Source organism: Pigmentiphaga sp. YJ18 (assembly GCF_038066655.1).
GTDB lineage: Bacteria > Pseudomonadota > Gammaproteobacteria > Burkholderiales > Burkholderiaceae_B > Pigmentiphaga.
Map to the genome: position 1 here is coordinate 56,048 of NZ_JBBUKU010000001.1, position 54,151 is coordinate 110,198.

The following is a 54,151-nucleotide window of genomic DNA, read 5'->3' on the forward strand; positions in this document are numbered from 1 at the left end:
CGTCTTCGGACACCGCGCCCTTGCCCTGCAAGGTGGTCACGGCCACGAAGCCCAGGTCCAGCAGACGGGTGATCTCGGCGCGCGCGTGGCGGGCGCCGCCGCCTATCCACAGGACCGGCCGCCGTGCATCCGCCAGCATGTCGGCCATCCGGTCCACGGCCGCCTCGTCGGGCTCGACCGGCGCCGGCACAGGCGGCGCCGGCGGCGGCTGCACGTCCACCAGGGCACCCTGCAGGTCGATGGGAATCTCCACGCTGACCGGTCCCATGGGCACGGTCAGCGCCAGCCGCACCGCCTCCTGGATCGTGGCCAGGGCGGTCTCGGCCGACCATACCCGCAGCGCCGCCTTGGAGACGGCTTGCAGCATGCCAAGCTGGTCCTTGGCCTCGTGAACGTAGGAACGGCCCCGGTCCAGGTAGGGCAACGCGACCTGCCCGGTGATGTGCAGCAGCGGCGTGCCCGCGGTCCAGGCCTCGACCAGCGCGCCGGCCGCATTGCCGGCGCCCGTGCCCGTGCTGGTGAAGGCCACGCCCAGCGCGCCCGTGGCGCGGGCGCAGGCATCGGCCATACCGACGGCGCCGGCTTCGCCGCGCGCGCCTATGTAGCGGATGCGCCCGTCGCGCCCCAGCGCATCGAGCAGCGGCATGTTGTGGATGGACAGGACCCCGTAGGCCTGCCGCACGCCCAGTTCGTGCAGGTACTGGACCAGGGCATCGCCCACGGTGTGCCGGTTGGAAATCGATGCGCTCATGAATGCAGGCCTTCGGTGGCGGATTGAGGAACAGGCGTGGCGCCGCGATGCCCGGTGCCGAGCGCGGCTTCGCGGCCGCCGGCCCGGCGGACCAGTTCGTCCTGGTCGCGCTTGGCGAGCCGGTCGATCTCTTCGGGATAGAGCCGCGCGCACAGCGCGGTGCGCATGGCATGCACGGTGGCGGCCATTTCGGGACGGGCGGCGAGATCCGTGCGTTCGTGCGGATCGGCCACGATGTCGAACAGCTCGGGGCCATAGTCCACGTAGTGGTGGTATTTGTAGCGGCCGCGCACGAGGTAGTAGGCGGCGCTGGGCGATCCGACGCCGTGGTATTCGCCCAGGACGACGCGATCGGATTCGTCCGCGCCCGCGGCGAGGTCCCGCAGCGAACGGCCCGGCAGCGCGGCCGCGGCCGGCGGCAGGCCCATCGCCTGGAGCACGGTGGGATACACGTCCACCAGGCTGGCATCGGTGCGGCACCGGTGCGCGGCCGGCACGCCGGGACCGGCCAGCACGAGGGGAATGCCCGAGGCCTCGCGATACAGCGTGCCCTTGTTCCACAGGCCGCGGGCGCCCAGGTTGTCGCCATGGTCGGATGTGTAGATCACCGTGGTCCGCGCCGACAGTCCGGTGTCGTCCAGCGTGTCGAGCACCGCGCCCATCTGCTCGTCCATGAACTCGACCAGCGCGAAGTAGGCCGCCACCGCCAGCCGGGCGCGCTCGGGCCCTTCCAGCGCCGCCGCGTGGTCGATGTAGGCCAGCGACCGCCTGACCCAGGGGTGGCGCGCGGCGGCCGGCTCCGGCAGGCAGCCGTCGAACAGCGGATCCTCCAGCACCCGGCGCAGGTAGCGTTCCGGCACGACCAGCGGAAAATGCGGCGCGACCATGCCCACGAACAAGGCCCACGGCGCGGGGTCGGCCGCATGCGTGCGCAACCACTCGCAGGCCGTGGCGCCCACCGTGCGATCGTATTCGTTGTAGGTGGACTCGCCCGCGCCCAGGGACTTGAACATGCCCGACGGCATGGAGCTTGCCGGCAGCGGGTTGCGCACCGATCCCCAGACCTGGCCGATGCCGCCGGGAATGTGCATGGGCAGCCACTGGCGCTGGAAACCGGTGGGATCCTCGGCGCGGCGAAAATGCAGCTTGCCGATGGACTCGGCCAGCAGGCCGGCCTCGGACACCTCCTGCATCCAGGAGCGCGCGCGGCCGTCATAGGCGATGGCGTTGTCCCAATAGCGGTGATCGTGCACGTATCTTCCCGTCGCCAGGCTGGCCCGCGCGGGTACGCACAGCGGGCTGGGCGTCCATGCGCGCTCGAACACCGTCCCGCGGCGCGCCAGCCGGTCCAGGTTGGGGGTGCGCACGCAGGGATGGCCGGCGAAGCCCGCTATCCAGGGGTTGTGCTCGTCGGACAGCAGCACCAGGACGTTGGTGGGTTCGGCCATGGCGTCATTTCTCCAGCGAGAAGCCGGTGCGCTTGACCACCGCCGCCCACTTGGCGTCCATCGCGCGCATGGAGGCATCGAGCTCCTGGCTGGACAAGGACAGCGGATCGAGCGACATGCGCTCGAGCCCTTCCCGGTAGGCCGGCGCCTGGCAAGCCTTGACGAGGGCCTGGGCCAGGGCCTGCCGGACCGGGGCCGGCACCCCGGCCTGCGTGTACGCGCCGTAGAACAGGTCGCTGGCCAGGTCGGGGAATCCGGATTCCGCCACCGTGGGGACGTCCGGCATGAAGGCGCTGCGCCGCGTGCCGGTCATCATCAGCACCCGGGCCTTGCCCGACTTGTAGGGCGTGACCAGGTTGGGCAACGCGGAGATCACGGCCGGCAGGTGGCCGCCGGAGATGTCGTTCAAGGCCTGTGCCCCGCCGCGGTAGGGCACGTGGATCAGCGGCACACCCGACAGGCGTTCGATCTCGGTGCCGATGAAATGCGGTTCGGTGCCCGCGCCGGGCGTGCCGTAGGACGCCTCGCCCGGGTGGGCCTTGGCCCAGGCCAGGAAATCGGCCATGGTGCGCGCCGGCGCGGTGGCGCCGACCGCGAAGCCGAACTGGTAGCCGCACAGCGTGGTCAGGCCGGCGACGTCGCTCATCCTGTAGCCCAGGCCCGCGTTGACGTGCGGCGCGATCGTGAACACGCCGGGCGGAGTGATCAGCACGGCGCCGCCGTCGGCGGGCGATCGCAGCAGGGCCTCGACGCCGATCTGTCCGGCGGCGCCGGCGTGGTTCTCGACGATGGCCAGATAGCCGGCGCCGCGCAACTGTTCGCCGGCCATGCGCGCGGCCACGTCGACCGCGCCGCCGGCAGGTCCCGCCACCAGCAGCCTGAGCCGCGTGGCCGGTTGACTGCGTGCCGCGCGGCAAGTCATCATGGATGCCGCTGCAGCACTGAGGAAGTGGCGCCGGGTGAGCATCGTCGTCTCCAAAGCGGGATGGAGCACTCATTCTAGGGACCCCTCCGCCGCCCGGATAATGAAAAGCGCAGTGCCGCCCATAACCCGCGGTTTATGCCCATGAGCGACCTCATCCGCCGACTCACCCTGCGTCACCTGCGCCTGCTCGTCATGCTGGGCGAACTCGGCAGCGTCACCCGCACGGCCCAACTGCTGCACATCACCCAGCCCGCCGTCTCCAAGGCCATCCGCGACCTGCGCGACATCCTGCAGGATGCGCTGTTCGAGCCCACGCCCGACGGACTGGCCTGGACGCCGGCCGGCAAGGCCGCCCTGCAACGGGCGCGCGCGATCCTGCGCAACGTCGAAGACCTGGAGCGCGACACCGCCCGGCGCGGCCGCGCCGGCGACGCGCCGCTGGGCCTGGGCCTGACCCGGATCGCCGAAGCGGTAGTGGCCACGGCCCTGCCCTATGCCCTGGCCGAACGCGGCGTGTGCGTCAGCCTGCGCCACGGCACGCGCGAACAGATGCACAGCGAACTGGCGGCCAAGTCCATCCACGTGGCGTTCGGGCGCTGCGACGCGGGATTCCGCCTGCCCGACTTCGAATACCACCCGCTGTACACCGAGAGCTATGCGGTCGTGTGCGGCCGCCATCATCCCCTGGCGGGCAAGGCGGCCAGCCTGGAAGAACTGTCGGGCCAGGCCTGGGTGCTGCCGCCGCCAGGCACCTTCGCCCACCATCTGGTGGAACAGGCTTTCCTGGCCGAGAACCTGACCCCGCCCGCGCCCGGCATCGTCTCGACGCTGGGGCCGGGCGATGTCCGGCTGGTGGAAACCCAGCCGGTGCTGGCGCTGGCGCCGCGCAGCGAGGCGCGGCGGCTGGTGGAGGCGGGCACGGTGTCCTGCGTGGAAGGACTGGCGCTGCCGCCGCAACAAATAGGCGCCATCCTGCTGCGCGCGGGCGAGCGGCACCCGGCCTGCGAACTCGCCATCCAGATGCTGCGCGCCGGCCGCGAGGGAGCCTAGACCTGGGTGATGAACTTGGTCACCAGGTAGCCGTCGAAAGTCTCGGTGCCGCCCTCGGTTCCCACCCCGCTGTCCTTGATCCCGCCGAAGGGGATTTCCGCCGGCCCCATGCCGAAATGGTTGATGTTCACCATGCCGGCCTCCAGCCCGTCGGCCACGCGCGTAGCCGTCTTCAGCGACTCGGTGAAGACGTACGAGGCGAGGCCGAACGGCAGCGCGTTGGCGCGCCGCAGGACCTCGTCCTCGGTGTCGAAGGGCACCACCGGCGCCACGGGGCCGAAGGGCTCTTCCTGCATGATGCGCGCATCGTCGGCCAGGTCCGCCAGCACCGTCGGGGCGAAGAAGAACCCCTGGCCGTCGCGCCGGCCGCCGCCCGTCACGATGCGGCCGCCCCGGCCCACCGCATCCTCGACCAGCCCCGCCATGGCGGCCACGCGGCGGGGGTTGGCCAGCGGCCCCATCTGCGTGCCCTCATCCAGGCCGTCGCCCAGCCGCGTCTCGGCCATGACCTGCGCGAAGGCGTCCAGAAAGCGCGGATAGGCGGCCCGCTGGACGTAGAAGCGGGTCGGCGACACGCACACCTGGCCGGCATTGCGCAGCTTGAAGCGCGCCAGCATCGCGGCCGCCCGGTCGATGTCGGCATCGGCGAACACCAGGACCGGGGAATGGCCGCCCAGCTCCATCGTCATCCGCTTCATGTGCGCGCCCGCCAGCGCGGCCAGCTGCTTGCCCACCGGCACCGACCCGGTGAAGGAAATCTTGCGCACGGCCGGCGCGGTGATCAGATGGCGGGAAATCGCCGCCGGATCGCCCCAGACGATGTTGAGCACGCCCGGTGGGAAGCCGGCATCGTGGAACAACTCGGCGATCGCGACCACCGCGCTGGGCGATTCCTCGGGTCCCTTCAGTATCAGCGTGCAGCCGGCCGCCAATGCGGCGGCCACCTTGCGGATGGCCTGCGCGAACGGGAAATTCCACGGCGAGAAAGCCGCGCACACGCCTATCGGCTCGCGCACCACGAACTGCCGCACGTCGGGCTGGCGCGGCGGGATCACGCGGCCGTAGATGCGCCGGCATTCCTCGGCGTGCCACTCCACGTGCTCGGCGCAGGACTCTACCTCGACCAGGGCCTCGGCCAGCGGCTTGCCTTCGTCCATCGTGATGTCGCGCGCGATCCGCGCGGCGCGCGCGCGGACCAGGGCCGCCACCTGCCGCAGCAGGTCGGACCGCGCCAGGGGCGAGGTGCGGCGCCAGCCTGGAAACGCGCGCTCGGCGGCGGCGATGGCACGGTCCAGCTCGGCGGCGCCCACGTGCGGCAGGCGGCCGATGACCTGGCCGGAGGCCGGGTTGACGACCTCGCCGCCGGGACCGCCGGTGTCCTCGAAGAATTCGCCGTCGATGTAGAAAGCCAGCTTGCGGTACATGTCCGTGCTCCCGGTCCGAAGTTCCATCATTGCGCCGTCACGCCCAGTTTCTTGATCAGCGGTCCGTACACGGCGGCATCCCGCTCCATCTCGGCGCGGGTCTGCTCGGGGGCCGGTATGCGGATCTCCACGCCGCGCTTGCCGTAGTTGCCGCGCAGCGCCGCATCGTCCATCGCCATACGGATTTCCTTGTTGATGTGCGCGGCCAGGGCATCGGACATCGTGCCCGGCGCGAACACCGAGAACACCGTCGACGGAATGGATCCGGGCTTGCCGCCGGCCTCGGCCAGCGTCGGTACCTCGGGCATGAAGCCGCTGCGCTTGTCCGCCCCGCTCACCAGCACCTTGATCTTGCCGCTCTGTACCTGCTGGCTCATCACCAGGCCGCCGGCCATCAAGGCGTCGACCTCGCCGCCCAGCAGTGCCGTCAGCGCGGGCGCCACGCCCTTGAAGGGCACGTAGGTGAAGTCCACGCCCTCGGAGGCGGCCAGCATGGCCATGCCCAGGTGGGTCACGTGGCCGTTGCCGCCGGTGCCGACGTTGATGCCGCCGCGCCCGGCGCGCGCCTTCTCCATGAAGCCCTTGTAGTCGTTCACGCCCAGGCTGCTGCGCACGGCCACGTACAGGTCGATGTGGCCGACGTCCGCCACGGGCTTGAGCTCCTTGCGCCAGTCGTAGGGCAGGTTGGCGTACAGGAAGGGGTTGGCGACCAGTGCCAGCCGGTCGACCATCAGGAGCGCCGAGCCGTCGCCCGCCGACTTCGCCACGTTGCCCGCGCCGATGATGGCGTTGGCGCCGGGCTTGTTCTCCACCACGAAAACCTTGCCGGTGCGCTTGGCCAGCTGGTTGCCCAGGTCGCGGGCCAGCACGTCGGGTTCGGTGCCGGGGGGATAGGGAACGACGATGCGGACCTGCTCGGGCCCCCAGGGTGTTTCGGCCCGGACCGGCAGGCACAGCGTGCAGGCCAGCGCAAGAAAGACGCAAAGGGACTTCAGACTTGCCATGATGCTCTCCGATGACGACGGGGCCGGGACTCCCCGGCCTCACGAGGAAGCGGGCCTACCAGCGCCCGATGACGATGTTCATCATGCGTTCGTGCGCATGCGTGCGGGCGGCGACCTGCTCGAAGGTCTCGGTGCAGCGGCGCTGGCGGCGCCAGTTCCAGTCGCACAGCGCATCGCCCATGCGGCGCAGGACCGGCGCGGCCCAGGCCTCTTCGGCCAGGTCGCGCAATTCGCCGGGGTCCTCCCGCAGGTCGAACAGTTGCGGGCGCAAGCCCTGCCAGTACAGGAACTTGTAGCGGCCGTCCGCCAGCATCATCCCGTTGCACTCGGTCACGCCGCGATCCAGGAACAGCCGCGCCTCGCGATAGGCGTAATCCAGGAAGCCGACGGCAAACTCGCGCACAGGCTCGTCCGACTGGCCGCGCACCCAGGGCAGCAGCGACCGTCCCTCGACGCGGTGCGCGGGCACGTCCAGGCCCAGCGCATCCAGGATGGTCGGGACCACGTCCACGCACTCGGCCGTCTCGGCCACGGCGCGGCCGCGCCTCGCATCCGCGGCGGACGAGGGGTCGTAGACGATCAGCGGCACTCGCACCGCCCCTTCGAAGAAGTACTCCTTCTCTCCCAGCCAGTGGTCGCCTTGCAGGTCGCCATGGTCGGAACAGAAGACGATCAGCGTGTCGCGCAGGCGGCCCGCGCGCTCCAGGTGATCGAGCAGGCGGCCGACGTGGTCGTCGATCTGCTTGACCAGCCCCATGTAGACCGGCCGCACGGCGCGCCAGACCTCGTCCTGCGCGAACGACAGGGATTCCTCGTGGCGCTGGTAGGCGCCGTGCACCGGATGGGGCCGTTCGCGCTCGGCCTGGCCGCGCATCGGGGCGGCCGCGTCCTGCGCCGAGTACATGTCGTGGTAGGGCGCGGGCGCCTTGTAGGGCCAGTGCGGCTTGATGTAGGACAGGTGCAGCACCCACGGCTGCTCGCCCTGCCCGGCGATGAAATCGATCGCCCGGTCGGTCAGATACGCGGTCTCGGAGTCGCGCTCGGCCACCCGCGCCGGCAGGCCCGCGTTGCGCAGCAGCCAGCCCGTGGCGAAGCCGCCGTCCGGGCCCGTACTGCCGATCACGTCGCGCTCCCAGGGCCGGTCGCGGTCGTAGCCATGTTCGATCAGGTAGCGGCGATAGCCGCTGCCCGCATCCATCTCGAAGTGGCCGTCATAGCGTTCCAGCACCTTGAAGCCGCCTTCCATCAGACGCTCGCCGGCCGCGCCCGCCGCGGACAGGCCGCGCGCGGCCAGCCCCCGCCGGTCGGGCACGAAATGGGTCTTGCCCAGCAGCCAGCAGTCGCGGCCCGCCTCGGCCAGGTAGTCGCCCAGGCTCCACTCGTCCGCCGGCATGGGCACCCGGTTCCAGGTCACGCGGTGCGAGCCGGGATAGCGGCCGGTGTAGTACGACGTGCGCGACGGCCCGCACACCGCCGAGCTGACGTAGGCGCGTTCGAAGCGCGTGCCCATCGCCGCCAGCCGATCGATGTTGGGCGTGCGCAGCGCGCCGCCTCCGCCGTAGCAGGACAAGGCATCCGCCCGCAGCTGGTCGCACATGATGAACAGCACGTTGCGCGCCGCGGGGGTCGGGGTGTCGTTCAGCGCGCTCATGCGGCGGCCTCCAGGACGGGCGTGGCGGCTGCCGTCGCGGCCGGGGCCGGCACGAACCGGGCAACGAAACGCTCCAGCGCGCCATGCATGTCGGCGTGCCTGCCGGCCGCCGCCACGTAGCGGTCGGGACGCAGCAGCACCCAATCGGCGCCCGCCGCCGCGAACCAGCGGTGCAGCGCGTTCTCGGTATCCTCGAGCAGGCTCATGCCGGCTGGCGACGGCGGACGCGCACCCGGCGCGGGACCGCTGCGGGGCAGCGCGACGGCGGCCAGCCGGCAGTCCATGCGCCGCAGCCCCTGGTCCAGCCCCGCCGGCAGCGGCGCTGCCGGCGCGCGCACCAGCAGCGCGAAGCCCGGGCCGAGCGCATCGTCCAGTTTCTGGAAACCGCCGCCGTCCTTCTCCACCAGCGGCTGGATGAACATGCGGCCGACGCGCTCGTCGCGCGCCGCCTGGCCGCTATCCTGCACGACCCCGGCGCGATACCGGGGCATGGGCTTGAACTTCATCTGCAGGACGTAGTCGCGCACCGCCGGTATGCCGCGGATGGCGCCGAAGAATGCGTCGCGCAGCGCGGCCAGCCAGCGGTTGCGCAGCGACAGCACCGCGCCGAACCGGTCGGCCAGGTCCGTCATCGCCTTGGCGTGCGCGTGCCGCTCGTCATGGTAGGACTGCAAGGCCTCCGGACGCAGGCGGCCGCCGACGATCCAGGCGACCTTCCAGGCAAGATTGCAGGCATCGCGCAGGCCGGCGTTGAGCCCCTGCCCGATCCAGGGCGGCGTGAGGTGCGCCGCGTCGCCCGCCAGACAGACGCGTCCGGCCACGAAGGATCCGGCAATGCGCGAGTGATGGGTATAGACGCGCGCGCGGATCACGTTCAACGCGTCCGGATCCGGCACGTGCGGCGCCAGCAGTTCGCGTACCTTGGCCGGATCGAGGATCTGGCTTTCGTCCTCGCCGTCGAACAGCATGAACTCCCAGCGGCGCAGGCCATACGGAAGCTTCAGGCAGACATAGGGGCGCGCGGGCTCGCAATGCAGCGCGGTATAGGGCGCGTCCAGGGGATCCCGGTCGCATTCGATCACCACCCATTTGTGGGCATGGGTCTGGCCGCCGAAGGGCAGCTTGAGCAGCCCTTCGCGCACGGTGCTGCGGCCGCCGTCGGCGGCCAGCAGGTAAGCGGCGCGTACCTGGCGTTCGGTGCCGTCCGCACGGCGCAGCGTCGCGGTGACGCCGCCGTCGTCCTGCTCCAGCGCCACCAGTTCGACCCCCAGCTCCAGCGCGACGTGCGGGAAACGCGACAGGCCGTCGCGCAGGGTCTGCTCGCCCAGCGGCTGCGAGAACAGGTTGCGGCGGTACCAGCCGAACTCGCGGGTGGCGGGCAGGATCTCGGCGAAGCATTGCTTGCGCGCGCCATACATGCGCATGGGCACGTTCTGGATCATGTCGCGCAGCATCGCCTCGGCCAGGCCGGCGGCCTGGAAGGTGCGCATGGCCTCGTCGTCCAGGCCCACCGCGCGCGGATACTCCAGGATCGCCGGGCTGCGGTCGACCAGCAGCGTGCCGACTCCGTAGGTCCCCAGGAGATTGGCCAGCGTCGCGCCCACCGGCCCGGCGCCGACGACCAGCACGGGCACGTCGCAAGACTTGTTCATCGCTGTTCTCCGATGCGCCTCAGGCCTGCGCGAGGATGCGGCTTTCCTGCCGCACCAGCAGGTGCCGGACCGATTTGCGAAAGGCGGCGAACTCGGCGTCCGCGGCCAATACCGCGCGGCGGCTGGCACGTTCGTCCAGCGATTCGTAGGCCCACAGGAAGACGAGCTGGTTGAGTTCGCCGGTCTCGGACTGGAAGAGGCCGGCCAGGTTGCCGAGGATGCGCGTCTGCAGCGCCCGGGCGGACGGGTTGTAGAGGCGCAGGTATTCCGCGCCGCCGCCCGGCACCAGCGTATAGGTCCGCATTTCCACCATCATGATGTGCATCTCCTCAGGGCGTGGGCGCCGTACCCAGGAATTCCGTGACGGCCCGCGCGACCCGCTCGGGCTGGTCATCGTGGACGTAGTGGCCCGCGTCGAGAATCTCCCGCCAGGCGATCGCCGGATTGCGCGCCGCCATGGCCTGGGCGGTCGCCACGCTCAGGTAGTCCGACCGGCCGCCGCGCAGGACCAGCGTGGGACAGCGCAGCGCCTGGACCGGCGGCCACAGGTCGACCACCCGTGCCGGGTCCGGATCCAGACGGGCGGCTTTGATGCCCGCATGGTCGTAGCGCCAGCGCAGGCGGCCGCCGTCCGGCTCCAGCATGTGGCGCAGCCGGGCCGCGATGGCATCGGGGGTCACGGTCGGCCGGATCTCGCGCATGAAGGCCTCGGCCGCGCTCCAATCGGCGAAGGATTCGGGCGTGCGGGACAGTTCGGCGCGTATGCGCCGCGCGCCGTCGCTGTCGTCGAAGGCGCCGGGTCCGGCGTCCTCGACCACCAGCCTGCGCACCCGGTCCGGGTGGGCGGCGGCATAGACGATGGCGTTGATGCCGCCCATGGAGTGCCCGAGCAGGTCGAATCGGGACAACCCCAGTTGCTCGGCCACCGCCCGCACGTCCTGGACATAGGCATCGGTGTAGTAGTTGCGCCCCGGGTCCCAGTCGCTCTGCCCGCGGCCGCGATGGTCCAGCGCCAGCACCCGGTAGCCCGGCTGCAACGCGCCGGCCAGTCCCTCGAAGGTGTCGGCGAAGCTGCGTATGCCGTGCAGCATCAGCACCGGCCAGCCACCTGCATCACCCCAGTCCGCGACGTGCAGTTTGAGGTCCCCGCAGCGGACGGTATGGTCGCGGCGGTCCATGTCAGTTCAGCCCGTCGCCGATGATTTCCGAGGCCTTCAGTCCGCCCAGGCGGGCATGCAGCCGGCCGCGCGTGGCGAAGGCAAAGGCGATCAGTACTTCGTCGCGGTTGGGCGCGTCGTTGAACAGGGCCGACACCGTGTCGTAGTGCGAGCGCACGTACAGCGCGTCCTTGTGCGCCAGCGGAATGTCGATGACCGTGCCGGGGCCGCCGCGCTTGCCGGTGGACGGCACCCACGACTGGCCGCCGCCCAGCGCGTCGCGCACGGGATTGGCGAACACCGTGGTCAGGAGCGCGTTGCCGTGTTCATATTCGCCGTCTGCGCCCACCAGGCAGGCCTTGCCGTAGCTCTCGATGGGCGTGCCGGCGGCGGCCTCCTGGATGCGGCGGCCGAACTCCGCGCCCAGCAGGTTCGAGGGCTCGATGTAGGCGCCCAGGTTGTCCTCGTGGCGGCCGGCGTAGGGGTTGTGCAGCACCGCGCCCACGACGATCTTGCGCAGCGGGGCGCCGTCGGCGGGCATGCCCGATTCGGTGGCCAGCGTGTCCTCGATCTGGAGGTACCACTTGCGGATATGGTAGGGGCCGAAGTTGGGGGATTTCATGATGGATTCCGTGATTCGATGATGGTTCAGAGCGGCTGCAGGTCGATGGGATCGCTGGGCGCGTGATACTGGTGCAGGATGCGCTTGCCCTCTTCGTCGTCGTGCACCGTGTGGCAGAAGAACTCCAGGCGGTGGCCGTCGGGATCTTGAAAATAGACGCCGTAGCCGACCTTGTGGTCGGTGGTCTTGACCACCTCGACGCCCTTGCGCAGCAGCATCCCGTACAGGCGGCGCAGCTCGTCGACGTCGCCGTCTATCTCCAGGCCGTAGTGCTGCATGTTGATCTGGCCGCGCGACAGCGGCGTGCCGTCCGCGGACTCGGCGCGTATCAGCGCGATGTCGTGGTGCTTGACGCCGAACGAGAGAAACACCCATTTCTCGCCGCGCGCGGTCTCGGTCATGCCCAGCACGTCCTCGTACCAGGGGCCCGACTTGAACGGGTCGGCCACGAACAGGGAAAGATGCGTGCGCGTGATCCGGGGCTTGATGTCCTGTGCGGTGTGCGACATGGCGGGTCTCCTCAGGCGATGGATTGCGGATGCGCGTGCACCGGCGCCACGTGGGGCGTCCACGCGACCGAGGTGATCTCGCTGAAATCGCGCCAGTCCTTGAACCAGCTGCGCCCGCCGTCCATGGAGCGGAACAGGTGGCCGTACTTGGTGCCGGCCAGCACGAAGCCCGGATCGGCCGCGTGCGTGCCGAAGGCCCAGAAGGTCGAGTTGGGCGCGGCGTGCAGCTGTGCCCGTTCCCAGGTCATGCCCCGGTCGGCCGAGCGGTAGATGTGGCTGCGCGTGCCCGGCGTGCCGTCGCCGATGGCCAGCAGCAATGCGCTGCCGTCGGCCAAAGGCTGGGCGGTGCGGGTGTAGTACATGCCGTCGAAGCGCAGGCGCGAGGGTTCGCCCGCCCAGGTCTGCCCTTCGTCGGTGCTGGCATAGACCGTATTGACCGACAGCACCAGCGTCTTCTTGGGCTGTCCGCCGGCGGACGCAAGAATGGTGACGCCGTGGATGTCGGGATTGGCGATCGCGCCCTCGCGCGCGCCTTCCTGGTCAACGCGCGTCCAGCTGTCGCCCCGGTCGCCGCTGCGCCAGGCGCCGCCCTCTTCCACCCCGAACCAGACCTCGCCCGCCGCGTCCGGATCCACGCAGATGGCCAGGATGCGGGGCCGGTTCACGCCCCGGCAGAACTCCGGTATCTCCGGCGGCAGCCGGGTCCAGTTCGCGCCGCCGTCCAGCGACCGGAACATGGCCGCGCGCGAAGGCGCGCCGGTGCCGGCGTACATCACGGCGGGATCGCGCGGATCGATGGCGAAGGCCCAGACCGTCATGCCGTCCGCGGGCGAATCGATGCGCGAGAAATGCGCGCCGCCGTCGGTGCTCAGGCAGATGCCGCAATCGGCGCCGGCGAACACGCGGCTCGGATCGGCCGGATCCACCGCCAGGCAGCGGACCACGCCGTCGAACTCGATGGCTTCCTTCAGACCCAGCCGGTGCCAGCTCGCGCCGTCGTCGACGCTGCGCAATATGCCTTGTCCGGCCGTTCCCACCAGTAGCGTGCCTTGCATGGTGTTTCTCCCGCTCAAAGGAAAATGCCGCGCGTGATGCCGCCGTCCACGCCTATCGACTCGCCGGTGATGGCGGCCGCCCGGGGGGAAGCCAGGAACAGGATGGTGTCGGCGATCTCGGCCGGCGTCAGCGTGCGCCGGATGGGCGTGGCGCGGATGTAGTTGGCCTCGACCTCGTCCACGCTCAGCCCCTGCTTGGCGGCTTCCTTCTCGTACAGTTCGCGGATGTGGGGCGTGTCGACCACGCCGGGATGGATCACGTTGACCGTGATGCCATGGGGCCCGAGCTGGTCCGACAGGGTCTTGGTCATGTGGCAGACCGCCACGTTGCGCATGCCCGAGAGCTGCTTGCTGCCGCGCCCGGTCAGGCCGCCGATGTTGACGATGCGGCCATAGCCGCCGGCCTTCATGTGCCGTGCCGCTTCCTTGGCGCAGCGCATGTAGCCCACGACCTTGATGTTGATGTCCTGCAGCAGCCCCTCGGGATCGGCCAGTTCGATCTCGCTGCGCACCAGCCCGCCCGGATGGGCCGCGCCGTTGACCAGGATGTCCAGGCGGCCGAAGTGCGCGGCCACGCGGTCCATCATCGCCGCCACCTGCGCGGTGTCGGACACGTCGGCCGCCACCGGCAGCACGTCCACGCCGTGCGCGGCGCGGATCTCGCGCGCGGCCGCATCGAGCTGGGCCTGGTTGCGCGAGACGATCGCCACGTTCACGCCTTCGGCCGCCAGGGCCTCGGCGGTCGCCCGTCCTATGCCCAGGCTGCCGCCCGTCACGACCGCCGCGCGGCCTTTCAGTTCTAGGTCCATCATTTCTCCAATGAATCGTTGTCGGCGCGGCCCCCAGGGCCGGCGGCACTACAGCTGCATTTCGATCAGGGTCGGCCCCGGGCGCGCGCAGGCGACGGCGAAGGTCTCGGCCAGTTCCTCGGCCGTCTCGACCCGGCTGGACGGCACGCCGTAGCCGTCGGCCAGCCGCGTCCAGTCGATGCGCGGCCGGTCCAGGCTGGTCAGCGCCTCGGCCTGCGGGCCGGGCTGCTCGCCGCGCGCCAGCTCCTTGCGCAAGATTCCGTACTGGTGATTGGCGGCGATCAGCACCACCACCGGCAGGTTCTCGTGCGCCAGCGACCAGAGCGTCTGCACCGTGTACTGCGTGCTGCCGTCCGACAACAGCGCCACCACCCGGCGTCCGGGGCTGGCGATGGCCGCGCCCAGCGCCACCGGCAGCCCCTGCCCGATCGCGCCGCCGGTGTTGGTCAGCGCAGTGTGGCGGGCCGAGGCCGCCGAGGCGGCATAGAACGGATAGCCGCAAGTGCCGCCCTCGACCGAGACGATGGCGTCCTCGGGCAGCAGGCGCGCGACCGTGGCCGAGATCGCGGCGGGGGTCAGCCGGCCCTGCTGCGGCAACAGGAGCGCCGGCGCGGCGGCTTCCCAGGCGGGGGCATCCAGCATCCCGGCCAGCGCCTCCAGATAGTCGGCCACCGGCGCGCCCGGCTCTCCCAGCGGCAGCAGCCGGCCGGGCTCCACCATCTGGCTGGGATGGCCCTCGTAGCCGAAGTAGGTCACGGGCGGCAGCGCGCCGGCCAGTACCACCACTTCCGCTTCGTCCAGCACCGCGCGGGCGGGTTCGGGAAAATAGGGCAGGCGATCGAAATCGGGCAGGCCGCCCCCGCGTTCGGCGCGCGACGGGAAGGTCTCGGCATAGGCCGACGCGCCCAGCGCGGCGCACAGCCGGGCGGCGGCGCGCTGCCCGCGGGCGCCCAGGCCGCTGGCCGGCCCCCCGCCTCCCAGCAGGAACAGGACCTTGCGCGCGGACTTCAGCCGCGCGGCGCACGCCGCCAGGTCGGGGGCGGGCGCCGGTTCCTCGCGGGTGTCGGCACTTGCGGCCTCATCGCCGCCAGCCTCGCCCACCTGGAAATCAGCGGGGAAGATGACGGTCGCGCCCTGCCCGCCTCGCGCCAGGCTGGCGCGCACGGCGTCCCGCCCGGCCCGCGCCGCGTCCCCGGCGCTGGTCACCCGATGCACCCAGCCCGACACCGGCCGCGCCAGCGACTCGATGTCGGAGGTCAGTGGCGCATCGAAAGGCAGGTGCCAGCTCATGTGGTCGCCGATCAGGTTGACGATGGGCGTATGCGCGCGCCGGGCGTTGTGCAGGTTGGCGATGCCGTTGGCGAAGCCGGGCCCCAGGTGCAGCAGCGTGGCCGCCGGCATGCCGCGCATGCGGCCGTAGCCGTCGGCGGCGCCGGTGCAGACGTTCTCCTGCAGGCCCAGCACGCAGCGCATGCCCGGCACGGCATCGAACGCCCGCACGACATCCAGTTCCGTCGTGCCGGGATTGGCGAAACATACCTCCACGCCTTCCACCTGCAAGGCCGCCAGCAAGGCTTGCGCTCCAGTCGTCATGTCGAACTCCTTTTTTTCAGTATTATCGCTATTCGATAAAAACGTAAATTCAATAAAAATATTGCCCCCATTATTTCGATAGAAATTTGCTTATTTGATAAATTTGCATAACCAGAGGAGGCAACGAAAGGCCCCGGCTTGCCAAAGCGGCGCCATTGCGGCACCCTGGCGGGCTTCGTTTTCCCCTGCCCTCCGCCTCTCATGAACAGCCTTCGCCGCATGCTCGACGTCCTCGACCTCTTCAGGCCCGACCAGCCTGCCGTCGACGTCGACGTGATCTGCAACCAGCTCGGCTACGCGCCCGCCACGGCCTATCGCTACATCCGCGAGCTTTGCGCGGTGGGCCTCCTGGTGCGGCTTCCGGGGGGATATGCGCTGGGGCCGCGCGTGATCCAGCTCGACCTGCAGATGCGCGAATACGACCCGATGCTTACCGAGAGCCGGGACCTGATCGAGGCCTTGGGGGAAGAAACGGGCCTGAACGTGCTGCTGAGCGAGCTGTACGGCAGCACGGTCATCACCGTGCACCACCACCCGGGCCGCGACGCCGAGCCGCTGCGCTTCGGCCGCGGCCGCCCCATGGCCCTGCTGCGCAGCGCCACGGCGCGCGTGGTGCTGGCCAGCCTGCCGCCCCGCCAGTTGCGCCGCCTGTACGACGAGCACGCGCAGGAAGCGGACATGCAGCGGCTGGGCGCGAGCTGGAAGGATTTCTCGCGCGCCATGCTGGAGATACGGCGCGCGGGATACTGCCTGTCCGTGGGCGACCTCGACCCGGACAAGGCGGGGATCGCCGCCCCGATCTTCGACGAACGCAAGCGGATACTGGGCAGCATCACCGCCGTGGGATCGGTGGACCGCTTCCAGGCATTCAACGAGGAATACCTGGCCAAACGGCTGCGCGAGGCCGCCGAGGAAATCACGCGGCGGATCTCGCAGGGCGCGCAGGCCTGAGGCGCTTCGGGCCGCATCTCATTCCAGCCGGATGTTCGCGTCGCGGATCAGCTTGCCCAGCCGCGCCGTCTCGGCCTCGACGCCCGCGTTCACCTGCTCGGGCGTGCTGGGCGCGATCACCAGCCCGCGTGCCGCGAAAGTCGAGATGAAGCCTGGATCGGCCTGGGCCCGCGCGACCGCGGCGTTGATGCCGCGTATCACCTGCGGCGGCGTCTTCGCGGGAGCGAACAGGGTGAAATGGGTAGGGATCAGCAGATCGCCGGGCGCGCCGACCTCGGCCAGCGTCGGCACGTCGGGCATCAGCGGGGAGCGCCTGGCGTTGCCCACGACCAGCCCGCGCAGCCGGCCCGAGCGGATGTGTTCGAGCACGGTCTCGGGCCCCGTGACCACGCAGGGCACGTCGCCGCCCACCACGGCGGCCGCCGCCGGCACCATGCCCTTGTACGGCACGTCGGTGATCTGCACGCCGTAGTGACGTTCGATCAGTTCCAGGCTGAGGTGGTGCACGCTGCCCTGGCCGCCCGTGGCGACCATCAGCGCCCCCGGATGCTTGCGCGCGTGCTCGATCATCTCGCCCCAGGTCTTGAACGGTGCATCGGCACGGCAGACGACCGCCAGGTCGACGCTGGCGACGTCGGACACGCCGGTCAGGTCCCGCGCGGCATACGGCAGCTTGGCGTAGAGCACCGGGTTGACCGACAGCGTCAGACGGTCGACCAGCAGCAAGGTATTGCCGTTGGCCGCGGCCTTGGCAACGGCGTCGCTGCCGACGATGGCATTGGCGCCGGGCTTGTTCTCGACCACGACGGTCTTGTCCGCCGCGGCGCCCAGCCGCTCGGCCAGGCCGCGGGCCAGCACGTCCGGGGCGCTGCCCGGCGGATAGGGCACGACGATGGAAGCCGTCTGCGCCGGCCATGTCTGGGCCTGTGCGCCGGATGCGGCAAGCAGCAGGACGCCGGCCACGACAGACAGGCGGCGACGCAGCGGGGACGAGGAAACGGGTGCTGCCACGAAAGCCTGGTTCATCCAATTCTCCTGAGATACACGTTGCTGGCCACGCGTCGCGGATGCGAGGCACGGCACGAAGAAACTACGTTTCAGTCGATGACGGGAAGCTGCAGGTAGGCCTGGTACTTGCCGCCGGTGTGAAGCACATGGCGGCCCGCGTTGCTGGGCGCCGTGACACCTTTCAACGCGTCGCCAGCCACGGTCAGCCGCAGCTCCTGGCCCGCGCGCCACACCATGCCCGTCGGCGCGATCGCGATGTCCAGCGGCACGACCTGCCCGGCCCGCAGGCGCTCAGGCTTGCGGAACGCATGGACCGGCATGAAGTCCTTGGACCGGCCTGCGTCCAGCGCGCGCATCGAGGCCCGCAAACGGCCACCCGTTTCCTTGTATCCCTCGGTGGTCTCCAGGACTTTCCCGTCGGCACCGGTTTTCTGCACCGTGACGAAGAAGTCCCCGTCATCGGCACCCGCCACCTCCACCCACAGGCGCAGCTTCAGGTATCCGATCAGGCGCGTATCCTTGTCGAACCGGTGAACGAACACGGCCGTCCCGGCCCTGGCGTCGTAGCTCGCCGCCGATGCCGTGCCGACCGGCGCGGGCGACAGCGAGCCCCTGGCCGCGTCCAGGTAGACCTTCCGGTATTGCGTGTTCGGCAGCGGCCAATCGCCCGCGGGCACATGCCGTTGATTCCTGCCGCCGGGATCGAGCACCGTCATGCGGACCCGGGGGGTTTGCTCCCAACCGTTGCCCGCCCCTTTCAGGTAGCGATCCAGGAAGCGCCGGTAGTCCTCCACGTTCTCGGGCGTGTACTGGTCGTTCCACAGCCCCTTCTCGGTGATGCGCAGCCACTTGTCGCGCGATGCCACCCGGTGGAATCCGTCCAGTTCGGCGGCCGCGATCTCCAGGCCATAGCTGCCGACCAGGTACATCGGGATCTCGATCCGGGACATATCGGCGATCTTGTCCTCCCAGTAGGCGTTCATGAGCGGATGCCGCTGCGCCGTGACGGACGGCTCTTCGTACAGGTTCGATCCACGCATGCTCCTGAGCAGGAACGTGTTGAGCCGCGTGTTCGGGATCCCGCCCTTCATGAGACGGTCGCGGTACAGGTCCGAGATATGGACCCCGATCGGGGCGATGGCCGCCAGATGCGGGGGCCTCAGCGCGGCGATCTGGTACTGGACCATCCCCAGCCACGAGCTGCCATGCATCGCGACCTTGCCGTTGCTCCAGGGCTGCCCGGCCGCCCACTCGATGGCCTCGTAGCCATCGGCCGCGTTCACCCGGCCGAAGGACTGCATGTTCCCTTCCGACATGTCGACCCCGCGCGGATCGACGTTGACCACGGTATAGCCATGGCAGGACCAGTAGCCGGGATCCGGCGTCTCGAATGCCGCCAGGCCGGAAATCCAGGCCGGATCCAGCATCCCCTTGGGATAGACCCAGGCCGGATCCTGGGGCACGGATTTCGTGTACGGCCCCCAGGCCATGATCGTGGGCAGCCTGCCCTGGCCTGCGGGGCGGAACACGTCGGCGTAGATCCTCACCCCGTCGCGCAGGGTGATGGCGACGTCCTGGTCCATCTCGATGTCACAGGCCAGCGGCAGCGTGGAAGCGAAGAGACGCGTCCCCTTGGCGTAGATGATCTTCTTCGGATCGAACCCGTGGTACTTCCCATAGCAGAGCCCCGACGCACCGGACGCGGCCGGCTGGCAGAAGCCTTCGCCAACCTTCAGCGGCGCGCGCTGCGTGAATGTCACGTCCCACCCCTGGGGATACGCGGCCGGCAGTTCGGGCCTGGCACCGCCCGGCGCGGCATGCGCGACGACGGCCGCGCCGGCGAGCCCCGCGGCCAGGGCCATGAAAGATTTCTTGCAATGCATGTCTCCCCCTCTTGTTCTGATTGGATGTTGGCCTGTGGCCTCGTGCTAGTTGCCGCTCATCCCCGCCGGCTCGCCGGCCAGTTCCATGGCGCGATCGACCAGCGCCGTGCAGGCCGAGCGGTTGCCCTCGTGATAGGAGCTGGCCAGCAGGCGCACGGGATCCCCCACGTAATAGCGCTCGTACTGCATCTGCCGGCTGGCGAAAGCGTCGCCGCACAGATCCCACGCCAGCTTGAAGATGCGGATGCGGTCGACCGACCCGGTGGCCGCGCCCTGGTAGTACTTGATCACGTCGCGCGCGACGGGGCTGCCGAAGTCGGACTCGGCCGGCATCATCAGCAGGCCGCCCGCGCCTACCTTTTGCAGGTACTCGACGGCGCGCGGATAAATGGTGGGCAGGAAAGTGCGGATCGCGTGATAGGGCCGCAGGTTCGGACGCAAGGTGCCGTTGGGCGCGGCCTGCGCTTCCAGCTCGGCGCGCACGATGCAGGACTCGACCATCTCGATCGCGTCCAGGCATTCGCCGATCATGTTCTGCACGTGCAGGTGGATGTCGGCCTTGATCGCGCGCGCGACGGCGATCATCGCGCCGGTGATCAGCTTCAGCTTGACCAGGCCTCGCACCGAAGTCTGCTGCGCCGTGAACTGCCGCACCGCCGTCCCGCCGTACATCCCGTTGGACAGTTCCACGTCCTGGTTGATGAACACCCGGTCCCAGGGCACCAGCACGTCGTCGAACACCAGCAGGGAATCGGGCTCCTCGAAGCGGCTGGCCAGCGGATGCTCGTAATGGTCCTTGACCAGCCCCTTCTCGAACGGCGGCCGGGCGATCTGGCGCAGGCCCGACGTCGACAGGGGCAGCGCGAAAGCGACCGCGTAGCGCTCGTCGCCCGGCTTGAGCATGGGCAGGCTGTAGATCAGCACCTCGTCGGCGACCGGCCCCATGGTCGCCAGCATGCGGGCGCCGCGTACGATCAGGCCTTCGTCGGTTTCGCGGACCACGCCCAGGTGCAGGTCGGACTGGGCCTGCTCGTGCGAGGCCTTGGACCGGTCGTTCTGCGGCGTGATGAGGGCGTGCGTCAGGAACAGGTCGTTGTCGCGCACGTGCTCGACGTAGCGCACGAGGTTGTCCTCGAACCGCGCGCCCGCCTTGCGGAAATAGTCCCGGCCGTCAAGGAAGGCGGCCAGCATGGTGTTCATGAAATCGGGCGAGCGGCCCAGCAGCCCGAAAGTCTGTTCGGCCACGGTTTCGAAGGCCGCCCGCCTGACCCGCAGGTCTTGCTGGCTCTTGGGCACGAGAAAGGCCGTGGCGCAGGACCGGCCCCCGGCATCGACGGCCGCGGCCAGGACCTTGGCGTGCTCCGGATCCGATTGCAGGTCGTACAGCCGGGCGACCTGCCTGGCGGTGCGGCCGAAGGCCGGATGCCGCGTCACATCCTCGACCCGCTGCCCCTCGACCCACACTTCCCGAGGATGGGACCGCAAATGGTCCAGGTATTCCGATCCGCTGCGCACACCCATCGACGCTCTCCTTGAGCCTTGTTGATTTGTCCGCATCGTAGGACTAACATGTTAACATGTCAATACGTTCTGAAAGGCCAGCGACATGCTCTCGTCCGAAGAATTCAAGCGCTGCATCGGCAGCTTTCCCACGGGGGTCGCGGTGGTCACCGCCACCGCGGCGGACGGCACGCCCGTGGGCGTGACGGTCAGTTCCCTGACCTCCGTCTCCCTGACTCCCCCCCTGATCCTGTTCTGCCTGGACAAGCACGCGCTGTCCCGCCAGGCCTTCTCGGGCAGCAGGCAATTCCGTGTCCATGTGCTGGCGCGGGAGCAGGCCGGCATGGCGGTGCGTTTCGCCAAGCGCGGCGTGGCCAAGTTCGCCCAGCCGGCGGCGCCGCAAGCCGGCCTGGAACCGCCGCATCTGCCGGACACGCATGCGTCCATGCTGTGCGACACCGCATGCGAGTACGACGCCGGCGACCACGTCATCCTGGTCGGGCGCGTCGTGGCGGTGGAGTCCGGCGGCGATGCCGATCCGCTTGTCTACTATCGTGGCCGCTTCGGCCGTTTCTCCGGCGACGCGCCCGCCTCGCACGCCTGAGCAAGCGGCGTCGTTCGTCATGACCCCGCGGCTATAATGCCCGCCAGCCGCGTCACAGGAAGGCGCAGCACTGCTCCGGAGCTTGCAGTGCCGGGCCTATCACGAATACGAGATACGCATGGAATCAAGGGGCAAGCAACCGCTCGCGAACCAGGCCTACGACTACCTGAAAGCCCAGATGCTCAACGGCGAGCTGCCGGCGGGTGCGCTGGTCGACATCGACGCCGTCCTGGCCGCCATAGGCAGCAGCCGCTTCCCCGTCATGGAAGCGCTCAAGCGCCTGGAAATCGAGAAGTTCGTCGAGATCACGCCCCAGGTGGGCTGCCGCGTATCCACGCCGTCGCTGTCCGACGTCACCGACTTCCTGGGCCTGTTCGCGGTGATCGAGGGCTATTTCGCCCGGCTGGCCGCGCAGCGGGCGCTGCCCGAGGAAATCGACGAACTGCAGTCGATCAACGACCGGATGAGAAAGGCCTTCAACCGGGCCTCGTCCGCATCGGGAAGGGACGAGGCCTATCGGCTCGGCAATCGAAAATTCCACCTGATGCTGCACACCATCGCGCGCGCGACCAACCTGAACGAACTGGCTTTTTCGTTGTGGGACCGGGGCGAGTTCCTGATCAGCGCCGGCGTCGGCACGGTCCGCTTCGGCGAACGCGTGGAAGCCGCGCTGGACGAGCACGACGAGATCATCGAGGCCCTGACGCAACGGGACGGGGCGACCGCGGGGCGGCTGGCCGAGGCGCACCTGCTCGCCTTCGTCGCGGAAATCGAGGCCCACGCCAGCAAGACCGCGCGCGCCACGCAAGCGGACCGATCCTGAGGCCGGCCCTCAGGCCGCCAGTTCGTCGGCGATCCTGCCCGCTGCCTGCCTGACCAGCTGCACCACGCGCGGCACGTCCACCACGTCGATGCGCGGCATGTCTATCACTACCGACAAGGCGCCCCAGACAACGCCTTCGGCCTTGGGTATGGGCGCGGCGATGGCGGCCAGCTGCGGCTCGAGTTCACCCCGGGACACGTAGTAGCCGGCCCGGCGGATCGCGGCGTAGTACTTCCGGAACGCCGGCCATTCCGTGGGCAGTCCGGCCCGGGCGATGTCGGCCGCATGCGCATCGAACAGCTTGCGCAGCTGCGCCGGCGGAAACGAAGCCAGGATGACCTTGGGCGCGCCGCCGCTGAACAGGGGGCGGGGCCGCCCGCGTCCGTAGGACAGCGTCGCGGGTGCCTTGCCCATCTCGCGGTGCGTATCCAGGATCTGCGAACCGAACCAGGCCGAGGTCACGCAATCGAAGCTGGTTTTCTCCACCAGTTCGGCCATGTGGGGAATCGCGACCTGCAGCAGCGGATCGGCCCGCCGGATGTAGTAGTCCAGCACCACGATGCGCGGGCCCAGTGCATAGCGCGAATCGCCGGCGCGCTGCAGCAGCCCCGCGTCGCCCAGCGTCTTCACGTAGCGATAGCCGGTGGGCAGGGACACGTCCAGCAGCGACGCGATCTCTTCGGCGGTGCGGACCAGGTGCTCGTCGTCGAACAGGTCCAGCACCCGCAGCATGCGTTCCAGGCTGGTGGCGGATTTTTCTTCCATGCGGTCATCGGGACAGAGCCAGCTCGGCCGCCGGCAGGCGGGCCGTGATGCGCTCGAGTTCGTCGGAAGTGTGCGCCACGCCCATCACGTAGCGGTCGGGACGCAGCACGATGGCCCGCGCGCCGTGCGCGTCGAGCCAGGCCGCTAGTGTACGGCCCGGACGGTCGAGCACCACCGCGTCCATCGCGCGCCACCGCTCGCGCGTGGATTCCCCCACCCCGCCCACCACGTCGGGCTCGCCGATGATCGCCATGCGGTTGCCCAGCGCCTCGTCCAGCAGCCTGCCGTCATCCAGGCGCGGCTGCGGAAATGGCAGCCCCGCGGGCGCGGGCGCATCGCCCTGGAGTCCCGGCCCCAGGGCGGGCGAGGGGAACTCGAAGATCTCCGGTTGGCCGGCCGAGAAGCGCCGGTCGCGTTCCCGAGCCGCATCGGGATCGGTGGCCTGGATGATGGCGCCCAGGCGCACGGCCAGTTCCACGAAGGCCCGCACATGGGGTGCGCGCTCGGACTCGTAGGAATCCAGCAGTGCATCGCCGGCACGCCCGCGCAGCACCGCCTCGAGCTTCCAGGCCAGATTGGCGGCGTCGCGCATGCCGGCGCACATGCCCTGCCCCAGGAAAGGGGGCGTCTGATGCGCGGAATCGCCAGCCAGCAGCATGCGGCCCTTGCGCCAGCCATGCGCCAGCACGGAGTGGAAGGTATAGACCACGGCGCGTTCGAGGTCGGCCTGCTCGGGGGTGACCCAGCGGCGCACGAGCTTCCACAGCGTATCGGGCCGGACCAGGGCCGCGGTGTCGTCCCCCGGCATGACCATGATCTCCCAGCGCCGGCGGCGTCCGACCACGTTGCAATAGGTCATGGGCCGCGCGGGGTCGCAATACTGCACGGTGTGCGCCGGCAAGGACGAGCCGTCGTCCTTCAGGATCGCGTCGAAGACCAGCCACGGCTGGTGCAGGCCCAGGTCCTCCATCCTGCTGTCCATGGTCTTGCGGACCAGCGACCGGGCGCCGTCGCAGCCGACCGCATAGCGCGCGCGCGCGGTGCCGCCGTCCGACAAGTTCAGTTCGACCCAGTCGCCGCGTTCGCACAAGGCCGTCACTTCGCAGCCCAGCCGGACCGCCACGCCGGCGTGGCGGGCAACGCCTTCACGCAGCACGCGCTCCAGTTCGGGCTGGTGGAAGTAGTAGTTGTTGGCGCATCCGTGCGGCCCGTCGTCGGCCGTGCCCCCCCGGATCAGCAGGGTCCGGCCTTCGGCGTTGACGAAATGCATGCCCTGGCTGCCCGGCCGCGCCGCCTCCAGCACCGCCTCCCGCAGGCCGGCGCTCTGGAAGATGCGCATGACCTCGCCGTCGAAATGAATGGCACGCGGCAAGGGATAGACCTGGCGCTCCTTGTCCAGCACCAGCACCGACAATCCCGCCTGCCCCAGCAGGTTGGCCAGCATGGCCCCCACCGGCCCGTAGCCGACGATCGCCACGTCGGCCGTCATCGATGGACGTTCACGCATGCTGGTCGGCTTCCATGCGGCGGGCGACCTCGGCCTGCCATTGGGCACGCGGCTGGAAGCGGGGGTAGCGGCGGGCGATGGCCTCTGCCTTGCGCAGGATCTCCTCGTCGCTGTCGTGAAAGTCCACCGGTTCGCGCAGCGGCTGCTCGCAGTACCAGTCGGTGTCCATGAACAGTTCCAGCCGGTTGCCCTCCGGATCCCGGCAATAGATGGACACCGCGTTGCCGTGGGTGACGGGCTGGATGTCGTCCACGCCGGCCGCCACCAGGCGTTCGTGGAAACGCCGTAACGTGGACAGGTCGGGGACCCGGAACGAGATCTGGTTCACGACGCTGAACCGCAGATCCTCGGGACGCCCCGAGGCCAGGACGATCTGGTGATGCTCGGCCGGGTCGCGGCTCAGGAAGATGAGGCGGGTATGGCCCAGGTTGCCGCGGTCCGTCTCGGTGAACCGCAGCACGGTCCGGTAGAACTGCGCCATCGCATCGATGTCGCGCGCATACAGCCCCAGATGGCTGAAGGCGAGCGGCAGGCCGGCCTGGGGAGCATGGGAGGGTTGCACTGCCATTTTTCCTCCTTTCGTTCTCTTTAAAAGAGAATAAAAGTTGATTTTTTGGTTGTCGTGTGTTTTTAATATATACGAATTCTCTTAATTTGATAATAGACTTACAAAAATCACGGAACGTGATGATCCCAGGAGACGACCCATGAATTCGCTGTTACGCCGCATCGGCCTGCCCGCCATCGCCTTGGCGGCCTTCGTTTCGGCCGGCGCCCAGGCCGAGGACTACCCCGCCCGGGCGGTCCGCATCATCGCCCCTTTCGCCGCCGGCACCGGGCCCGATGCCAATGCCCGCGAAATCGCGGCCGAGCTGACCAAGGTCCTGGGGCAGAACGTGTTCGTGGACAACCGGCCGGGGGCCTCGGGCATCATCGGCACCGAGGCGGCCGCGCGCGCCACGCCCGACGGCTACACCCTGTATATCGGCACCACCAGCACGCTGTCGGTCGTGCCGCACCTGTACTCCAAGCTGCCCTTCGACGCGGCCAAGGACCTCACGCCGGTCAGCCTGCTCGGCATCCTGAACACCGGCCTGATCGCCACGCCCAAGCTGCCCGCCAACGACGTCCGCGCCCTGCTGGCCCTGATGAAGGCCAAGCCCGACGCGGTCAACGTGGCTACGCAGGGGCCGGGCAGCTACTCCCACCTGTCGGGCGAATGGTTCGGATTCAGCGCGAACACCCGGCTGAATTTCGTGCCGTACAACAGCAACAGCCCCTATGCCGATCTGCTGGCGGGCCAGGTGCAATTGATGTTCGACGGACTCCCGGCCGCGGCGGGCAACATCCGCGCGGGCAAGCTCAAGCTGCTGGCGATCACCGGCAAGCAGCGGCATCCCACCTTCCCCGACGTGCCGACCTTCGCCGAATCGGGCATCGCCGATTTCGAGCCCATTGCCTGGCAGGGGCTGCTGGCGCCGGCCGGCACCCCCAAGGCCATCGTCGACAAGCTGAGCGAGGCCATGCGCAAGGCCGCGCAGTCGCCGGAGCTGGCCGAGAAATGGCGCTCGTATGGCGGAGAACTGAAAGGGAACACGCCGGCGGAATTCGCGGCGTTCATCGCGGCCGACCGCGCCAAGTGGGGCGAGGTCGTGCGCAAGGCCAAGGTCAAGCTGGATTGACCCAGGCGGCGGCCAGATCGCGGGTGGCCCGCGCCAACAACGCGGCATCCACGCCCACCGCGACGAAGCTGGCGCCCTGCTCCAGATGCTGCCGGATCACGGCGGGATCGGTGGCCAGCGTGCCCACGGCCTTGCCCTGCGACAGCGCCTGTCGCCGGGCCAGGTCGATGGCTGCCCGCACCTCGGGATGGCCCGGATCCCCCAGCCGTCCCATGGAGGCGGCCAGATCGGCCGGACCGATGAAGATGCCGTCCACGCCCTCCACCCCGGCGATCTCGGCGACACGCTCCACGCCCGCCGCGGTCTCGACCTGGGCCAGTACGCATATCTGCCCATTCGCCGCGTGCAGGTAGTCCGCATAGCGGGCCCAGCGCGAGGACCGCGCGATGGAACTGCCCACGCCACGCGTGCCGTGCGGCGGATATCGCGTCGCCGCCACGATCGCGCTCGCCTGCGCGGCGGACTCGACCATGGGAACCAGGAAATTCTGGACGCCGATCTCCAGGTATTGCTTCAACAGCACGGCATCGCCTTCCGGCACGCGGACGACCGGTGCCGGCGCGTAGGCCGCCAATACCTGCAACTGCGCCAGGACGGTGCGCAGATCGTTGGGGCCGTGTTCTCCGTCCAGCAACAGCCAGTCGAATCCAGCCTGGGCGCAAATCTCGAGGCTGTAGGGATCGGCCATCGCGGCCCACAGGCCGATCAGCCGCCGGCGTTCGGTCAACGCGCGCTTGAAGGCATTCTCGGGCAGATTCATGCGGTGGCCCTCGTCAAGCGAAACGGAAGCTGATCGACCCCAGCCGCCCGTAGTCCGCATGGAAGGTGTCTCCACGCGCGCCCGCCACGGGCCGGGTGAAGGATCCCGCCAGGACGATCTCGCCCTCGGCCAGCGCTTCGTCATGCCGCGCCAATTTGTTGGCCAGCCACGCGATGCCGGTGGCCGGATGGCCCAGCACGGCGGCGGCGAGCCCCGACTCCTCGATGATTCCGTTCTTGTGCAGCAAGGCGCCGCACCACCTCAGGTCCACGGCATCCGGCCGTACCGGCCGGCCTCCCAACACCACGCCGGCGCTGGCGGCATTGTCCGAAATGGTGTCGAAAACCTTGCGCGGCCGGCCCGACTCCCTGTCCATCTGTTCGATGCGCGCATCGATGATCTCGAGCGCGGGCACCACGTAGTCCGCGGCGCGCAGCACGTCGAAGACTGTCACCCCCGGTCCGCGCAGCGGCCGGCCGAGCACGAAGGCCAGCTCCACCTCCACACGCGGCACGAGAAAGCGGTCATGCGCAATGTCATGGCCCGACTCGTGGAACATGTCGTCCAGCAGGGCGCCATAGTCGGGCTCGTCGATCTGGCTGGACTGCTGCATGGCGCGCGAGGTGAGTCCGATCTTGTGCCCGCGCAGCGTCCGGCCACTCTGCTGCTTCAGGCGCATCCAGGCCCGCTGGATGCCATAGCCGTCGTCCACCGTCATGTCGGGGTGGCGCAGCGAAAACTGCCGCACCGGCACGCGGCTGAGCTGAGCCGCCTCCAGCTCCACCGCGAGCCGCAATGATGTATCGGGATCCAGCACGGGATTTCCTTGTCGGAGAGTGAATGCGTTTCACGCGAAGGGCATGACGGTCATGCCAGGAATGACGTGGCCAGTTGGACGAAGGCTTCCTGCCTCTCGATCTGCACCCAATGGCCGCATTGGCCGAACATGTGCAGATCGGCGCGCGGACACCGCCTGGCGATGCGAAGGCCGCATTCCACGGGCACCCGTTGGTCGTCGCGGCCGTGCAGCACCAGGACGGGGGCCTCGATCGACGCCAGGTCCGGCTCCGGAATGCCCTTGACCATCCTGATTTCTCCCGGCTGCCCAGGCTCGGGAAACAGCTTGCGGTAGGCGTCCATTCCCCCCGCCAGCAGGCTGACCTCATGGCGCAGCCTTACCATCTCGTCGGTGATCACGGCCGGATCGTGGGGGAACGTGCGCAGCAGCTCCGCCATGTTCTCCAGCGACGGCTGGTAGTACCAGGACCGCGCCGACGAGGCGCGCTGCTCGAACTCTCCGGCCGGCGTGCCCATGAGCACCATCCGGCGGACGCGATGCCCATTGCGCAGCGCCACGGCCAGCGCCAGCGCGCCGCCGAACGAATTGCCCACCAGATCGGCCTGCTGCACGCCCATGGCATCCATGAATCCCAGCAGATGCTGGACCCATACCTTGATGTTGTACCGCGCACCCGGCTGCCGCTCGGTGAAGCCGAAGCCGACGATGTCCGGGACCAGCACCCGGTGCCGGCGCGCGAACGCGGGCATGACGCCATGCCAGTTTTCCCAGCCGCTGACCCCTGCCCCCGAACCGTGCAGGAAAATGACCGGCGGCCCGTCGCCCGCCTCGTGATAGTTCGTGCGCAATCCGTTGGCCTCGACGGTCTTGCCCACGGCCGGATGTCTCGCGGAAATGTCCATGCCCGTTTCCTCAGATCGAGCGGGCGGCCACGCCGCCGTCGCTCATGAATATTTCGCCGGTGACCGCGCGCGCGTTGTCGCGGCTGGCCAGCAGCACATAAAGGCCGGCGTGGTCGCGCGGCCGCTGCGCGAACGCCAGCGGCACCGCCGCCGATACGCGTTCGTCAAAGGCGCGCGGATCGGCATCGATCTGGCGGCCGCCGTGTCCCAGCGTCTGCGTGCCCCGCAGTCCCGTCAGCGTGCCGCCCGGCCCGACGCCGTTCACCCTCACCCTGGGTGCCAGCTCCAGGGCCAACTGACGCACCAGGCCGACCACGGCGTGCTTGCCCATGGTGTAGAGCACGCCTCCGCCCCCCGCATGGAAGCTGGCCACCGAGGCGGTAAAGATCATGCAGCCACCGGCTGCCTCCAGCGCCTCGCGCGCGGCCATGGCCGCGTACAGATAGCCGCGCAGGTTGACGGCGAACAACTCGTCCATCGTCGCCGCCAGGGCCGAGGCGGTATAGCCTCTCAAGGGCCGGCGAAAATCGAACAGCCCCGCGTTGCCCACCAGCACGTCCAGGCCGCCGTAGCTTGCCCGCGCGCGTTCGACCGCCCGTTCGTGGACCGCATGGTCGCGTACGTCGCCGACCACCGGTTCGACGCGACTCCCGTGCTCCCGGGCCAACTCGTCCAGGCCAGCCCGGTCGGCATCCACGCATACCACGCCCAGCGCGCCTTCTTCCAGGTAGCGTTCGGCCACCGCGCGGCCGATGCCGCTGGCCGCTCCGGTAATGACCGCGACCTGCCCCGCCAGCCAGCCGGACGAGGAAGAAGCGCCGCGTTCGAGAGCCCGTGTATTCATAGGAATACGTTCAGGTTCTTGGCCAGCAGGACGGTCTGCGTGATGACGATCTCGCGCGACGCCAGGCGCAGGCCGCCGTCCTCCACGCGCCGCAGCACGTCGTTGCGGCGGCCGGACAACCAGTACTCTTCCGCCTCGCCCCTGCCCCGGCAATTGACGAAGGCGGAGTACACCCGGTATTGGCCGGGCGCATCGGTCAGTTCGACCTCGATATTCGAGATGATGTGGCAGGAGCGGGTCGGCGGATCCTCGGCCCATGCCGTCGGATCGAGAAAGCGGGTCACCCGCCGCCGCATGTTCAGCAGGTCGTCATCGAAGAATGCCATGCGCCGGGGATCGAGCCTGGGCTTCTTGTCCCGCCGGTGACGCGACTGGATACCGGGCATCCAATAATGGACATCCTCGGTCATCAGTCCCAGCCACTCCTGGTAGCGTTCGTCGTCCAGCAGGCGGGCCTCGCGATACAGGAACTGCTCCACTTCGAACACCAGGTCCCGCGGCGGCAGCATCGGCGGCGGCGGCGCGACCGGCTTGCGCAGGATGGGGGTCTCGCCTAGGTTCACGGGCATGTGCTCAGCTCCTGGATGCGTGCGCGCGCTCGTCGCACATCAGCTTCAGCCACTGGCGGTAGAAGGCGCGCTGGTTCGAATCGTTGTACTTGCGCAGATGCACCGCCCCCTTCAGCTCGGGATGCTGGATGCCGCTGTCCAGGCCCAGCGCGTAGTGCAGCTTCTGGCGCCGGGTCACCACGCCATCGTTGGTCTGCGTCGAGTTCTCCCAGTTGTCGCCATCGTCCATCTCCAAGGTGCCCGACGGCGAGAAAGTCCTCATGACCCCCTTCATGTACAGGCTCTTGAGGCTTTCAGGCGCGGACTTGTTGACCAGCACCCAGGTATGCAGTTCTATTGCCTTCGGCCCCTTGGGATGCCAGGTGCGGAAAGTGCTCTGGCCGGGCAGGAAGGACATATGGGGAAACAGGTTGGCCGAACTGATGGACCCCACCATGCGCGATCGCAGCTTGCCCAGGCGGGCGGCTACTTTCTCCTCGCGCTCGCGCAGGTAGTCGACGATGTCCTGTTCGCCCAGCACCATCGCGTTGCCGACCATGTCGAGGCCGAATTGCCAGCCATGTCCGTTGACGTTGATCTGGTAGCTGTTCTCCTGGTTCGACTTGCCCACGCCCATCCCCAGCATCGCCATCGCGCCCGAGTTGTGCGTCCAGGCGGCGTGGTACGAATCGCCGGCGAAGTTCTCCGCCGGGAACTTCCAGTTGCATGCCATGCGCGACTTGATGCTGCCTTCCAGAAATTCCGTACCGTCCTCATCGTTGTCCAGCAGCACGTCCAGGTACCAGCGATAGTCGCCCAGGTAATCCTCCAGGCCGGGCGCTTCCTCGTCAAAGGTCGCGAACACCAGTCCCTTGTAGGACGCGACCCGGGCCCGGTGCAGGCCGAGATCGCCCGGATCGAAGCCAGGGCAGGTCTGCCGATAGACGTCCTCCTGGGGCAGCGCCACCAGCGCGCCGTCCAGCCCGAAAGTCCAGCCGTGATAGTTGCAGGTGAAGCGCCGGCGATTGCCGACCTCGGCCAGGCTGATGCGGTTGCCGCGGTGCGTGCAGGAGTTCAGGAAGACGTTGATCGCGCCATTGCCGTCCCGGGCCACGATCACCCCGTCCTCGCCCATGTAGGTGGTCAGGAAGTCGCCGGGTTCCGCGACCTGGCTCTCGTGCGCCACGAACAGCCAGCAACGGGCAAAGATGCGTTCGAGCTCCAGCCGGTAGACGGCCTCGTCCCAATACACGCGGCGGTCGATCGCGCCACGTTCCAGATCCACCAGCGCGCGGAGTTCGTCCGGACCGGGTTGAATAACGTCAGTCGTCATGCTGGCTCCAGGACTTCGGCGAACCCCAGGCCGGTCACCCATTCTTCGCCGTGCTCATAGCACAGCACTCGTCCGGTCCGGCCCGGCAGCGCGCCCATCATGCAAAGAAAATTCCTTATCTCGAAAGCGCCGTTGCCACCCTGCTCCAGGATCTCGGCATCGCTCATCTCCAGCAGGCCATGGGAATCGCCTCGCGCCACGCAATCGAGCACGCGATGGTCGAAGGCCTCGTTCACCCGTCCCATCTGCGGCATGCCGACCCAATGGCTGATGCCACCGGAACCGATCACCACGACGCGGTCGTCGGTGTCCCAGGCCTCGACCGCCGCGCGCAGGGCGCCGCCCAGTTGGTGGGCCCGCCGCAGCGATATCACCGGCTCCACGCCGCTGGCCAGGTAGACCGGTATCACGCCGCGCACCGAGGGATTGACGAGCGCGCACACGCGCGCGGGCAGGCCGATCGAATGGTCCACGCGCAGCACCTTGGCCACGGCCCAGTCGTATCCATGGTCCCGGCCATGGCGCGCGATGTGCCCGGCAAGCGGCGCATGGTTGGGAATCGCGCCCTGGTCGATGCCGGCGAACCTCTCATAAGGTCCGCTGACCTCGCCTATCCCGATCAGATAGCTCGGCAGGCATCCCGGCCCGAACAGCACGTAGTGGTCGGCGCCGACCACGACCACCGCGGTGGCTTCCAGTTCGCCTATGCGGCGCGCGATCTCGCCATAGGCCGCCATGACCCGGTGCTGGCCTTCCGTCCAGCGCTCCCTGGGCATGTAGAAGATGCCGGGTTCATGCGGCATGACGAAGCCGCCTACGATGCTTGCCATGCCCCCTCCTCCCGCGCTTCGCGCAGCCTCGCCAGATAGGAGGCCCTCGTCCGCGACGGCGCGTTCATCATCCAATAGCCATAGGTCAGCAATGGGCTGACGCCCTCGCGCTGCAATTGCGCCACGTCGAATTCCACGACCATCCTGGCCTGGGCGGGTTCCAGGCGGTAGCGTGCAAGAAACCCCGCGGCATCAGCCGCGAAAGCCTCACGCGCATCGCGGCGCGTTCCCAGGTCGTACAGCACCTGCTCCAGCATGTATCCGCTCATGGCCTACTCCGCTTCCACGCCGGCCGCCCGCACGATGACGCCCCAGCGCTCGTTGTCGCGGCGAATGTAATCGGCGAACCCGGCCGGCGACATCTCGCGCGTGACCGCGCCTTCCTGCGCCAGCCTGTCGCGCATGCTCTGTTCCTTCATCGCCTTCGCCAGCGCCGCCCCCAACGTGGCGATGATGTCGGACGACGTTCCCTTGGGCGCCGACAGCCCGAACCAGGACGTGGCGACCACCTGGGGCAGTCCCTGCTCGGCGAATGAGGGGATGGCGGGCGCCGACGGCGACCGCTGTTCCGACGTCACGCCATAGGCGCGCAGTCGTCCGGCGCTGACATGGGAAAGCGTGCCCGGCATGCTGCCGAAGTACAGGTTCACCTGGCCCCCCACCACGTCCTGGATGGCCGGAGCTTCCCCACGGTAGGGCACGTCGCGGTACCTGGCGCCGATGGCGTTGAAGAACATGGCGGCCGTCAAATGCGAGAAGCCGCCCTTGCCGGTAGTCGCGATGGCCGTGCCGGCGGTATCGGCCTTCAGTCTGGAGACCAGTTCGGGCAGGTTGCGTGCGGGATACGACACGGGAGAAACCAGCAGGATGGGCGCTTCGCCGATGAACCCGATCGGAATGAACTCGTCCAGGCGATAAGGGAGCTTCTTGTAGATGTGGGGATTGACCGCGAACGACGTGGCCGTCGCGAGCAGGATGGTGTAGCCATCGTTGGGAGCCCTGGCTGCCGCGTCCACGCCCACGATGGTGGCCGCGCCCGCCCGGTTGTCGACGAATACCTCCTGCCCCAATGCCTCGGCCATGACCTTGGCCACCAGGCGCGCCAGCACGTCGGTGGTGCCGCCCGCCGGATACGGCACGATCAGCCGTATGGGGCGTTCCGGATACTTCGCCCAGCAGGGGAATCCCGCCAAGGCGGCCGACAGGGCCGCCGCGACCGCAATAGTTCGCATCGTCGTCTCCTCGGTGCGTGCTCGTTCAGATGGCCGCCGCCCGCCCGGCCCAATAGGGATCGCGCAACTTGCGCTTCATCAGCTTGCCGGAGTCGTCCCGGGGAAGCTCATCGACGAAGACGAACTCCCGGGGAACCTTGAAATTCGCCAGCTTGCTCTTCAGGAAGCCGCGCAGCGCGTCTTCCGACAGGGCAAGGCCATCGGACGGCAGCACGAAGGCCACCAGCCTTTCCCCGTACTCGGCATCGGGCACGCCGATCACCGCGCTGTCGGCCACGCCCTCGTGCTCGGCCAGCGCGCATTCGATCTCGGCGGGATAGATGTTCACGCCACCGGAAATGACCATGTCCTTCTTCCGATCGACCAGGAACAGGTAGCCGTCTTCGTCCAGATAGCCGATGTCGCCGTTGGTAACCAGCCCGTCGCGGTCGACCTGGACCCGCTGCGCGTCGGCGTTCAGGTAGGTGAAGTTGGGCACCCCTTGCAGTCCCACGTAGATCTCGCCGATCTGCCCGGCGCCAAGGCGCTCGCCATTCTCGCCATAGACACGCAGCTCCCGTCCCGGCCAGGCCCGGCCGAGGGTTCCTGGCCGGGCCAGCCACTCCTCGGACGAACTGCGGCTGGCCATGCCGGTTTCCGTCGCCCCGTAGTACTCGTGGATGACCGGCCCCCACCAATCGATCATGGCCTGCTTGATCTCGCGGGCACAGGGCGCCGCGCCGTGGATGACGAACTCCAGCGAACTCAGGTCATGGCGCGCCCTGACCGCCTCGGGCAGGCGAAGCAGCCGCACGAACATGGTGGGAACCAGGTGCAGGTGGGTGATGCGCTCGCGCTCGATCAACGCCAGCAATTCCTCGGCATCGAATCTCGGCATCAATGCGATGCTGCCTCCCGAATTCAGGACCGACCGGGTATAGGTGTTGGGCGCGCTGTGATACATGGGGCCGGCCATGACGGTACGCACGCCGGGACGCAGGTCGAACCATTGCTGCGACAGCGCCGCGAAGCGGCGGGCCGCGTCCGGCTCGAGCGCCGCGCGCCGCACCCCCTTGGGCCGCCCCGTGGTTCCGCTGGTATAGATGATGCTGCCGCGAGTACCCGCCGCGGAGCGATCCTCCAGCTCGCCATGGGCCGCGATCACTTGCTCCAGGCTCTCCACCCCGGAAGGCACGGCACAGCATCCGGCGTCCAACCCGTAGGCCCGCTGGATCTCGGGCGGCGTGGGACTGGCGATGACCCGCACGCCGCGTGGTATCGCCCCGCCCATCCCCGCCAGCAGATCCGCATGGGCCAGCAGTACCGGCGCCGCCGCATCGGCAAGGATGAATGCCGATTCGTCCGCTTTCTGGTGCCAGTTGATGGGCACCGCATAGGCCCCGAGCAGGCTGGCGGCGATCATGGACTCAAGGAAGCAGAGGTCGTTGCGCATCAGTATCGCGAGCGCGTCGCCTTCCCTGACGCCTCCCTCGCGCAGGCCCTGCGCCAGACGCGCGCCGCGAGACCAGAGCGAGCGCAGCGCAACGCTGCGTTCGCCGATCGACGCGTGACCGGATGCTGGGCCAAAGGAGTGGTCGGAGCTCGTCATCGCTTCTTGCCTTGAACTGGATTCCGTTCCATACTGGTCGGTATGGAAGCTACTCTATTGAACGCCCCCATGACCGTCAACCCTGGGAGAAACCCTTGAACACGCCCCGTCCGCGATCGCACCGCGTTACTCATCCATGGCGCCTGCGCATCCCCGCGATGGGCTCACCCATGTTCATCGTCTCGTCGAAGGAACTGGTGGCGGAGCAATGCAAGGCGGGCATCATCGGAGCCTTCCCATCCTTGAACGCGCGCCCGGAAAGCGAGCTGTCGCTCTGGCTCTCCCATGTGCAGGCGCAGATAGATGAATGGAACCGCGGCTCGCCGCCATGGCCCGCTGCCCCCTACGCGGTCAATCTCATCGTCCACCCCAGCAATCCGCGCCTCGCGCACGATCTGGACGTCGTATGCAGGCACGCGGTCCCCATCGTCATCACGAGCCTGAATCCGCCCGGCGACGTGGTCGAGCGCGTACACGCCTACGGTGGCATCGTGCTGCACGACGTCTCGACGCTGCGCCATGCGCGCAAGGCCGTCGATGCCGGCGTCGATGGCCTGATCCTCGTTTGCGCGGGGGCCGGCGGACATACCGGCAGCATCAATCCGATGGCGTTCACCGCGGAGGCGAGGCGTTTCTTCGATGGGCTCATCGTGCTGTCGGGGTGCATCGCCGAAGGCCGCCAGGTGCTGGCCGCACAGGCAATGGGAGCCGACCTGGCCTACATCGGCACACGCTTCATCGCCTCGCACGAGGCCAACGCCCAGTCGTCTTACAAGAACATGGTGGTGGATGCGACGGCGGCCGACATCGTCTGCAGCGATGCGGTCACGGGGCTGCCCGCCAACTACCTCGTCCGCAGTTTCGAGGCGGCGGGAGTCGACATCGACACGCTGGCGTCACGCGAACGCCGCAGTTTTTCATTCGGCAAGCGGGCGGACAGCGGCGAGGCCAAGGCATGGCGCGACGTCTGGAGCGCCGGCCAGGGCGTGGGCGCGGTCGCTGAGATCGCATCCACCGCCGCCATCGTCGATGGACTGGCGGCCGAATATGCCCAGGCCCTGGCTGATCTCGAACGCTTGGCCGGGCGGGCTACTTGACGGGCGAAGGGAAGAAAATGGTGTCGAGCGCGGCCTGCCGCATCGCCAGTTTCTGCTGCTCGGGGTAGGCGAAGATCAGGCGCAGGCCCGTCGAAAAACTATAGTGCAGGCAGGCCAGCAGTTCCGGATCGACCTTGGCGCCCATCTCGGCATACAAGCTGGTCAGGTAGGTCAGCCGCTGCTGGTCGACGTCGGCCACGGCGCTGCGCACGGCGGGATTCGTCCGGGCCCAGTTGCGCACGGCCAGTTCGATGGCGCCGCCGAATTCGTCGATGGGCGAGTTGGTGCCGATGAAGGCGATCAGGCGGATTTTTTCCTGAGCGGACGTAGACGCGCTTTCGACGATCTCGATCACGCGCAGGGTGGCGTGCTGCTTCCACTCCTCGATCAGCGCGAGCAGCAGGTCGTCGCGCGATTCGAAATGCCAATAAAAGCTGCCCTTGGTCACTCCCAGATCCGTGGCCAGGCGTGGGATCAACACGGCGTCCACCCCGGATTGCGCCAGCACGCGCAGGCCTGCGCGCACCCAATCGGCCCGCTGCAGGTCGGTCTTGACGCCTCGCGCCGACGCCGTGCGCCGGCCCGGCTTCGGGTTTGCCGCCTTCTCCGGCTCGGCCTGAGGCTTGCGCTTCGTTCCAGTCTCGTTCTTCATATGCGATGAGCCATCCTGATGATCCCCGGCATGCGCGGCGGGCCGGCTTGTGTGATGCCGGCTCCTATTTTGCAACATGCCCGCCAGTTCACGGGTGATACTTCTCGTCCTGAAATTGCATGAAATCAATAAACTCTGCACAATAGTTATTGATTTCCTTCACTTCAGGAGAACGCCATGCTAAGCATGACCCTTGAGCAGCTTCGCACTGTCAGCGAGGTCGGCGGCGTTACCGACGTGACACTGAAAGGACAAGGCGGCGCCTTCCTTGTCCAGATATCGACACGCAACGGATCTGACGCCGTATTGACCAAGGCGCGCAGCAGCGAACCCCGGCGTTTCAGCAACCTGGCCGCAGCATTGAACGTCCTGCGCATCGCGGGCATTACTATGGGCCGCTTCGATGCCAGCGAATGGGATCCAGCAGCTCGCGAACCGGTCGCCCGCTCCAGCGACGGCCGCGCTCAAGCGCTGCGCAAGGCCCACGAAGCGGCCGCCTATAACTCATGGATAGCCGACGAGATCCAGGCGGCCATCGACGATCCGCGGCCGAGCACCCCGCACGATGACATCATGACCAGGATGGAAACCCGCGTCGCCCGCCACAAGACGGCAGCAGCAAAACGCTCCTGAACCAATGTCGAAGACGACACCGCTTTACCAAATCCTCTGGCGCCCCCTGGCCGAGGCAGACCTCGAAAGCATCATCGACTACATTGCCCAGGACAGTCCGGCCGAAGCGTTGGCGTTCGGCCGGGAACTACGCGATAAGACCTTGCTGCTCGCGCAGCACCCCAAGAGCGGCCGTACCGGCAGGCCGGGCCTGCCTGGCTTCGTGAGGGAACTGGTAGTGCATCGGCACTACATCGTTTTTTACCGTATACAGGCCAAGGCTCGCATCGCGGAAATCCTGAGGCTCAAGCATACGGCGCAGATGTTCCCCTGACCTTGTCCAGCCCGACGGCATGACCGCTATTGCCCCTTCAACCCCAGCTTCCTGATCAACGGCGCCCAGCGCTTGAGCTCGTCGTCCATGTAGCGGCGGAACTCCTGCGGCGTCGTGGCGGCGGGCTCCATGTACTGCGTCTCGAGCTTCTTGCCGACCTCGGGGTCCTTCAGCGCGGTGATCAGCGCATCCGACAGCTTCTTCTGGATGTCGGCCGGCACCTTGGACGAAATCACGAAGCCTATCCAGGCCGACCCCTCGATGCCGGGCACGCCGGCTTCGCTCAGGGTCGGGATGTCGGGCAGCAGGGCCGAACGCTTGGACGAGGTCACCGCCAGGGCCTTGAGCCGGCCGTCCTTCACCATGGGCATGACGGCGATGGGCGGCAGCGCGGCGAACTGGGTGTCGCCGGACAGCAGCGAGGTCAGCGCGGCCGGAGACGAAGGATAAGGCGCGTGCACCGCCTTGGCGCCGATCTGCTGCAGCATCAGCTCCACCGACAGGTGCGAGACCGTGCCGGCGCCGGTGGACGGGAAGTTGTACTTGTCGGGGTTCTTCTTCAGCGTATCCAGCAGTTGCGCCACGTTGGCGATGCCCGACGCGGCCGGCACCACCAGCACGTTGGGCTGGTGCACCGCCAGCGTCAGCGGCGCGATGTCCTTGGCGGGATCGTAGGGCAGCGAGTCGAACAGCACCGTGTTGTTGACCAGCGGGCCGGTAATCGACACGCCGAAGGTGTAGCCGTCGGGCGGCGCCTTGGCGATGGCGTTGGTGCCGATGTTGCCGCTGGCGCCGGGGCGGTTCTCGACCACCACGGTCTGGCCCAGGAGGCCGCCCAGGCGATCGCCCACCACGCGCGCGACCTGGTCGGGGCTGGAGCCGGGTCCGAACGGCACGATCAGTTTCAGCGGACGGGCCGGCCAGGCCTGCGCCTGGGCCGCGAGCGGCAGCGCGCAGGCCACCAGCGCGGCCATCATTCCTCGCGCCGCGGCGCGCTTCCATTCCTTATGCATGTCCGTCCTCCGTACTGGTCATTCTGTCGTGATACTTCTGCTCGACGGCGATGAACGCAGCCACCAATGCCCGGTAGCCGGCATCCACCACGTCCTCCAGGCCCTCGAACCCCCGGTTGTGGCGGGTGGCCAGCGCGCGCACCTTGGCGAACACCTCGGCCTGGCGCGCCGGGGCGCTGACCTGGAAGGCGTCCTTCTTGAAGCGCGCGGCATCCTTCACGTACATGGCGCGCTGCGCCAGCAGCGCCACGATCTCGTCGTCGAGCCGGTCGATGTTGGCGCGGACCTCGGCCAGCGTCGCGCACAGCGGGCGATAGGCCGGATCGGTATAGGCCCGTAGCGGGCGGCCGGCCTGGTCAGGCTCCTGCATGCATGTCTCCTTGTCGCAAGTACCGCATCGGGCTAGCTCAGTTGCAGCCAGATGCGTCCGCCCTCGACCTTGAGAGGGTAGGTCTTGATGTCTTCGGTCAACGGCGCGCACATCGCCTTGCCGTTGCGCACGTCGAAGCGGCCCTGGTGCAACGGGCATTCGATCTCGGCGCCCTCCAGGAAGCCATCGCACAAACGTGCGTGGCCGTGCGTACAAATGTTGTCGGTAGCGTAGAACTCTCCTTCCACGCTGTACAGCGCCAGGTCCTTGCCCGCCGCCTGCACGCCGATCACGTCGTCTTCCGGCACGTCATCCGTCGCCGCCACATCGGTCCAGTCTGCCATGGTCACCTCAAATCGGATAGATCAGGGAATTGGGAATCATCTCGGTATCGAACACGCACACGCGCGACGCGAACTTCAGTCCCTCGGGGGTGCGCCGGATGCGGTCGATGTAGCGGCCCACGTTGAACACCGTGGACTCGCCGGTCAGCTTGGTGCGGAACACGGCGTAGTTCGCCTCCACGTGCAGCTCGCCGCCCTCGTCCTTCAGGATGCGGGGCAGGCCGCACACGTGCCGCTGGTAATAGGGATCGTGGAACAGGGTCTCGCTGATGCCGTAGACGCGGTCCTTCAGCATGCCCTTGCTGATCAGGTAGAGCGTGGCCAGCGGCAGCCCGCGGTCGAAGTTCTCGCGCGGCTGGATCTTGTACTCGCACTCGTCCAGGAAGAAGTCGGGCCACTCCGCCCATTGCCGGCTGTCCACGACCGCCGCGTAGTCGGCATGCAGGCGGACCACTTCCAGGTAGGTCTGCAAATCGTTCATGTTCGTTTCTCCAGGCCCCTCAGACATCCATCACTTTGCGCCAGTATTCGTACATGCCGCGGATCAGCGTCTCGGTCACCATGTGGTCCGTGTTCTCGACGCCGGTTCCGCCCAGCTCCGCCAGCGCGCGGTGGTAGGGCTTCTGCTCGAAACCGCTTTGCGAGAACTCGATGACCTCGCCGTCGTCGGCCGACACGAAACCCGCCGGGCCGAACAGGTTGGCCTGGACCAGGCGGCGCTGGATCATCTCCGGCGTGTCGTCGTCGAAGGCGAAGTGCGTCCAGACGAAGTCGAACGAACCATGCCCGTTCGGCTGGATGTGCCGTGTGGAAACGCTGTTGACCTGCTGCTGGAAGATCACGCTGGGGAAGATCGTCATCATCACGGCGGTGGGCTCGCCCCACCACGGCTCGTGGACGATGTCGAGCAGGCGCTTGTCGTTGATCTCCATCGTTTCCTTGAAGCTGGTCACGCCGGCGGTGACCTCGGACTTCACGCCCGCCGAGCCGCGCGTGGAGATCATGGCGGCGTGGCGGAACCGGTCGTCCATCTTCAGCTCGGACTTGTTGTCGGCGCGCCAGAGACCGTAGGTGATGAACCAGGTATGCAGCAGCCCCGGATGGTACGGGTCCTTGATGTTCTCCTGCATCAGCTTCCAGTTGCCCGGGATGCGCTGGCGGTTGTAGCCCAGCAGCTTGAGCTTGCGGCCGTTGAACAGGCGGTCGAAGTAGCCCAGGATGACCGGCCCCAGGAATTCCTCCAGCGACGGCACGTCATGGTCGAACGAGGCGAACACGACGCCGCCCCGGGTGGCGACCTTGAGCTTGTTCAGGTTGTTGTCGGCGGTCTTGAAGTCGGCCGGCATGCCGCCATTGACCTTGCCGCCCTGCTTGACCCCGCGCCGGAACGGCACGCCCTGCAGGTCGCCCTTCAGCGTGTAGTTCCACTGGTGGTAGGGACAGACGAGTTCCTTGCGGTTGCCGCTGCGTTCGCGGCAGAACTGCATGCCACGGTGCGCGCAGACGTTCTCGATCACGTGGATGGTCTCGTCCTCGGCGCGGGTCATGATGACCGAGCGCTCGCCCACCACGGTGCGCTTGAAGTCGCCCGGATTGGGAATCTCGGCCTCCAGGCCGATGTAGTTCCAATGGCCCGAATAAAAGAAGCGTTCCAGCTCCTTCTTGTAGAGCGACTCGTCGGTATAGGCCCAGAACGGGATGCGGCTGGAACCGCTGTCCTTCCATTCGAGTTCGCGCGGGAAAACGGTGGTTTCGCCCATGCTTGCCTCCTTGTCGTGATGGTTGGGATCGCGCGCGGGCGCGGTCAATCGCTGCTTGCGTAGAATGCGTCGGCGTAGACGTGGTCGGCGGACAGCCCCTTGCGCGCCAGCACCAGCGTGGCGGCGTCGACCATGGGCGGCGCCCCGCACAGGTAGGCGCGCCAGCCCGACAGGCCGGCCCAGTCGGCGTCGACCGCGTCCGTCACCAGGCCGCTGCGGTGTCCCGGCAATTCGGCCCCGGCCGCCACGACGACGTGCACGTGCAGATTGTCATGCCGGGCCGCCAGCTCGTCGAGCCAGGATTTGCCATAGACGTCCTGCTCGGAACGCACGCCGAAGTACAGGTGGATGTCGTTGCGCATGCCCGCCTCGAGCGCGCCGCGCACGATGGACAGCACGGGCGCCAGCCCGGTTCCGCCGGCCACGCACAGCATCGGGCCGGCGTGCTTGCGGCGCAGGTAGGCCGTGCCTAGCGGGCCGCTGACGCGCACCTGGTCGCCTGCTTTCAATTGGGTGTCGATGTAGCCCGAGACGCGGCCGCCGGGCACCACCCGCACGTGGAACTCCAGTTCGTTGCCGCTCAGGCAGGCCATGGAATACGGCCGGATGTGCTCGGGCGTGAATTGCAGCGTCGCGTACTGGCCGGGCGAGAATTCCAGCGTCTTGGCCGATCGCAGGACCACGCGGCGGATATCGTGGGTGACGGCCTCGACGCTGGCCACGGAAGCCTTGAGCACCTTGGCCGGATGCACCACCAGTTCGTCGACCTCGGGGATTTCGATGGTGCAGTTGTCCGTCAGCACGCTCATGCAGGCCAGCACGTAGCGGCCATCGTGCGGATTGGTGAGTTTGGCCTCGCGGCCCGACTCCAGCACGCCGCCGTCCAGCACCTTGCATCGACAGGTGCCGCAACGGCCGGCCATGCAGCTGTAGGACACCGGCACGTCGTTGCTGCGCAGGGTCTGCAGCAGATTCGCGCCTGGCTCCACCGCCAGCGAGCGGCCCATGGGCTGAACGACCAATTCCATGTGTGTCTCGCGTCTTGGAGTAGTTGGTTTCGTCGACGAAAGTATAGGAACGGGTCAATTATTTATATATAGAATATCGTGAATAGACTCAATCACCAGCGTGAATGGTGGCCCCATGGAACTGAAAGACATCGACCTGAATCTGCTGGTCGTTTTCAACCAAATGCTGATGGAACGCAAGGTGTCCGGCGCGGCCCAGAAGCTCGGGCTGACGCAGCCTGCCGTCAGCAACGCGCTCAACCGGCTGCGCAAGCTGCTGGGCGACGACCTGTTCCTGCGCACCACCCGCGGCATGGAACCCACGCCCTATGCGCGGCAACTGGCCGAGCCGATCGCCTATGCGCTCGGCACCATCCAGGACACGCTGAACTTCCGCAGCAGCTTCGATCCGGCCAGCAGCAGCCGCACCTTCACGGTAGGCATGACGGACATCGGCGAGATCTATTTCCTGCCCAGGCTGATGGAGGCTACCGCCCGGATCGCGCCCGGCGTGTCGATCAACACGGTACGCAACACCACGGTCAACCTCAGGGATGAAATGGAAGCCGGCCACGTGGACCTGGCCATCGGGCTGCTGCCGCAGCTCAATGCCGGGTTCTTCCAGCGCCGCCTGTTCACGCAGAACTACGTCTGCATGTTCCGGCGCGGCCACGAACTGGACGGCCGCAAGCTGACGCTGGACGCGTTCCGCAAGGCCGACCACGTGGTGGCGGTATCGGCCGGCACCGGGCACGGCATCGTCGATGAATTCATGAAGAAGAAAGGCGTGCAGCGCAAGGTGCGCCTGACCGTGCCGCACTTCGTGGCGGTCGGCCACATCCTGCGGTCGACCGACATGATCGCCACCGTGCCCGAGCGCTACGCGGACGAGTGCCTGGAACCGTTCAACCTGACCGCGGTAAACCATCCGGTGGCGCTGCCCCGGATCGGCATCAATCTATTCTGGCACGCGAAGTTCCACCGCGAACCGTCCAACCAGTGGCTGCGCGGCCTCATCTTCGACGAGTTCTCGGACAAGTAAGGCCGCGCGCGGCCCGCGCTATTTCCGGGCCGTTTCCACCTTGCCGTGATGGTGGTTGGAGGGGGTGGCATCCTGCCGGGTCTCTTCATCCTTGTCCGAGCCGTTGAACATCATCAGGAGCTTGACCAGGATGTATATGACGGCCACCGTTGCCGCGATGATGCCGATAAAGACCAGAAATGTTGCCATGGCGAGTCCTCCTATTGAGAACTTCCAGTCTAGTGGCGGCACCCCCGCCGTAACCGTCGCGACGGTTACTATCCGGAAAGGGGCCATTTGGCGCTCACGCCCGCCATGCGCGCGATTCGGGCGCCAAAGACCATTACGAAGTCGTAATGCAAGACGCTCGCCGGCGCAGGAGGGGTTTGCTCGACCATGAAAGGCCACCCGCGACACGAGGCCCCGAGCCTGTCCGACACGCCGCCGCGCATCGTCGTCCTGGGCAGTTTCATGCAGGCCTGCTGCTGGGAAATGGACCGGTTGCCCCGGTTGGGCGAGACCCTGCGGGCCCGCGGCTTCGTCGCCGAGGCGGCGGGCAAGGGCCTGGCCGTGGCGGTGGGATGCCATCGGCTGGGCGCCCGGGTCGACCTGCTGATGGCGATCGGCAACGATGCCCCGGCCGACCGCCTGCTGTCATGGCTGCACGGCGAAGGACTGGACACCCGGCGGGTCCTGCGCTGCGGCCAGCCCTCGGGCCACGGCGCGGGGTTCATCGACGCCAACGGCGACAACCAGATCGTCGTGCATCCCGGCGCCAACGAGGCGCTGGGAACGGACCAGGTCGCCGCGGCGGAAGGCGACATCGCTTCGGCCGCGCTGCTCTATGCCCAGCTCGAAGTCCCCCTCGACACGGTGTGCGCGGCGCTGGCGCGAGCCCGCGCGCACGGGATCCTGTCCGTGCTGAATCCGTCTCCCTGGCAGGCCCTGCCAGACGACCTCCTGGCCTGCACCGACGTGCTGGTCGTGAACGCCGGCGAAGCGCAGTCCTTGCTGGAATGCCCCTTGCCAGCCGGCCGGAACGAGCGGCTGCGCCGAATCGCGGCGGCCTTGCCCATGCTGTGGCGGCGCTGGCCCGGGAGCTGGCTGGTCGTCACGCTGGGAGACCAGGGCAGCGCGGCGTGGCATCGCGACGGCACGCACCACGTGGCCGCGCCCATTCCCGCCCGCGCGGTCAAGACCATAGGCGCGGGCGACGCCTTCAGCGCCGGCCTTTGCTGGGCGCTGGCCGGTGGAAGGGACATGGCGGACGCGCTGAAAACAGCCGGCGCCTGTGGTGCGTGGTCGGTCGCCCACGCCGGCATCCTGGCCTCGCTGCCCGATCACGCCGGGCTCCAGGCCATGCTCAGGACCGGAGCTTGAGCCGGTAGACGTAGGCGTCGCCGCGAAACGTGCCTTCCACGTATTCGACCAGCGTGTTGTGGACCGAATGGGATCGCCGCTTCAGCAGCAGGCAGGGGCCGGGCTGGGAAAAACCGAAGACCTCGCCTTCCTGCGGCGAGCTGAGCACGGCCTCGACCGACTGGTCGGCCCAGGCCAGTTCGATGCCGCAATGTTCGCGCAGGTAGGCGTACGCCGAGCCCTTGCCGTCCCATGCCGCCAGCGCGGGCGCGACGGCAAGGTCGTACCACGCGACCTCGCGCGACATGGGCGCGTCGTCGGCCAGGCGCACGCGCACCAGCTTCAGGAACTCGGCATTCGAGGGCCGCCCGAAGATCGACGCCACCATGCGGTCCTGGACCACGGCACGCTCCAGCACCCGGGCCGAGGGCTCCAACCCCAGTTCCCGCATTTCCTCGGTGAAGCCCTTGAGCCGCTGCATGGCCGGCGACACGCGCGGAGCCGCCTTGACCACGGTGCCGCCGCGCCCCTGCGAACTGGCCACCGCCTGGGCGTCGCGCAGCGCGTCATAGCAGCGCTTGATGGTCGTGCGGCTGAGGTTCAGCGCCTGGGCCAGCACGCGCTCGGACGGCAGCCCGTGGCCGGGGCGCAGGTCGCCGCCGTCTATCAACGCCTGGATCTGGCGCTGCAACTGGATGTAGTACGGCGTGGTGACGGTGTCGTGCAGGCGCAGCCGCGAAAGCAGCAACTCCAATACCGGGTCGGCCGGGGCGGGCGCTTGCAGGGGCATGGGCAGGAGGGGCTCGAAGGGGAATATTGTGACGCGCCTTGCAATGGACACAAAAAAAGAATCCAATTACAGCAAAACAAGATACCAAAAATAAATCCATAAGCACAGATCCGATTCATCAGGACGCGCCCATGCCTGTTTTTCGCCGTCCGCCGCGGCGCCTTTCCCGGTTCGTGGCGCCCGCCCTGCTGCGCCTGGCGGCGCTGGGGCTGGTGGCCGCCGCCTCCGCCGTCCACGGCCAGTCGCTCAGGCTGGGCGTGCTGCCGGTCGAAGGTCCGCTGGAAACGCGCAACGACTGGGTGCCCCTGGTCACGGACCTGTCGCGGGCGCTCGGCCAGCCGGCGCGGCTGCTCGCGCCGACGTCCTATGACGCCATGGCCTCGGCCCTGCGGCGGGGCGACATCGACCTCGCGGTGCTGTCGGGCCAACTGGCCATCGACGCCGTCACCCGCTATGGCATGACGGTGATCGCCCGCGGGCTGCCCGCCGACTCCGACCGCCATCGCACCGTCCTCATCGCCCGGCGCGGCGCCGCGCCCGCCACGCTGGACCAGATGCTGGCCCTGTCGGCCAAGTGGCGCCTGGCGCGGGGCGAGGTGCGGTCCTTCTCGGGCTATCTGGTGCCGCAGCTCCAGTTGTTCCTGCCGCGCGGGCTGCGCATGGAGGCCTTCTTCGCGACCGAGGTCCAGGGCAGCCACCAGACCAATGCGCTGGCGGTCGCCAACGGCGAAGCCGACGTGGGCCTGACCACCGGCTCCGACCTGGCGCGCTTCAAGGAACGTTTTCCGATGGAATACGGCCGGCTGGCGGTGCTGTGGCGATCGGACCCGCTGCCCGCGCCGCTGGTCGTGGCCCGGCGCGCGCTGCCGGAATCCGTGCGGGCGCGCCTGGCCGCCCACCTGACTTCATTGGAACAGACGCGTCCGGGCCAGGAACAATTGGCCCGGCACGATCTTGCCGGATTCGAGCCCGCGGGCGACGCCGCGCTGCTGGACAACGCCAGCCTCGTGTACCGCTTCGATCGGCAAAGCGCGCTGCAGGGCAGTTGGACCGACGAAGCCGCGCGGCAGACGCGGCTGACGCGCATCGAACACGAGTACGCCTCCCTGCGCGCGACGCTGGACCGGCCGCCACGGCGCAAGGCCCAGGCGATGTCCGCCGCCGACACGTCGCACTAGGGCCCTGCCCCCGGATGCCGATTCCTATATAGTCTGTCGGCTTGGAGAACCGATCAGGACGCCGATGGACGAACGAGCGGCCAGGGACGTGGTGCTAGCCCACGCCCTGGAAACCACCGACGACGAACACCAGTTGCTGCGCGCCGAGGATCGCCGCGAGGCCAGCCTGAGCGCCCGCAACCTGTGCGGATTGCAAGGCGGCCGCGACGCCGGACGGGACCCGGCCGGCAGTTTCCTGCAAACCCGCGCGGCCCTGCTGCTGGATGGGCTGGAACGGCGCGCGCCGGCGCTCAAGGCCATACGCCATCCTCCTCGCCTGGCCGCCCTGGCCGGCTGGCTGCTTCCCTTGGCGGCCTTCCTGGCCGGCGCGCTGACCGAACGCATCGCCAATCCCCACCGCATGGACCTGTTGTCGCCGCCGCTGCTGGGCGTGCTGGGCTGGAATCTGCTGATGTACGCGATCCTGGCCGTCTCCCTCGCGGTACCGCCGCTGCGGCGACGGGGCGCGGCGCTGTTCGCGCGGCCCAGGCTGCCGGAAGGCTGGCTCCGGCGCCGGGGCTCGCCCGCGTTGGCCGCCGCCGGCGCGCGCTTCGCGCTCGACTGGCAGCGGCTGGCGGCGCCGCTGCACCAGGCGCGGGGCAAGCGCGTTCTTCATCTGTGCGCCGCGCTGTTCGGCGCCGGCGTTGCCCTGTCGCTGTACGCGCGCGGCCTGACCGTCGAATACCGCGTTGGCTGGGAAAGCACCTTCCTCGATGCCGGCCAGGTGCACGCGATCCTGAGCGTGCTGTTCGCCCCGGCGACGTGGCTGTTCCGCCTGCCGGGCTTCACGCCCGCGGAGATCGCCGCGCTGCGCTTCGACGCCGCCGGCTTCGTCCCGGGCGGCGCCCGCTGGGTCCATCTGTACGCTGCGCTGCTGGCCATCGTGGTCGTGATCCCCCGCCTGGTGCTGGCGGCGATGGCCCGCTGGAAGGAAACCCGCCTGCGCGCGGACTTTCCCCTGGACATGGGCCTGCCCTACTACCGCAAGCTGCTGGGTTCGCTCAGCCCCGTGCCGCTGCGCCTGCGCGTGATTCCCTACAGCTTCGCCGTCGACGCGGCGCGCGGCCAGGCATTGCAGGCGGTGGCGCGCTCCATGCTGGGCGACACCGCCCAGGCGGCGGTGATGCCCGGCTGGGACTACGGTGCCGATCCTCAGGACATGCCCGCGCCGGACGCGACGGACGAAGGCGCGACCGTCACCGCCGCGCTGGTGAACCTGTCGGCCACGCCCGAAGCCGAGAACCACGGCGCCTTCCTGGATCACCTGGCGCGCGCCCTGCCCGGCAAGATCGTGCTGGCCGTCGACCAGTCGGCCTATGCGGCGCGCCTCGACGGCCAGGCCGGCGCCGGCCGCCGCCTGGAAGAACGCCGGCGCCTGTGGCAGGATTTCGGCACGCTGCACAAGGTGCCGGTCACCTTCGTCGATCTGCTCCATCCCCCCGATGCCTGACAAACCCGTCCGCATACAGCTCTGCCTGGTCTCCCACACCAACGCCGGCAAGACGACGCTGGCCCGCACCCTGCTGGGCGCGGACGTGGGCGAGGTCCGCGACGCGGCCCACGTCACCCAGACCGCCGACGCCTACCGCCTGCTCGCGACCGCCGACGGCGACGAACTGTACCTGTGGGATACACCGGGCTTCGGCGATTCCGCGCGGCTGGCCAAGCGGCTGGAGATGGCGGGCAACCCGGTCGGCTGGTTCCTGACCGAGGTGTGGGACCGGGTCAGCGACCGCGCCTTCTGGCTCAGCCAGCGCGCGCTGCAGGCCGCGCGCGACAACGCGGACGTGGTGCTGTATCTGGTCAACGCCTCGGAAGATCCGCAGGACGCGGGCTACGTCGCGCCCGAGATGCAGATCCTCCAGTGGCTGGGCAAGCCCGTCGTGGTGCTGCTCAACCAGATGGGCCCGCCTCGCCCCGCGGCCCGCGAACAGCAGGACGTCTCGCGCTGGACGGACCACCTGCGGCCCTACGGCGTGGTGCGCAACGTCGTGCCGCTGGACGCCTTCGCCCGCAGCTGGGTACACGAACGCGTGCTGTTCGACGCCATCCGCGCCTGCCTGCCGGCGGCCGCGCAGCCCGGCAGCGCCCGGCTGGCGGCGGCCTGGGACAAGCGCAATCTCGACCGCTTCCAGCAGTCCATGGATCTGATCGCCCGCCAGATCGTCGAGGCGGCCCGCGATGCCGAAGCCGTGGGCGCTGCCTCGGCGATCCGGTCGGCGCTGGGCACCCTGGGTCTGGCCCGGTCCGCGTCGGAAAGCTCGCGAGAAGCGGCCATGGCCGCCATCACCACGCGCCTGTCGCGCGCCGGCGCCCAAACCACGGCCCGGCTGCTGGCGCTGCACGGACTCCAGGGCAGCGCGGCGGCCCCGCTGAACCAGCGGTTGCGCGAGAACTTCGCCTTCAGCGCGCCGGTCGACGTGAAACAGGCTGGGCTGCTGGGCGCCATCGCGTCGGGCGCCGCCACCGGCGCGTCGGCCGACCTGCTGGCCGGCGGCCTGACCCTGGGCGGCGGCATGCTGGTGGGCGCCGTCGTCGGCGCGGCTACTTTCGCCGGCGCGGCATGGGGGATCAACAAGGCCAAGGGCGCCGACCACGCCACGGCCCGCCTGACCGACGAATTCCTGCACGCGCTGGTGGTGGCCGACCTGCTGCGCTATCTCGCCATCATCCACTTCGGCCGGGGCCGGGGCGACTACGTCGAAGGCGAGGCGCCGGCGTTCTGGCGCGACGAAGTCATGGACGTGGTCCAGGCCCGGGACGCCGCGCTGCAGCGCATCTGGGCCCGCGCCCGCCAGGAAGCCGAGCCGCAGCCCGCGATCGAGGAATTGACGAAGGTGCTGGAAGACGCCTGCCAGCAGATCCTGCGCAAGCTCTATCCCGCGGCGCTCGCGTCCTCGCGCTGACGCCTCAGATCACGATCAGCCTCAGGTTGCTCTTGCCCTCGCGCAGCTTCCTGGCCGCCTGGTAGGCGGGCGAGGCATACCAGGCCAGGGCTGCGTCCTTATCCGGGAATTCGATCAACAGCACGTTGTGGGCCGGCCCGCCTTCCAGGACGACGGGCTCGGCGCCGCGCGCCAGATAGCGCCCGCCATGCGCGGCCACCGCCTCGGCCACCATGCGGCCGTACTCGCCCATTTCCGCAGGCTTGAGAATCTTCACTTCGCCGATGACGTAGGCCGCCATGTCCTTCCCTCCGAGTCCTTCGATGATCGATCGTCGTTCTCAGGCCGCGCTCTTCTGCGGCATGATGCGCGCGACGTTGCGTGCCTTCAGTTCGCCGTAGACGAAGGGCCGGTCGCGCGGAAAGGACGTCGGCAGGTCCTCGGGCGCGACGTTGGCGGGGTCGGGATTGCGGATCAGCGGCTGGATCCACGCATCGAAGCTGGGATACATGAAGAACGGAATGGAATAGCGCTCGTTGCCGGAGCGGTTGATCACCCGGTGCACCGCCGAGGTGAACACGCCGTCGGTCCAGACCTTCAGCACCTCGCCCACGTTGACCACCAGTGTCCCCTCGACCGGCGGCACGGCCACCCATTCGCCGTCGCGGTTGCGCACCTCCAGCCCGCCGTTCGCATCCTGCGCCAGGATGGTGAAGGCGTTGGTATCGGTGTGTCCGCGGGCACCCAGGTGCTCGCCCGACTCGTCGGGGCGCTGCGGCGGGTAGTGCAGCAGGCGCAGCGAGTTCATGTCCTTGGCGAAGCTGGCTTTCAGCGTGCCGGCCGCCAGCCCCAGGCTGAGCTCGAACAGCTCCAGCAGCCGATAGCCCAGGCCGTTGATCTTGTCGTAGTACGCCATCATCCGCGGCTTGAGGTCCGGCATGGCCGACGGCCAGGGAATGCGCCCGTGCAGCGGCTTGCCGGCCAGCAGGTCGGGATCGTCGTCGGCCAGCGGGCGGCGGATCTGGAATGCCTCCTGGAGGTTCTCCTTGATGTTCGCGTCGTTGCCCTTGGTCATGCCGTGCAGGTAGCCCTGCGCATGGTCGTTGAGCTTGAGCGAAACCTCCATCTTGGCTTCCAGCGGCAGGCTGTGGAAATCCACGGCGGTCTGGAAGATGTCGCGGACATCCTGCTCGGCCAGGCCGTGATTCCTGACGTAGAAAAAGCCCACGGTTCCCGCGGCGGCGGCAATGGCGTCCGCCACCTCGGCGCGGCCGGCGTCATCGCGCCAGGCCGGCCCCAGATCGACGATGGGCACTTCCGAAAAAACCAGTTTTCTTGCGGTGGGCAGCATGTGCAGTCCTCGTTGACAATTCCCGGTCAGGCCTCGGGCCGGATGTTTTCCCGGCGGGCCAGTTCGTTCCATTTGACGAATTCGCTGCGGTTCCAGGCGGCGAAGTCCGCATGGCCGCGCACCGTCACTTCGAAGCCCGCCGTTTGCAGCCGCTGGATGTTCTCGGGCTGCCTGCCGCCCTTGACGATGGCATCGGACAACTTGTCGATGTTGGCCTGCGGCGTGCCCACCGGCGCGTAGCCGCCCAGCCATCCCGTCGCGACGAAGTCCTCCATGCCCAGTTCCACCAGGGTCGGCACGTCGGGCAGCGCCTGCGCGCGCCTGGCCCCCGTCACCGCGATCGCGCGCAGCGAACCGGAGCGCACCAGCGCCGCCACCGACGGCAGGTTGGCAAAGGACACCTGGATGTCCCCGTTCTTCAGGCCGGTGATGATCTCGCCGCTGGAGCGGTACGGGATATGGACGAAATGCGTGCCCGCGCGCTGGTTGAACAACACCGAGGTGAAATGGGCCAGCGTCCCGACGCCGTTGGAGCCGTAGTTGAGCTTGCCCACGCGCGTCTTGCCGTAAGCGACGAGTTCCGGCAGCGTGCGGGCCTCGACGTCGCGCCCCACCACCAGCACGTTCATCAGCTCGGCCAGTTGCGCCACGGGAACGAAGTTCTCCTGCGGGTTGATGGGCAGGCTGGGGTTCAGGATGGTCGGCAGGATCAGGCCGCCCAGGCCGCCGGACAGCAGCAGGTGCCCGTCGTGCGGCTGCTGCAGGATGTACTGCTGGGCCACGGTGCCGGTGCCGCCGCCCTTGTTCTCGACGATCACGGGCTTGGCGGGAAACTCCTTGGCCAGGATATCCGCCAGCACGCGCCCCAGCAGGTCGGTAATGCCCCCGGGGGGATACGGTACGACCACCTTCATCAGGCGGTTCGGAAACGCTTCTTGCGCCCATGCCTTGCCCGCGACCCCAAGGCTCGCGGCCATTCCCAGACGCAGTACATCGCGACGATTCATCGACTCACTCCCATGCAAGCAGACTTCCTGCACAATGCCGGTGCCGCAACCACGAAAACGCGGGACTAAGTTATCGGAGACGCCCGCCTGCCCACAAGCGACGTCTCATCATGAATTCATTAGCAGGATTAATGACATGCGCCGCAAGATCCCCTCGCCCGTCATGCTCCAGGCGTTCGAGCTGTCGGCGCGCACGCTGAGTTTCACGCAGGCGGCCGACTCGCTGAACCTGACGCAGAGCGCCATAAGCCACCAGATCCAGGCGCTGGAGGACTTCCTGGGCGTGCGGCTGTTCGAGCGCGTGCGCAAGCGCCTGCAACTGACCTCCGCGGGCGAGATCTTGCTGCTGCGGCTGACGCCGGCGCTCGACGCGCTGGAGTCGGCCATCATCGAAACGGTGTCGACCGAACCGGCCTCCAGCGTGCTGCGCCTGGGCGTGGTGCCCGCGATCGCCACGCAATGGCTGATCCCGCGCCTGCCCCGCTTCCAGCGCGAACATCCCCGCATCACGCTCACCCTGGTCACGCGGCTGCCGTTCAACTTCCAGAACAACAGCCTGGACGCCGCCATCAACCTGGGCAACACGCGCTGGCCCGGCGCCCGGTCGGACTGGCTGATGGACGAGCACATGATCGTGGTCTGTACGCCGGAGATGGCGGCCACCACCCTGCGCTCGCCGGACGACCTGCCGCGCGTGCCCATGCTGCAGATGACGTTCCGGCCGCACGCCTGGCACGACTGGCTGACCGCCAGCGGCCTGCCCGCCGAAGGCACGGCCGGGGGAATGAGGTTCGAATCGTTCTCGCTGGTGCTGCGGGCGGCCGTGGCGGGCCTGGGCGCCGCCGTGGTGCCGCGCCTGCTGGTGGAGGAAGAACTGGAAAACGGCCGGCTGGTGTCGCCCTTCGGGCCGGTGGTGCGCTCGCCGACTTCGTACTACCTGGTCTATCCGCCGGCGAACGTCACGCTGCCGGCCTTGCAGGCGTTTCGCGGCTGGCTGATGCAGCAGACGGGCGCGCCCGCGGACTGAGCGCGGCCGGCCCGTTACTCCGCCAGGCGGGGCGATCCTTCGGCGGGAACCGGGTCCTCGTCGGCGGCCACCGTGACGACACGGTCCCGCCCCATGGCCTTGGCCGTGTACAGCGCGGCATCCGCCCGCGCCATCAGGCTGCTCAGTTCCTCGCCGGGGCGGTACTGGTCGACCCCCGCGCTGAACGTGACCTTGAGCTTGCGCCCCGGCAGCGCGCTTTCAGCCTGCGCGATCCTGGCGCGCAGCCGGTTCAGCAGCTTGACCGCATCCCGCATGGACGTGTCCGGACAAAGGATGGCGAACTCCTCGCCGCCCAGCCGGCCGAACGCATCGCCGGCGCGCAGGTTGCTGGCCACCACGCCGGTGAAATGGGCCAGCACCCGGTCTCCCGCGGCATGCCCATGGGTGTCGTTGATGTTCTTGAAATGGTCGATGTCGACGATGGCGAACACCAGCGGCCGTCCGGAGCGCGACGCGGTGCGCGCGGCGGCGTCGGCCTGCGCGAGGAACGCGCGCCGCGCCAGGATGCCGGTCAGTTCGTCCAGGTTGGCCAGGCGTTCGAGCCGGTGGGCCAGGCGGTCATGGGTCAACAGCACCATGCCGATCGACAGCCAGGGCAGCGCCAGCACGCCCAGGGCCAGGAAAGCGATGTTGGCCGGCGTCGATTGCAGCAGCTCGGTCTGCCGGACCCATCCCACGCCGTAGGCGAGCCCCCGGCCCACATGGCCGACCGCTCCCAGGCACGCGCCTATGCTGACGAACCAATAGGCGTAATGCGGACGGGACAGCGGACGCGCCATGAACACGATCACGGCGACCACGACATAGGCGTAGGTATAGAACGCCGACACCAGCGCGATGCGGGTGCCGATGTCGGGCACCACATAGGTCCAGTAGGCCATGGCCGCCAGCAGCGCCGCCCAGCCCGCGTATTCCGCGCGGCGCACGGGCTGCATCCCGACGAACTGCCTGCACCCTTGCAGGATGACCAGCATGGCCATGGCCAGCAACAGGTTGGAGACGAGGATGGTCAGCCAGCGCGGGCCGATGTTCTGGAGCAGGAACAGGGCCAGCGCCACGATGGCCATCACGCTGG

At 68.5% G+C, this 54,151-nt stretch carries 57 protein-coding genes (2 of these 57 cut by a window edge); 14 read left to right on the plus strand and 43 right to left on the minus strand.

Annotated features, from left to right (window positions below; all coding sequences use genetic code 11):
- The 3 genes in view from WKR98_RS00270 to WKR98_RS00280 are tightly spaced (at most 4 nt apart) and all read right to left on the minus strand, a layout consistent with a single transcriptional unit that may run on beyond the window.
- Positions 1–751, minus strand: partial view of a thiamine pyrophosphate-binding protein gene (locus tag WKR98_RS00270; RefSeq protein ID WP_341431690.1) — the 5' portion only. 908 nt of this gene lie to the left of the window's left edge; the window shows 751 of its 1,659 coding nt (coding positions 1–751); the start codon lies at positions 749–751; its stop codon lies off the left edge, out of view.
- A complete protein-coding gene (locus WKR98_RS00275) occupies positions 748–2,199 on the minus strand; it encodes a sulfatase-like hydrolase/transferase (protein ID WP_341431691.1) in 1,452 nt (483 codons plus the stop codon). The genes WKR98_RS00270 and WKR98_RS00275 overlap by 4 nt, the downstream gene beginning before the upstream one ends.
- A 4-nt stretch (positions 2,200–2,203) precedes the next feature.
- Complete coding sequence (locus WKR98_RS00280) at positions 2,204–3,124, minus strand: tripartite tricarboxylate transporter substrate-binding protein (protein ID WP_341431692.1); 921 nt, start codon at positions 3,122–3,124, stop codon at positions 2,204–2,206.
- 141 nt (positions 3,125–3,265) lie between these two features.
- Between WKR98_RS00280 and WKR98_RS00285 the strand changes: the two genes are divergently transcribed.
- Positions 3,266–4,174, plus strand: coding sequence for a LysR family transcriptional regulator (locus tag WKR98_RS00285; protein WP_341431693.1), 909 nt, complete (start codon positions 3,266–3,268; stop codon positions 4,172–4,174).
- Here the strand turns inward: WKR98_RS00285 and WKR98_RS00290 are convergent.
- The 11 genes from WKR98_RS00290 to WKR98_RS00340 are packed head-to-tail and all read right to left on the minus strand — an operon-like array spanning position 4,171 to position 15,650.
- On the minus strand, positions 4,171–5,598 hold the full coding sequence (locus tag WKR98_RS00290) for an NAD-dependent succinate-semialdehyde dehydrogenase (RefSeq protein ID WP_341431694.1): 1,428 nt from the start codon (positions 5,596–5,598) through the stop codon (positions 4,171–4,173). The two genes, WKR98_RS00285 and WKR98_RS00290, sit on opposite strands and share 4 nt — an antisense overlap.
- Positions 5,599–5,624: 26 nt before the next feature.
- Positions 5,625–6,602: a Bug family tripartite tricarboxylate transporter substrate binding protein gene (locus tag WKR98_RS00295; protein ID WP_124691303.1), complete on the minus strand. Its 978-nt coding sequence runs from the start codon at positions 6,600–6,602 to the stop codon at positions 5,625–5,627.
- A gap of 55 nt (positions 6,603–6,657) precedes the next feature.
- The gene (locus WKR98_RS00300; protein ID WP_341431695.1) at positions 6,658–8,253 is read right to left on the minus strand and encodes a sulfatase-like hydrolase/transferase; all 1,596 of its coding nucleotides are present in this window, start codon (positions 8,251–8,253) and stop codon (positions 6,658–6,660) included.
- The gene (locus WKR98_RS00305; protein WP_341431696.1) at positions 8,250–9,905 is read right to left on the minus strand and encodes a bifunctional 3-(3-hydroxy-phenyl)propionate/3-hydroxycinnamic acid hydroxylase; all 1,656 of its coding nucleotides are present in this window, start codon (positions 9,903–9,905) and stop codon (positions 8,250–8,252) included. The genes WKR98_RS00300 and WKR98_RS00305 overlap by 4 nt, the downstream gene beginning before the upstream one ends.
- A gap of 19 nt (positions 9,906–9,924) precedes the next feature.
- Positions 9,925–10,221, minus strand: coding sequence for an NIPSNAP family protein (locus tag WKR98_RS00310; RefSeq protein WP_341431697.1), 297 nt, complete (start codon positions 10,219–10,221; stop codon positions 9,925–9,927).
- A gap of 13 nt (positions 10,222–10,234) precedes the next feature.
- On the minus strand, positions 10,235–11,083 hold the full coding sequence (locus tag WKR98_RS00315) for an alpha/beta fold hydrolase (protein ID WP_341431698.1): 849 nt from the start codon (positions 11,081–11,083) through the stop codon (positions 10,235–10,237).
- A 1-nt stretch (position 11,084) separates the two neighbouring features.
- Entirely contained in the window at positions 11,085–11,684 is a 600-nt protein-coding gene (locus tag WKR98_RS00320; protein WP_124691308.1) for an amino acid synthesis family protein, read from the minus strand.
- A gap of 26 nt (positions 11,685–11,710) precedes the next feature.
- Positions 11,711–12,193 (minus strand): VOC family protein, encoded by a 483-nt coding sequence (locus WKR98_RS00325; RefSeq protein WP_341431699.1) that lies wholly within the window; start codon positions 12,191–12,193, stop codon positions 11,711–11,713.
- A gap of 11 nt (positions 12,194–12,204) precedes the next feature.
- Positions 12,205–13,248, minus strand: a complete 1,044-nt coding sequence (locus tag WKR98_RS00330) for a WD40/YVTN/BNR-like repeat-containing protein (RefSeq protein ID WP_341431700.1) — start codon at positions 13,246–13,248, stop codon at positions 12,205–12,207.
- A 14-nt stretch (positions 13,249–13,262) separates the two neighbouring features.
- Positions 13,263–14,057, minus strand: coding sequence for an SDR family NAD(P)-dependent oxidoreductase (locus tag WKR98_RS00335; protein WP_124692495.1), 795 nt, complete (start codon positions 14,055–14,057; stop codon positions 13,263–13,265).
- A 48-nt stretch (positions 14,058–14,105) separates the two neighbouring features.
- Positions 14,106–15,650 carry an acetolactate synthase large subunit gene (locus WKR98_RS00340; protein WP_341431701.1) on the minus strand — a complete coding sequence of 515 codons (1,545 nt, stop codon included), beginning with the start codon at positions 15,648–15,650 and terminating at the stop codon, positions 14,106–14,108.
- A gap of 201 nt (positions 15,651–15,851) precedes the next feature.
- Between WKR98_RS00340 and WKR98_RS00345 the strand changes: the two genes are divergently transcribed.
- Positions 15,852–16,601, plus strand: a complete 750-nt coding sequence (locus WKR98_RS00345) for an IclR family transcriptional regulator (RefSeq protein WP_192901774.1) — start codon at positions 15,852–15,854, stop codon at positions 16,599–16,601.
- Positions 16,602–16,619: 18 nt separating this feature from the next.
- Here WKR98_RS00345 and WKR98_RS00350 read toward each other — a convergent pair whose 3' ends face one another.
- The 3 genes from WKR98_RS00350 to WKR98_RS00360 all read right to left on the minus strand — a co-directional run bounded on the left by WKR98_RS00350 (position 16,620) and on the right by WKR98_RS00360 (position 21,013).
- The gene (locus WKR98_RS00350) at positions 16,620–17,627 is read right to left on the minus strand and encodes a Bug family tripartite tricarboxylate transporter substrate binding protein (protein ID WP_124691312.1); all 1,008 of its coding nucleotides are present in this window, start codon (positions 17,625–17,627) and stop codon (positions 16,620–16,622) included.
- Positions 17,628–17,698: 71 nt separating this feature from the next.
- Positions 17,699–19,471, minus strand: coding sequence for a CocE/NonD family hydrolase (locus WKR98_RS00355; RefSeq protein WP_341431702.1), 1,773 nt, complete (start codon positions 19,469–19,471; stop codon positions 17,699–17,701).
- A gap of 66 nt (positions 19,472–19,537) precedes the next feature.
- Positions 19,538–21,013, minus strand: a complete 1,476-nt coding sequence (locus WKR98_RS00360) for a 4-hydroxyphenylacetate 3-hydroxylase family protein (RefSeq protein ID WP_341431703.1) — start codon at positions 21,011–21,013, stop codon at positions 19,538–19,540.
- Between the two features lie 85 nt (positions 21,014–21,098).
- Between WKR98_RS00360 and WKR98_RS00365 the strand changes: the two genes are divergently transcribed.
- Positions 21,099–21,596: a flavin reductase family protein gene (locus WKR98_RS00365; RefSeq protein WP_124691315.1), complete on the plus strand. Its 498-nt coding sequence runs from the start codon at positions 21,099–21,101 to the stop codon at positions 21,594–21,596.
- A gap of 118 nt (positions 21,597–21,714) precedes the next feature.
- Positions 21,715–22,419 carry a GntR family transcriptional regulator gene (locus WKR98_RS00370; protein ID WP_124691316.1) on the plus strand — a complete coding sequence of 235 codons (705 nt, stop codon included), beginning with the start codon at positions 21,715–21,717 and terminating at the stop codon, positions 22,417–22,419.
- Positions 22,420–22,428: 9 nt separating this feature from the next.
- Here WKR98_RS00370 and WKR98_RS00375 read toward each other — a convergent pair whose 3' ends face one another.
- The 3 genes from WKR98_RS00375 to WKR98_RS00385 are packed head-to-tail and all read right to left on the minus strand — an operon-like array spanning position 22,429 to position 25,259.
- On the minus strand, positions 22,429–23,184 hold the full coding sequence (locus tag WKR98_RS00375; protein WP_124691317.1) for an IclR family transcriptional regulator: 756 nt from the start codon (positions 23,182–23,184) through the stop codon (positions 22,429–22,431).
- A 4-nt stretch (positions 23,185–23,188) separates the two neighbouring features.
- Positions 23,189–24,691, minus strand: a complete 1,503-nt coding sequence (gene mhpA / locus WKR98_RS00380) for a bifunctional 3-(3-hydroxy-phenyl)propionate/3-hydroxycinnamic acid hydroxylase MhpA (RefSeq protein ID WP_341431704.1) — start codon at positions 24,689–24,691, stop codon at positions 23,189–23,191.
- Positions 24,684–25,259, minus strand: a complete 576-nt coding sequence (locus WKR98_RS00385; RefSeq protein ID WP_124691319.1) for a VOC family protein — start codon at positions 25,257–25,259, stop codon at positions 24,684–24,686. The genes mhpA and WKR98_RS00385 overlap by 8 nt, the downstream gene beginning before the upstream one ends.
- A 139-nt stretch (positions 25,260–25,398) precedes the next feature.
- On the opposite strand from WKR98_RS00385, the gene WKR98_RS00390 reads away from it, so the two are divergent.
- Entirely contained in the window at positions 25,399–26,373 is a 975-nt protein-coding gene (locus tag WKR98_RS00390) for a Bug family tripartite tricarboxylate transporter substrate binding protein (protein ID WP_341431705.1), read from the plus strand.
- On the opposite strand, the gene WKR98_RS00395 is transcribed toward WKR98_RS00390, so the two are convergent.
- From WKR98_RS00395 to WKR98_RS00440, 10 genes are read right to left on the minus strand one after another with little or no spacing between them, the layout of a single operon-like run.
- Positions 26,360–27,133, minus strand: a complete 774-nt coding sequence (locus WKR98_RS00395; RefSeq protein ID WP_341431706.1) for an aldolase/citrate lyase family protein — start codon at positions 27,131–27,133, stop codon at positions 26,360–26,362. The two genes, WKR98_RS00390 and WKR98_RS00395, sit on opposite strands and share 14 nt — an antisense overlap.
- 13 nt (positions 27,134–27,146) lie before the next feature.
- Positions 27,147–27,950 (minus strand): 2-oxo-hept-4-ene-1,7-dioate hydratase, encoded by an 804-nt coding sequence (hpaH, locus tag WKR98_RS00400; protein ID WP_341431707.1) that lies wholly within the window; start codon positions 27,948–27,950, stop codon positions 27,147–27,149.
- 50 nt (positions 27,951–28,000) lie between these two features.
- Positions 28,001–28,834: an alpha/beta fold hydrolase gene (locus WKR98_RS00405; protein WP_124691323.1), complete on the minus strand. Its 834-nt coding sequence runs from the start codon at positions 28,832–28,834 to the stop codon at positions 28,001–28,003.
- 10 nt (positions 28,835–28,844) lie between these two features.
- The gene (locus WKR98_RS00410; protein ID WP_124691324.1) at positions 28,845–29,678 is read right to left on the minus strand and encodes an SDR family oxidoreductase; all 834 of its coding nucleotides are present in this window, start codon (positions 29,676–29,678) and stop codon (positions 28,845–28,847) included.
- Positions 29,675–30,247, minus strand: a complete 573-nt coding sequence (locus tag WKR98_RS00415) for a 3-phenylpropionate/cinnamic acid dioxygenase subunit beta (protein ID WP_207221900.1) — start codon at positions 30,245–30,247, stop codon at positions 29,675–29,677. Before WKR98_RS00415 ends, WKR98_RS00410 begins: the two co-directional genes overlap by 4 nt.
- A gap of 4 nt (positions 30,248–30,251) precedes the next feature.
- Positions 30,252–31,559: an aromatic ring-hydroxylating oxygenase subunit alpha gene (locus WKR98_RS00420; RefSeq protein ID WP_341431708.1), complete on the minus strand. Its 1,308-nt coding sequence runs from the start codon at positions 31,557–31,559 to the stop codon at positions 30,252–30,254.
- The gene (locus tag WKR98_RS00425; protein WP_124691326.1) at positions 31,556–32,389 is read right to left on the minus strand and encodes a DODA-type extradiol aromatic ring-opening family dioxygenase; all 834 of its coding nucleotides are present in this window, start codon (positions 32,387–32,389) and stop codon (positions 31,556–31,558) included. The genes WKR98_RS00420 and WKR98_RS00425 overlap by 4 nt, the downstream gene beginning before the upstream one ends.
- A complete protein-coding gene (locus tag WKR98_RS00430) occupies positions 32,374–32,658 on the minus strand; it encodes an extradiol ring-cleavage dioxygenase (RefSeq protein ID WP_124691327.1) in 285 nt (94 codons plus the stop codon). Before WKR98_RS00430 ends, WKR98_RS00425 begins: the two co-directional genes overlap by 16 nt.
- A gap of 3 nt (positions 32,659–32,661) precedes the next feature.
- Positions 32,662–33,621 carry a Bug family tripartite tricarboxylate transporter substrate binding protein gene (locus tag WKR98_RS00435; protein ID WP_341431709.1) on the minus strand — a complete coding sequence of 320 codons (960 nt, stop codon included), beginning with the start codon at positions 33,619–33,621 and terminating at the stop codon, positions 32,662–32,664.
- Positions 33,622–33,646: 25 nt separating this feature from the next.
- Positions 33,647–35,209: an AMP-binding protein gene (locus tag WKR98_RS00440; RefSeq protein ID WP_341431710.1), complete on the minus strand. Its 1,563-nt coding sequence runs from the start codon at positions 35,207–35,209 to the stop codon at positions 33,647–33,649.
- A 170-nt stretch (positions 35,210–35,379) separates the two neighbouring features.
- On the opposite strand from WKR98_RS00440, the gene WKR98_RS00445 reads away from it, so the two are divergent.
- Complete coding sequence (locus WKR98_RS00445) at positions 35,380–36,306, plus strand: NAD(P)H-dependent flavin oxidoreductase (RefSeq protein ID WP_341431711.1); 927 nt, start codon at positions 35,380–35,382, stop codon at positions 36,304–36,306.
- Here WKR98_RS00445 and WKR98_RS00450 read toward each other — a convergent pair.
- Complete coding sequence (locus tag WKR98_RS00450; RefSeq protein WP_161567941.1) at positions 36,299–36,958, minus strand: TetR/AcrR family transcriptional regulator; 660 nt, start codon at positions 36,956–36,958, stop codon at positions 36,299–36,301. The genes WKR98_RS00445 and WKR98_RS00450 overlap by 8 nt on opposite strands.
- A gap of 177 nt (positions 36,959–37,135) precedes the next feature.
- On the opposite strand from WKR98_RS00450, the gene WKR98_RS00455 reads away from it, so the two are divergent.
- Together WKR98_RS00455 and WKR98_RS00460 are read left to right on the plus strand one after the other, a co-directional pair.
- Positions 37,136–37,591, plus strand: coding sequence for an antitoxin PaaA2 family protein (locus tag WKR98_RS00455; protein ID WP_341431712.1), 456 nt, complete (start codon positions 37,136–37,138; stop codon positions 37,589–37,591).
- A gap of 4 nt (positions 37,592–37,595) precedes the next feature.
- Positions 37,596–37,904, plus strand: a complete 309-nt coding sequence (locus WKR98_RS00460) for a type II toxin-antitoxin system RelE/ParE family toxin (protein ID WP_124691333.1) — start codon at positions 37,596–37,598, stop codon at positions 37,902–37,904.
- 26 nt (positions 37,905–37,930) lie between these two features.
- On the opposite strand, the gene WKR98_RS00465 is transcribed toward WKR98_RS00460, so the two are convergent.
- The 6 genes from WKR98_RS00465 to WKR98_RS00490 are packed head-to-tail and all read right to left on the minus strand — an operon-like array spanning position 37,931 to position 42,419.
- Entirely contained in the window at positions 37,931–38,917 is a 987-nt protein-coding gene (locus WKR98_RS00465) for a Bug family tripartite tricarboxylate transporter substrate binding protein (protein WP_341431713.1), read from the minus strand.
- Positions 38,910–39,287: a chorismate mutase gene (locus WKR98_RS00470; protein WP_124691335.1), complete on the minus strand. Its 378-nt coding sequence runs from the start codon at positions 39,285–39,287 to the stop codon at positions 38,910–38,912. The genes WKR98_RS00465 and WKR98_RS00470 overlap by 8 nt, the downstream gene beginning before the upstream one ends.
- A gap of 32 nt (positions 39,288–39,319) precedes the next feature.
- Positions 39,320–39,631 carry a non-heme iron oxygenase ferredoxin subunit gene (locus WKR98_RS00475; protein ID WP_341431714.1) on the minus strand — a complete coding sequence of 104 codons (312 nt, stop codon included), beginning with the start codon at positions 39,629–39,631 and terminating at the stop codon, positions 39,320–39,322.
- 7 nt (positions 39,632–39,638) lie between these two features.
- The gene (locus tag WKR98_RS00480; RefSeq protein WP_124691337.1) at positions 39,639–40,112 is read right to left on the minus strand and encodes an aromatic-ring-hydroxylating dioxygenase subunit beta; all 474 of its coding nucleotides are present in this window, start codon (positions 40,110–40,112) and stop codon (positions 39,639–39,641) included.
- A 19-nt stretch (positions 40,113–40,131) separates the two neighbouring features.
- Entirely contained in the window at positions 40,132–41,391 is a 1,260-nt protein-coding gene (locus WKR98_RS00485) for an aromatic ring-hydroxylating dioxygenase subunit alpha (RefSeq protein WP_124691338.1), read from the minus strand.
- 44 nt (positions 41,392–41,435) lie between these two features.
- A complete protein-coding gene (locus tag WKR98_RS00490; protein ID WP_341431715.1) occupies positions 41,436–42,419 on the minus strand; it encodes a 2Fe-2S iron-sulfur cluster-binding protein in 984 nt (327 codons plus the stop codon).
- Between the two features lie 115 nt (positions 42,420–42,534).
- Between WKR98_RS00490 and WKR98_RS00495 the strand changes: the two genes are divergently transcribed.
- Positions 42,535–43,440, plus strand: a complete 906-nt coding sequence (locus WKR98_RS00495) for a LysR family transcriptional regulator (RefSeq protein ID WP_124691340.1) — start codon at positions 42,535–42,537, stop codon at positions 43,438–43,440.
- 18 nt (positions 43,441–43,458) lie between these two features.
- On the opposite strand, the gene WKR98_RS00500 is transcribed toward WKR98_RS00495, so the two are convergent.
- On the minus strand, positions 43,459–43,629 hold the full coding sequence (locus tag WKR98_RS00500) for a hypothetical protein (protein ID WP_161567942.1): 171 nt from the start codon (positions 43,627–43,629) through the stop codon (positions 43,459–43,461).
- 186 nt (positions 43,630–43,815) lie between these two features.
- Here WKR98_RS00500 and WKR98_RS00505 point away from each other — a divergent pair, with 186 nt between their 5' ends.
- Entirely contained in the window at positions 43,816–44,799 is a 984-nt protein-coding gene (locus WKR98_RS00505; RefSeq protein WP_341431716.1) for a ribokinase, read from the plus strand.
- On the opposite strand, the gene WKR98_RS00510 is transcribed toward WKR98_RS00505, so the two are convergent.
- Positions 44,783–45,568: a GntR family transcriptional regulator gene (locus WKR98_RS00510; RefSeq protein ID WP_124691342.1), complete on the minus strand. Its 786-nt coding sequence runs from the start codon at positions 45,566–45,568 to the stop codon at positions 44,783–44,785. The genes WKR98_RS00505 and WKR98_RS00510 overlap by 17 nt on opposite strands.
- A gap of 131 nt (positions 45,569–45,699) precedes the next feature.
- On the opposite strand from WKR98_RS00510, the gene WKR98_RS00515 reads away from it, so the two are divergent.
- From WKR98_RS00515 to WKR98_RS00525, 3 genes are all read left to right on the plus strand, one after another.
- Positions 45,700–46,746: a phosphate/phosphite/phosphonate ABC transporter substrate-binding protein gene (locus WKR98_RS00515; protein WP_341431717.1), complete on the plus strand. Its 1,047-nt coding sequence runs from the start codon at positions 45,700–45,702 to the stop codon at positions 46,744–46,746.
- A gap of 64 nt (positions 46,747–46,810) precedes the next feature.
- Positions 46,811–48,235: a DUF2868 domain-containing protein gene (locus tag WKR98_RS00520; protein ID WP_341431718.1), complete on the plus strand. Its 1,425-nt coding sequence runs from the start codon at positions 46,811–46,813 to the stop codon at positions 48,233–48,235.
- Complete coding sequence (locus WKR98_RS00525; RefSeq protein WP_341431719.1) at positions 48,228–49,691, plus strand: GTPase domain-containing protein; 1,464 nt, start codon at positions 48,228–48,230, stop codon at positions 49,689–49,691. Before WKR98_RS00520 ends, WKR98_RS00525 begins: the two co-directional genes overlap by 8 nt.
- A gap of 4 nt (positions 49,692–49,695) precedes the next feature.
- On the opposite strand, the gene WKR98_RS00530 is transcribed toward WKR98_RS00525, so the two are convergent.
- The 3 genes from WKR98_RS00530 to WKR98_RS00540 are packed head-to-tail and all read right to left on the minus strand — an operon-like array spanning position 49,696 to position 52,028.
- Positions 49,696–49,971, minus strand: a complete 276-nt coding sequence (locus tag WKR98_RS00530; protein WP_124691346.1) for a DUF1330 domain-containing protein — start codon at positions 49,969–49,971, stop codon at positions 49,696–49,698.
- 39 nt (positions 49,972–50,010) lie between these two features.
- Entirely contained in the window at positions 50,011–51,021 is a 1,011-nt protein-coding gene (locus WKR98_RS00535; RefSeq protein ID WP_341431720.1) for an isopenicillin N synthase family dioxygenase, read from the minus strand.
- A 26-nt stretch (positions 51,022–51,047) separates the two neighbouring features.
- Positions 51,048–52,028 (minus strand): Bug family tripartite tricarboxylate transporter substrate binding protein, encoded by a 981-nt coding sequence (locus tag WKR98_RS00540; RefSeq protein ID WP_124691348.1) that lies wholly within the window; start codon positions 52,026–52,028, stop codon positions 51,048–51,050.
- A gap of 136 nt (positions 52,029–52,164) precedes the next feature.
- On the opposite strand from WKR98_RS00540, the gene WKR98_RS00545 reads away from it, so the two are divergent.
- Positions 52,165–53,055, plus strand: a complete 891-nt coding sequence (locus tag WKR98_RS00545) for a LysR substrate-binding domain-containing protein (RefSeq protein WP_341431721.1) — start codon at positions 52,165–52,167, stop codon at positions 53,053–53,055.
- Positions 53,056–53,069: 14 nt separating this feature from the next.
- Here the strand turns inward: WKR98_RS00545 and WKR98_RS00550 are convergent, their stop codons facing one another.
- On the minus strand, positions 53,070–54,151 hold the 3' portion of the coding sequence (locus WKR98_RS00550) for a GGDEF domain-containing protein (protein WP_341431722.1). It continues 115 nt past the right edge of the window; only the last 1,082 of its 1,197 coding nucleotides appear in the window; the start codon falls outside the window, past its right edge; it ends in the stop codon at positions 53,070–53,072.

Coding starts and splice junctions, on each gene's coding strand:
- WKR98_RS00275 (WP_341431691.1), bottom strand. CDS start 2,199: ATGGCCGAACCCACCAACGTCCTGGTGCTGCTGTCCGACGAGCACAAC.
- WKR98_RS00280 (WP_341431692.1), bottom strand. CDS start 3,124: ATGATGACTTGCCGCGCGGCACGCAGTCAACCGGCCACGCGGCTCAGG.
- WKR98_RS00285 (WP_341431693.1), top strand. CDS start 3,266: ATGAGCGACCTCATCCGCCGACTCACCCTGCGTCACCTGCGCCTGCTC.
- WKR98_RS00290 (WP_341431694.1), bottom strand. CDS start 5,598: ATGTACCGCAAGCTGGCTTTCTACATCGACGGCGAATTCTTCGAGGAC.
- WKR98_RS00295 (WP_124691303.1), bottom strand. CDS start 6,602: ATGGCAAGTCTGAAGTCCCTTTGCGTCTTTCTTGCGCTGGCCTGCACG.
- WKR98_RS00300 (WP_341431695.1), bottom strand. CDS start 8,253: ATGAGCGCGCTGAACGACACCCCGACCCCCGCGGCGCGCAACGTGCTG.
- WKR98_RS00305 (WP_341431696.1), bottom strand. CDS start 9,905: ATGAACAAGTCTTGCGACGTGCCCGTGCTGGTCGTCGGCGCCGGGCCG.
- WKR98_RS00310 (WP_341431697.1), bottom strand. CDS start 10,221: ATGATGGTGGAAATGCGGACCTATACGCTGGTGCCGGGCGGCGGCGCG.
- WKR98_RS00315 (WP_341431698.1), bottom strand. CDS start 11,083: ATGGACCGCCGCGACCATACCGTCCGCTGCGGGGACCTCAAACTGCAC.
- WKR98_RS00320 (WP_124691308.1), bottom strand. CDS start 11,684: ATGAAATCCCCCAACTTCGGCCCCTACCATATCCGCAAGTGGTACCTC.
- WKR98_RS00325 (WP_341431699.1), bottom strand. CDS start 12,193: ATGTCGCACACCGCACAGGACATCAAGCCCCGGATCACGCGCACGCAT.
- WKR98_RS00330 (WP_341431700.1), bottom strand. CDS start 13,248: ATGCAAGGCACGCTACTGGTGGGAACGGCCGGACAAGGCATATTGCGC.
- WKR98_RS00335 (WP_124692495.1), bottom strand. CDS start 14,057: ATGGACCTAGAACTGAAAGGCCGCGCGGCGGTCGTGACGGGCGGCAGC.
- WKR98_RS00340 (WP_341431701.1), bottom strand. CDS start 15,650: ATGACGACTGGAGCGCAAGCCTTGCTGGCGGCCTTGCAGGTGGAAGGC.
- WKR98_RS00345 (WP_192901774.1), top strand. CDS start 15,852: ATGAACAGCCTTCGCCGCATGCTCGACGTCCTCGACCTCTTCAGGCCC.
- WKR98_RS00350 (WP_124691312.1), bottom strand. CDS start 17,627: ATGAACCAGGCTTTCGTGGCAGCACCCGTTTCCTCGTCCCCGCTGCGT.
- WKR98_RS00355 (WP_341431702.1), bottom strand. CDS start 19,471: ATGGCCCTGGCCGCGGGGCTCGCCGGCGCGGCCGTCGTCGCGCATGCC.
- WKR98_RS00360 (WP_341431703.1), bottom strand. CDS start 21,013: ATGGGTGTGCGCAGCGGATCGGAATACCTGGACCATTTGCGGTCCCAT.
- WKR98_RS00365 (WP_124691315.1), top strand. CDS start 21,099: ATGCTCTCGTCCGAAGAATTCAAGCGCTGCATCGGCAGCTTTCCCACG.
- WKR98_RS00370 (WP_124691316.1), top strand. CDS start 21,715: ATGGAATCAAGGGGCAAGCAACCGCTCGCGAACCAGGCCTACGACTAC.
- WKR98_RS00375 (WP_124691317.1), bottom strand. CDS start 23,184: ATGGAAGAAAAATCCGCCACCAGCCTGGAACGCATGCTGCGGGTGCTG.
- mhpA (WP_341431704.1), bottom strand. CDS start 24,691: ATGCGTGAACGTCCATCGATGACGGCCGACGTGGCGATCGTCGGCTAC.
- WKR98_RS00385 (WP_124691319.1), bottom strand. CDS start 25,259: ATGGCAGTGCAACCCTCCCATGCTCCCCAGGCCGGCCTGCCGCTCGCC.
- WKR98_RS00390 (WP_341431705.1), top strand. CDS start 25,399: ATGAATTCGCTGTTACGCCGCATCGGCCTGCCCGCCATCGCCTTGGCG.
- WKR98_RS00395 (WP_341431706.1), bottom strand. CDS start 27,133: ATGAATCTGCCCGAGAATGCCTTCAAGCGCGCGTTGACCGAACGCCGG.
- WKR98_RS00405 (WP_124691323.1), bottom strand. CDS start 28,834: ATGGACATTTCCGCGAGACATCCGGCCGTGGGCAAGACCGTCGAGGCC.
- WKR98_RS00410 (WP_124691324.1), bottom strand. CDS start 29,678: ATGAATACACGGGCTCTCGAACGCGGCGCTTCTTCCTCGTCCGGCTGG.
- WKR98_RS00415 (WP_207221900.1), bottom strand. CDS start 30,247: ATGCCCGTGAACCTAGGCGAGACCCCCATCCTGCGCAAGCCGGTCGCG.
- WKR98_RS00420 (WP_341431708.1), bottom strand. CDS start 31,559: ATGACGACTGACGTTATTCAACCCGGTCCGGACGAACTCCGCGCGCTG.
- WKR98_RS00425 (WP_124691326.1), bottom strand. CDS start 32,389: ATGGCAAGCATCGTAGGCGGCTTCGTCATGCCGCATGAACCCGGCATC.
- WKR98_RS00430 (WP_124691327.1), bottom strand. CDS start 32,658: ATGAGCGGATACATGCTGGAGCAGGTGCTGTACGACCTGGGAACGCGC.
- WKR98_RS00435 (WP_341431709.1), bottom strand. CDS start 33,621: ATGCGAACTATTGCGGTCGCGGCGGCCCTGTCGGCCGCCTTGGCGGGA.
- WKR98_RS00440 (WP_341431710.1), bottom strand. CDS start 35,209: ATGACGAGCTCCGACCACTCCTTTGGCCCAGCATCCGGTCACGCGTCG.
- WKR98_RS00445 (WP_341431711.1), top strand. CDS start 35,380: ATGTTCATCGTCTCGTCGAAGGAACTGGTGGCGGAGCAATGCAAGGCG.
- WKR98_RS00450 (WP_161567941.1), bottom strand. CDS start 36,958: ATGAAGAACGAGACTGGAACGAAGCGCAAGCCTCAGGCCGAGCCGGAG.
- WKR98_RS00455 (WP_341431712.1), top strand. CDS start 37,136: ATGCTAAGCATGACCCTTGAGCAGCTTCGCACTGTCAGCGAGGTCGGC.
- WKR98_RS00460 (WP_124691333.1), top strand. CDS start 37,596: ATGTCGAAGACGACACCGCTTTACCAAATCCTCTGGCGCCCCCTGGCC.
- WKR98_RS00465 (WP_341431713.1), bottom strand. CDS start 38,917: ATGCATAAGGAATGGAAGCGCGCCGCGGCGCGAGGAATGATGGCCGCG.
- WKR98_RS00470 (WP_124691335.1), bottom strand. CDS start 39,287: ATGCAGGAGCCTGACCAGGCCGGCCGCCCGCTACGGGCCTATACCGAT.
- WKR98_RS00475 (WP_341431714.1), bottom strand. CDS start 39,631: ATGGCAGACTGGACCGATGTGGCGGCGACGGATGACGTGCCGGAAGAC.
- WKR98_RS00480 (WP_124691337.1), bottom strand. CDS start 40,112: ATGAACGATTTGCAGACCTACCTGGAAGTGGTCCGCCTGCATGCCGAC.
- WKR98_RS00485 (WP_124691338.1), bottom strand. CDS start 41,391: ATGGGCGAAACCACCGTTTTCCCGCGCGAACTCGAATGGAAGGACAGC.
- WKR98_RS00490 (WP_341431715.1), bottom strand. CDS start 42,419: ATGGAATTGGTCGTTCAGCCCATGGGCCGCTCGCTGGCGGTGGAGCCA.
- WKR98_RS00495 (WP_124691340.1), top strand. CDS start 42,535: ATGGAACTGAAAGACATCGACCTGAATCTGCTGGTCGTTTTCAACCAA.
- WKR98_RS00500 (WP_161567942.1), bottom strand. CDS start 43,629: ATGGCAACATTTCTGGTCTTTATCGGCATCATCGCGGCAACGGTGGCC.
- WKR98_RS00505 (WP_341431716.1), top strand. CDS start 43,816: ATGAAAGGCCACCCGCGACACGAGGCCCCGAGCCTGTCCGACACGCCG.
- WKR98_RS00510 (WP_124691342.1), bottom strand. CDS start 45,568: ATGCCCCTGCAAGCGCCCGCCCCGGCCGACCCGGTATTGGAGTTGCTG.
- WKR98_RS00515 (WP_341431717.1), top strand. CDS start 45,700: ATGCCTGTTTTTCGCCGTCCGCCGCGGCGCCTTTCCCGGTTCGTGGCG.
- WKR98_RS00520 (WP_341431718.1), top strand. CDS start 46,811: ATGGACGAACGAGCGGCCAGGGACGTGGTGCTAGCCCACGCCCTGGAA.
- WKR98_RS00525 (WP_341431719.1), top strand. CDS start 48,228: ATGCCTGACAAACCCGTCCGCATACAGCTCTGCCTGGTCTCCCACACC.
- WKR98_RS00530 (WP_124691346.1), bottom strand. CDS start 49,971: ATGGCGGCCTACGTCATCGGCGAAGTGAAGATTCTCAAGCCTGCGGAA.
- WKR98_RS00535 (WP_341431720.1), bottom strand. CDS start 51,021: ATGCTGCCCACCGCAAGAAAACTGGTTTTTTCGGAAGTGCCCATCGTC.
- WKR98_RS00540 (WP_124691348.1), bottom strand. CDS start 52,028: ATGAATCGTCGCGATGTACTGCGTCTGGGAATGGCCGCGAGCCTTGGG.
- WKR98_RS00545 (WP_341431721.1), top strand. CDS start 52,165: ATGCGCCGCAAGATCCCCTCGCCCGTCATGCTCCAGGCGTTCGAGCTG.